Raw genomic sequence first — 57,671 nt, forward strand, 5'->3', positions numbered from 1 at the left:
GTCAGTGTTGGCGCATCTGGCGCTGTTGTGTCTAGAGTGAACGTCAGCTCGCTGCTGCCTGATGTATTACCCGCTGCGTCGGTTTGACGAACGGTGATCGTGTTGTCACCTTCCGTTGGTACGGGTGCGGTTGTCGTCCAGTTTCCGTCAACGAGGTATTCGACTGTCGCACCCTCTTCTGTGTCGCCGACTGTGAAGCTGCCGTCGTTGGTTAAGAAGTCATCCGCCGCTGAGCCAGAGTCCGTATCAAGTGTCAGTGTTGGCGCATCTGGAGCTGTTGTGTCAACTATGGTCTCGCTGTCTGTGCCTAGGCTATCCGGTTGGTCAACCGAACGGAAAGCATCAAGAAGACTCAAGCTTTGAGTACGAGACATTCCCAGCGCTTCAAAGCCCGTCGTTACAAATTCAGTACCTGGAATGGTTTCTTCACCGTCGCGCTCAATAGTCCCGCTACTTACTAGGCTTGAACCACTTTCACCAGCTGCCGTTGCAAATTCTTCGCCTAGCTCCGTCGGATCCTGACCTTCTTCTAAAGCCGCAAAGATATTTGCAATGTCTTGGTCTAGTTCAACTTCACCGCCATCTTCAGGCGAAAAACGCTTGACTGAAATTGGAGATTCAGAGTTTTCGCTCTGGGATTCAAGAATGACATCCCCTGCTTGTAATGGCTGGCCGTCTTCTAGGACTTTAATTGTACCATCTACCGAAACAACAATGCGTTGACCAAGTGCCAATGCACCGCTCGCATTCAATACTGTCATGTCCATATAAACCCCTAAAACTCATTTTTCAATCAAAACGTCAAAATAGTGACATTGTATTTATAATATTAGGTAAAATATAACACCTAACACCATATAATTCATAGTTATGAATGCATATTTTAACAAGGTCGTATACACCATGATGACAATGGTCACACTCATCAATACTTAAAGCGCTCTTAAATTTGATATAAGTTATTGTGCTAACGAAAAATAATTGACATATTAATAGGTGTTCTAAGTGCATTAAAACATCACAATACGCACAGTGATCGGTTAACAAATTTACAACCATTTGCGAGCGCCAGTTGTAGCGATCGTAATTTTTTTGGCGGTTCATCTGAATTTTGTATATCATCGTGCAAAATTAAGACTCAGGTGTGACTCATTTTGGAGAGATGCAAATTGAATAGGATTCAAACGACGACCTTAGGGCTAGCTATAGCAATGACCTTTCCAGCTGCGGCACAAACTCTTGAGCAAGCCGTCGCTTTTACGTTGGAAAGCAATCCTGAAATTAAAAGTGCTTATAATGAGTACGTAAGTAAACGTTACGTTAACGATGCTTCTGGCGGTGCTTATCGTCCAAGTATAGATCTAGATGGTGGGATTGGTTATGAGCATACCGATCTAGTGACCAATACAAATTCAACAGATCTGACGCGTAAAGAAGCGACGATTACTTTGACTCAGTTAATTTGGGATGGAGCAAATACTTCCAACGATATTGATCGTACCGCGGCTGATGCAGAATCTGTTCGTTACCAATTACTCTCCAACGCCCAAGATATCGCTCTCGAGGTCACCAAAGTATACCTTGATGCAGTGAAAGCTTATGAAGTCCTCACCCTGTCTGAAAACAACCTGGCAACACACAAGGATATCTATAGAGATATTCGAAAACGTGTCGAATCTGGCATTGGCTCTACAGCAGATATGTCCCAAGTAGAAGCTCGTATTGCGAAAGCTCATGGTAACTTGCTCGCAGCACAAAATAATTTGTTTGATACGCATACTCAATTTAAACGTATTGTTGGACAGTCACCTTTGGGGTTAGTGTTTCCGCGAGCAGACACTGGAGCAATTCCTTACACCGTAGATGGCGCTCTTGCGAAAGCTTTCAACCAACATCCTGTTATTAAAATTGCACAAGCCGATGTGGACTCCGCTAAATTCCAATATAAACAGTCTAAAAGTTCAAATTATCCGACTGTTTCTTTCGAAGCCGCGCAAACCTGGCGTGATGACGCAGGTGGCAACGAAGGGAGTAGTGACGAATTTTCCGCAATGGTCCGCTTGAGATATAACTTGTATAACGGCGGCGCTGATCAAGACCGCGCTGAAAGTGCTGCTTACCAATTAAATAAGGCCAAAGATCTGCGTGAAAGTACATATCGTAATGTAGAAGAGAGCCTACGCTTGTCATGGAGCGCACTTGATTTAACCGTACAACAGAAAGAGTTCTTATCAGATCACGTAGACTCAGCATCAGATACGGTTATCTCTTACGAGAAGCAATACCGCATCGGTAAACGAACACTTCTCGATTTACTTAACACTGAAAATGAGCTCTTTGAAGCTCGTAAAGGCTATTTAGATGCCAAGTACGATGAACAATATGCTAAATACCGGGTCATGAACGCAACCGGTAATTTACTGACAGGTTTACGTGTCGATATCCCCCAAGAATGGAATGAAAAGGTAGAATATTAATGAAGCTGCTAAAAGCTGTATTTCCACTCTGTCTATTGGTTGCTTCTGCCAACATTTTAGCTGAAACAAACGATGAAGAGTTCGAGTATCGAGCGCTCCCAGAGAGCGTACAAAGTTACGATCTAGAAGACGACGACAATGATGGTGTTATCAACGCCCGTGATTTATGTGTTGATACACAGATTGGCGCTGAAATCGATAATGACGGCTGCGGCTCTTATTTCGAGTCAACGGAACAGAAAGAACTTCACATCTTATTTGCCAACAATTCAACAGAAATCAATCCTGTTTTTCTTGGCCAAATTCGTCAAATGGCCGCGTTTTTAAAGCGGTATGAAAGCACAACCATTCGTCTACAAGGCTACGCGAGTAAAGTCGGAAACGCGGCTCACAACTTAGACTTATCGAAAGAACGAGCATCAAATGTAAGGCGAGCCCTAATAAGTAATGGTATACAACCATCTAGAGTGACAATCGTTGGCTACGGGGATACCGTTTCTAATAAAGAGGGAACCAAAATCAACCATGCGCTCAATAGAAAAGTTGTCGCTTCTGTCGCCGGATTCAAAGGCAAGATCAAAGAAGAATGGCATATTTTTACAAAAATTGGAAAGTAACCACTCTTAGTTATGCCTCATCTGAAACGTTATCTTTAGGTAGCGTTTCAGTACGCTTATAATTCCTTAAATAGCATATACCTAAGCCGTCTATAATGTTAATCTTGTCACGTTATCAACATAGAGAATTAATCCATGAGCAAACTAACAGCTGATACTCAAGCAAATCTAGAACTTTTCGTTTCTGAAACACAAGAAACTAAACTGGTATGGGGCCTTCGCAATGAAGAAGGTTGGCTAGCATGTGACTCAAGTGAATTCGAAAACAGCGAAGTGATGCCATTCTGGTCTTCAAAAGAAGATGCTCAAACTCACAACGTTGAAGAGTGGGCTGACTTCGAAGTATTAGAAATTCCACTAGATATCTTTGTAGAAGATTGGTTACTGACTCTTGCTGAAGACGGCGTTCTTGTTGGTACTAACTGGAATGCAACATTAGAAGGCAAAGAGCTTGAGCCTTCTGACCTAGCGAAATTATACATCTAATTTCCGATATCGGTCGCGCAAATCGTGCGACCGATATACCTCTGATTAGTATCAATAAATTAGAGATCTACCTCGCATAACCTCGTAGCTGTACCTTTCAAAATTTGAAGCAACATCAAACTAATAATAGAATATCGTTCTTTATCTGATTGATCGTCTCTTGTGAATCACTTCGTTTTTGTTACCTTTCTACTATTCATTAGCTTTTGTTCTTATAGCCAAGTATCAACGTCAGATCGTGACCACTATTCACTAGTCGATACCTCCAATTTAAGCTCTACTCCAAATGCTGATTGGAACGCACTTTATCTATCTACTTTAAACCACTCTCCTGAGCGCGCATTAAACATGCTGCAAACACGCTACATCGGGTCAACGGTTTATGGAGATAAGCTTTACCTTGCGTCTCTTCTGTATAAATACATGAGCCACCGTGATCAGCCATTCTACGGAATCGCTTCAAACGACAGCGACTACCAAGCGATAGAAACAGCGTTTATTTCTGCTCTGAGGAAAGACGGCAAAGGCCAATATGAACAAGCACAACAAGGCTTTCTAACACTCTTGGCGAAAATGCAATCTCGCAGTGATTTAACTGGTAAAGCCTTACTAAAGTACCAGCTATGCCGATCGCTTAACGAGCAAGCTAAATATCATCAAGCAAACCATTACTGCTCTGCGCTTCAATCAGATTTACATGATATCGCTGACCCAGTATTACCAAAATTCGGGACTTATCGAGTCATCGCGAACAATCATCATTTCCGCAGTGACTATCAAGCTGCACTAGACACCTACCTATCACTAATAAACGTGTTTCCACAAGGACATGATATTTCTGGGGTTTACAACGATGTGGGTAACTTGCTCAAAGAATTAAAGCAATATGAAAAATCGGCGGAGTATCTAGAGCAAGCTCTAACTCTCAGAGAAAACGCTTCAGATTTAATGAAAGCACAAGTGCATCACAGCCTTGCGGATCTCTACCTCAACCAAGAGCGAAGTGACCTAGCAATTCATCACTTTCAGACAGCAAGAACACTGTTGAGCTCAACGTCGCATAGCTACGGTATTGCACTCACAAGTCTTGGCTTAGGAAAAGCGTACACTCAAACGAAAAACTATGATGTGGCGAGAACCTACCTAATTGAGTCTCTTTCAGCTTCGAGCAAACTGAGCAATGATGTCATTCGCATCAATGCTTACTTGGCGATCAGCGATATGTTCGAAGAACAGAAACTGCCAACGGAAGCACTCAACTATGCTCAACAAGCGCTAGAATTAGCTGAACAAGTCACAAGGCATAAATACATCGCGCAGTCACTTCTTCAGCTTTCTGATATTCATCAATCACTCAGCGATTACCAACAAGCTTTCTATTTCTACCAGCGATACTCGTCAATACAAATGGAAGCTAGAGATATCGACAATCGACTCGCACTCGAAGCGCTCGGCCTGACGCACGCCAAATATGAACAAGAACTAGAAAGCTCTTTCCTGACACATCAGACGAAACTCGACCGCGTTCAAATTGAAAAAATGGAACATCAAAGATGGATGTACAACATCGTTGTTATTCTGTTGCTTTGCGCTGCAAGCTTCACGGTATTGATAAACAAAACGGTTCGCGCAAAAGCAGCAATTGATGGCTTAACGAAAGCATATAGCCGAACTGAGATAATTCGAAGAATCAAAAGAGTGAAACGCTGTAAAGGGACGGACAAACAGCATGTGCTCGTGCTGCTCGATCTAGATAAGTTTAAGAAGATTAATGATGAGCATGGGCACCCTACTGGTGATCGGGCACTGGTCCATATTAGTGATCAAATTAGAAAACACTTAGTGAATGGTGAATTGTTTGGTCGCTTAGGGGGTGAAGAATTTGTCATCATGTTAACCGATACCCCACCAGCAGAGGTACGAGAACGCGTTGAAGAGTTGCACTACGCCATTTCAAGCACTGTCTTTTTATCAGAAAGCAAAAAGTCACTTAATGTGACCGCGAGTTTTGCTTATCTAGCAACCTCAAACGCATTAAGTGACTTTGATGACTTGTATTCAGTGCTCGACCAAGCACTCTATCAAGCCAAAAGCAACGGCCGAAACTGCATTATTGATGCATATAACGAACCGATTGATTTACCTGAAATTATTTATTCTCAGCCTGTTTGCGAACCAACTCAGCCATGATGCTTTCGCGATCACCGAGGTAATCGTTAAGGCCAACTTTACGCAGTTCACATGCCGGACAATCGCCACAGCCATCACCAACAATGCCGTTGTAACAAGTCAGTGTTTTGTTTCTAACAAGTTCAAGTGCTGAGTACTGGTCTGCTAGCGCCCATGTCTCAGCCTTGTTTAACCACATTAGCGGTGTTTTGATATCAAGCTGCTTGTCCATACCTTGTACAAGTGCAGAGTTCATCGCCTTCACAAAGTCATTACGACAATCAGGGTAACCAGAAAAGTCTGTTTCACACACACCTGTAATCACGGTTTCAGCACCGATTTGGTAAGCGTAAATACCCGCTAGAGTCAGAAATAGAATATTACGACCAGGAACGAATGAATTCGGCAGCCCATTCTCTTGCAGCTCATGAGACACAGGAATATCGTCACGAGTCAAAGAGCTGATAGCCAGTTCATTCAACAGAGTCACATCCATCACTTTGTGCGCTTTCACACCAAGCTCTTTCGACAATGACTCAGCAACTTCAATCTCGAGTCTATGGCGCTGACCATAATCAAACGTAATCGCATGAACTTCATCATACTCTTTTAATGCTTGAACAAGACACGTTGTTGAGTCTTGACCACCACTGAATACTACCACTGCTTTTTTCATCTTAAATCCTTACGAGAACCTTCTACTAGCGACTTATCTTGCCCAGTAAAAATACAACCTATGCGATGCTCAAATATTTGTGAGTTTGTATTGATAAGCGCCAATTGCGCTCAATGCAGGTATCAATACAAAGCTGAGTAGCGCGGTCTTTTTGGCTGATTGGTTGCAGAGCGATAACAGTGTCGTTAGGAACTGCTGCTCGCTCCAATAAACCGTCAAGTTGTTCGATGTCTTTGCTTGTACCTACTGGATGCTTAATTTCGTTAGCACGTTGCAAGGCGCTATCTAAGATTTCCAGTTTCGCTTTCATCGCCACTTTCGGTGACACCGTAACCCAAGTGTCCGGTGTGGCTTTAACTTCTGATGTTCCGCTAGTCTCAATCTGACAGCAACAACCGTGCTGCTCAAACGCTTCAGTAAGAGGAACAAGATCATAAATGCATGGCTCACCACCAGTAATCACAATGTGCTTAGCAGTGTAACCTTGCTTGATATATTCATTCACGATTCCTTGAGCATCGATTGCTGACCAAGTAGGTGAATCTTCTGTCTTAACCATAATATCGCCAAGGCTGGTTTCCTCTTCTGGCAACGCTTCCCAGGTCTGCTTGGTATCACACCAAGAACAGCCCACTGGGCAAATTTGCAGACGAACAAAAACAGCGGGAACGCCAGTAAACACGCCCTCACCCTGAATGGTTTCAAACATTTCATTAATCTTGTACAACTTTCCCTCAGCTCAATCATTTGATGAAATTAATCAACCGCAGACCTTAAAGCACTTCCCCCTTTTGGTCAAACAAATGAGTACTGATAAATGAGTTGATCAAAGCCCTAGCCTGAACTTTCAAGTTCCCTTATCCTTTCGCCCATAGATTTCGTTAGCTTTTAATTTTTTAGTAAGGAACAACATGTACAAACTGATTGCTCTTGATATGGATGGCACACTACTCAACAGTGAAAAAGTGATTTCTCAAGAGAACAAAGACGCAATCGCCAAAGCACGAGCTGCAGGTGTGAAAGTAGTTCTCGCTTCTGGTCGCCCTTTAGAAGGCATGCAAAGCAAATTAGATGAGCTTTCGATTGACGGCGAAGATGACTTTGTACTCTTCTACAACGGCTCTATGGTTCAGAACGTATCGACAAAAGAGATCATTCACAGTGAGATCAGCAACGGTAAAGCCGCAAAAGAGATTGCTGCCCTCGCTGAACAGCTTGGTGGTTATGTCCATGCTTTCAGCAAGATCCATGGCTTAATCACACCTGAGAACAATGAGTACACTGGTATTGAAGCGCGTATTAATTGCTTAGATATAACCGAGTTCGACTTTTCTCAACTAGAAGATGACCACGAAATCATCAAAACTATGATTGTCGCTGAACCAAGCAAGCTGACTGAAATCATCGGTAAGTTGCCACAAGAGCTTAAGACTCAGTTTACTATCGTACAAAGTGCACCATTCTTCTTAGAGTTCCTAAACCCGAAATCAAACAAGGGTGTCGGTATTGAAGCGATAGCGAAACACTTAGGCATTAAAGCGGAAGAAGTCATCTGCATGGGTGATGCTGAAAACGATCACCATATGCTTGAATACGCAGGCCTTGGCATTGCAATGGAAAACGCAATGGAAGAAACCAAGAAACTGGCGGATCACATCACAGCTAGCAACGACGACCATGGTGTAGCGGTCGCGATTGAGAAGTTTATCTTCAACTCATAAACGCTCAACAGGTTCTAATAAGAATTACTTTTTGCTTGTTTCAGAAATGACAAAGGCTGTGCACTGCACAGCCTTTTTGATTTTGTGTTAGTCGAGTCGCTTACTCTCTTTTCCATGGCAGACGAAATGCCACCACACCAAACAGAATCAAGATTGGGAAACGTAACGTTTCAACAATAAATGAAGCAATACCGCTGAAAGAGACAAAGCTTCCAGCCCAGCTAATCAGCAGATTTCCCGCTAACAACATCGCCATCACTCCAAGAACGATCTTGAATGAGAACTGACCAACCAAAGGTTTCGAGTCTGTTAACGTCACTAGGCATGCAATCGTCATCAAAATCGCCACCCAGAATGAGAATGTTGGCAGTGGCCATATCACCGTCAGAACAATCGACAGTAAGCACAATGCCCACCAAACACCTTTAGAACTCAATAAGGCGCTAATATCAACATCCGGTTTCGCGTCTAATCTCACGATATGCCACGTCGTTAAAGCGCCTAATACGCCACCCATTAATACATCACTAAAAAACGCACTACCTGAATAAGACTTAAATAGCATGATCCACAGCAGGCCAGCGAGCACTACCAGAATGGCTTTTTGCTCCAAGAGGCGCTTTAGTTTCCAAAAGACTAACAAGGTTAAACTGACCCACAAGGCAGCCAACAGACTTGGAAAACTATACCCACTGCTCATCACCAGTTTCAATGTTGGCATGTAAGCGTGTGGACGTGGAAAACCAAAACCTTGGTGCGCGATTAAAGTAAGTAGTGTCACCGAGATCAAAGTGAAGCCAAACTTCAACGCGAAGTTACGGCCAAAGTACCAAGCAATTAACGGCAATATCACAATGAAGACCCATGGCTTGGCCAACAAGTCAGTCAAAAGCACAGTATTCGCAAATACGCTTGGCATCTTATCGAACGTGTTTTGAAGTGACACAATCCAATTTAATTCAACTTGATGGACTTTGGGTGCCGCGCCCACCAGCTCAGTCACATACGTCACCGGTTGATCTGTCGCAGATAAAAACAGCTCGTTAATCTCAGACCACTGTTCTGGGTAGCGGTATTGGTGATCTTGCAATTCAGTAGGAGGAAGTAACATCGCTCGGCTGACTTCCACGCCATAATGAGGAGCAAACCAAATCGGCAGCTCAAAGCCACCTAACTCATTTCGAGCCTTGTAACTGATCACTTCAGAGTCAGAAATACAATCAAACACGACGGCACTGTCGGTATAACCTAGCACATCACCGACCGTTACCGACAAACCAGCCTCTTCCCACGTTTCACGTTGCGCCGCGACGGCTGGCGGCTCACCTGAAACAACAGTGCCTCCCGGTAGAGACAATTGACCTGTGATCAACTCATCAACCAACACGATTTGGTTATCAGCACGTACTACACACAAGGCGCCCGCGATATGATCGGGCAAAGTGTCGTTTGCCCAAGCGGAAGTAGTACTCAAAAGAGACAGTATGAAAACTAATAAATATCGAATAACCAACGAGTTTACCTAAAAAATAATAGAAGAATATTGAAGACTGCTGTTGCAGTTGAACTATTGTAATCAAAGCCACACAAAATCGCTGTCTACGTTTTGTGCAAAGCCTTCCTCATCCATTGAATGTGAGGTGTGAACCCCATTTTTTGATAGAAGTCCTTGGCAGGCGAGTTAAAGTCCCAAACTTCTACAAAGACTTGTTCAACCCCATAATCATCAAAAGTACTTTCAACTTTGTTAAACAACTTTTCAGCAATCGATTCTTTTCGATAATCAGGCAAGACAAACAGTTCATCGACACTTCCCATCGGCACTGGTTTGCTGACCGTTGAGATAAGCTCACAAAAATGCCCAGAGATAAAGCCAACAATGAGCTCTCCTTTTAATGCCACATAAACCAAACATTCAGGGTCATCCAAGTATCGTGCAATGCTTTTTTCCTGCTCAATCTCTTCTGCCGTTTTAAAGTGCTCTGGGCTAGCAAGGTGGTGGTGATGGTGGAGATCGAACATTAACTCGTTAAGTTGTTCTAAATCCGCGTGCTTTGCGGCCCTTAAGGTGACATTCATGACTATTGCGCTTCTCAAACCAAATTAATATCTAAACTGAGTCTAGTTTACTTGGCGTGAGTATCTATACAAGTTATTGAATTAATTCATTGTTTGAAGTGTGTATTTTAGATACAAAAACGGCCACATTACGTGGCCATTCTGTTTGAATGATTTTGAATTAAACGAATATCGAAGCTATGGTTTTTGCCGTGGCTTTTGCTGTAGCTTCAGCTTTATGCACCGTTATCTTCTTTCTCTTCTTTGAGATCAGCAAGCTGTTGTTCCAGTTCAATAAGCTTAATTTCCGCCTCTACTTCAGCAACTCGCTTTTCTGCATCGGTGCGATTGTCTTGCGCCAGACCATCAGCAGTGACTTGGGTTCGCTGTGCGTTTCTCGCATCATCCGTATCTTTCATTGAACCCGCAACACCACCGGTCACACCACCTAATGCAGCGCCCTTCACGGCTAAACTCGCATCTCCAGTTAGAGCACCTGCTGTTGCTCCTAGTAAAGCACCACCTACAGCACCACGATTACGTGCAGCATTCTCATTTTCGTTATCCATTGCTGGTGATGCGCAACCAGAAAGAGTCACAATCAGTGTCGCTAAAAGAAAAGGTTTAGTGAATTTCATAGGAGTCTCGCTTGGTTCTTCGTTTGGAGTAGAGCCATCTTAAGCAGAACCGTTAATGAGATAAATAAAGCCACGTTTAGACGATACATCATGTTCAGTTATGTATCATTCAACCATCGCATAAGTGCTTATTGATATATATCTTTGAGCTCGCCTTAGCCTGACAAACAAAAAAGGCGACCAATAAGGTCGCCTCAATCGAACTTTCTCTATAATTCTTCTCTTTCAGATGTCACTCTTAGCCTTTGGACCAAAAGTTTTGCATATTTTCTGCGCTAGGTGGTGGCCTAACACCGCAATCTCGATAATGATTTTTATCGCCGATCCCCAGTATCTTGCCATTTTCGTCATCAATCATTGCGGCAACTTTAACACCGTCTCCCACATGACGAGTCAACACGACAATTTCACCGGCTCTTTCAGACCTTACCGCGCCTAAGATTTGATATTCGTAGCGACCTTTCCTTGAATTAACGATCATCTTCGAGTTGATCGGGTCGGCTTCATATCCCACGCCCATATCAAAAACCGCTTGATAGAGATCGACGCCTGTCTTGGACACACACTTAAATACCTTGGGGTGACTCAAAGGTTCTAACAACGCTCTACTCGCTTCATCCTTTGAAATACTGGCACTAGCAGCACCACTAACCAGTAAAGCAATCAACAAAAAGTAAGCTCGCATAAAAAGACCTCAATATGTGGGAATCATAATGAGGTCATAGTAAACGCAATGGATAAGCGGATGAATAAACTGGCGTTTAGGTAAACCATCACGCTGGCTTATGTATAAATCAACAAGCCGAAGGGAGATTACCTAAACTGCGACTTCTATTTGCCGAGCTTTTCAGCAATTTCAGTTAAGCTGGTAGGGTCGTCAATAGTTGAAGGCACCACATATTGTTCACCTTCTGCGATATGCCGGATCGTTCTACGTAAGATCTTACCTGAGCGTGTCTTAGGTAACCTCTCAACAACCAAGGCTTGCTTAAAACAAGCTACCGCGCCGATCTCATTACGAACCTTGCCAACCAATTCCCTTTGCAACTCAATGCCATCGACTTTTACGCCATCTTTTAACACAACTAGACCTAAAGGAAGTTGTCCTTTCAAGTCATCGTGAATCCCGACTACCGCACATTCTGCAATGGCTGGGTGACCACCCACGATCTCTTCCATTTCTCCGGTCGACAGACGGTGTCCCGCTACGTTTATCACATCGTCGATACGACCCATAATAAATAGATACCCATCTTCATCAAGATAGCCACCATCCCCAGAAACATAATAGCCTGGGAATTGGCTCAGATAGCCAGATTCAAATCGATCATGATTACGCCAAACCGTTGGCAGACAACCGGGTGGTAGTGGACGTTTGAGTGCAACAAAGCCTTGCTGATTAGGCTGTGCCGTTTCACCCAATTCATTAAGAATCTCGACTTGGTAACCGGGCACAGGCTTAGTTGAAGAACCTGCTTTCACTGGCAAAGATTCCAGCCCTGTCGGATTGGCAGAAATAGCCCAACCCGTTTCGGTTTGCCACCAGTGGTCAATAACCGGTTTATTGGTATGAGACTCAACCCAATCCAATGTTGGCGGGTCCAAACGCTCTCCCGCCATAAAAATCGACTTGAGCGATGATAAGTCATACTTGGTGAGTAACTCGCCTTCAGGATCTTCTTTCTTGATAGCTCTAAATGCCGTTGGCGCAGAAAATAACACATCGACGTTGTACTCTTCACACACACGCCAGAATGCCCCCGGGTCTGGCGTTCTAACTGGCTTTCCTTCAAACAAGATGGTTGTGCAACCATGAATCAATGGCGCATACACAATATAGGAATGCCCCACTACCCAGCCGACATCAGAAGCCGCCCAAAACACACCATCTTGCGGCATATCGTAGATAGTGCTCATCGAGTATTTCATCGCGACCGCATGACCACCATTATCGCGCACCACGCCTTTTGGCTTACCCGTCGTCCCTGATGTATACAAGATATATAGTGGGTCAGTCGCTAGAACAGGCACACATACGTGAGGCAAAGCATCCTCAACAGCTTGCTGCCAAAGTACATCACGTTCGTTGTTCAATTCGGCTAGAGACTGCTCTCTTTGGAATACCACCACTTTCTCAGGCTTCCATCGGCTGTCCATGATCGCGCGATCGACCATCGGCTTATATGGCAGGACTTTATTTATCTCGACACCGCAGGATGCAGTAATCAACACCTTGGGCTCGGCATCTTCAATTCGAACGGCAAGCTCATGAGGGGCAAAACCACCAAACACCACCGAATGCACCGCACCTAGTCGTGCACAGGCCAACATTGCCATCGCCGCTTCAGGAATCATTGGCATGTAGATCACCACACGATCACCTTTGGTAACGCCTTGCGTGGCTAACATACCAGCGACTTTAGCCACTTGGTTACGCAATTGATTGTAAGTGTACGAGGATTGAGTTCCTGTAACTGGAGAGTCGTAAATCAGTGCGGTATTGTCACCTCGCCCATTTTCACAATGATAATCCAGCGCGAGCCAGCAGGTGTTCATCACCCCATCAGGAAACCAACGCTCAATTCCGTTATCGTCAGTTTGTAATATCGTTTTAGGTGACTCAAACCAATCAATTGCTTGTGATTGTGTTTCCCAAAACGAATTTGGGTCTTCCCTCGCCCATTGATACTCGGTGATGTAATCTGTTTTTCTAGTCATTCGATTCGTAGCAGACATAGTGCATCCTCCATGATTTATCCATTTGTCCAAGCAACTAGCTTTTAGCAGTGTCACTTGGGTGCACTCTTTTCTCAGCGTAATGTTCGTGAACATTTAACCGTTCACGACAATCGCTTTACTTGGGAAAAGGCACACGAATGGCACCTTCCATGATCACTCGGGCACTACGACTCATAATCGCCCTCTCTATTTTCCACCCACTTTCGGCCTGCAGCGCTTTCGCACCTACCTTTAAGGTTCCTGACGGGTGTCCAAAGGTCACGAAATCACGACTTCCCTCACCGGCTGCCAAGTTCACTAAGGTGCCAGGAACACTTGCCGCTGAAGCAATAGCAACCGCAGCCGTACCCATCATGGCATGGTGCAGTTGCCCCATAGACAAAGCACGCACCAGAAGGTCAGTATCTTCGACAGCAACCGATTTACCACTGGAAGCTTGGTACGCTTGAGGCTTAGCAACAAACGCGACTTTAGGTGTATGTTGACGTGATTCAGCTTGTTCTAAAGAATCAATAAGACCCATTGCTACTGCACCATGTGCTCGTATGGATTCAAACAGAGCCAAGGCTTTGGTATCACTATTGATATCTGATTGAAGTTCAGTGCCTTGGTAGCCAACCGATTCAGCATCAACAAAAATGGTGGGTATCCCAGCATTAATGTATGTCGCTTTGATGCAACCCAGATCGGGAACATCTAAAAAATCGACAACATTCCCTGTTGGGAACATAGAGCCACTCGCATCGGCGGGGTCTAGAAAATCAACTTGGATCTCAGCGGCGGGGAAAGTGACACCGTCGAGTTCAAAATCACCTAACTCTTGAACTTCGCCACCAGCGATAGGTACATGAACAATAATGGTTTTCTCTATGTTCACTTGCCATACTCGCACCTCGACCACACCGTTTTCTGGAATACGATTCGAGTCGACTAGGCCACTATGAATAGCAAATGGGCCCACTGCAGCAGACAGATTGCCGCAGTTACCGCTCCAATCAACGAACGGCTTGTCTATTGCTACTTGGCCGAATAGGTAATCAACATCGTGATCGGCTTTACTACTTTTCGAAACAATAACGGTTTTACTGGTACTGGATGTTGCACCACCCATGCCATCGGTTTGTTTGCCATAAGGATCTGGACTACCAATCACGCGCAGAAGTAATGCGTCTCGAGCTTCTCCGGCAACTTGCGCAGCCTCAGGTAAGTCACTTAAGTTGAAGAAAACGCCTTTGCTTGTTCCGCCCCGCATGTAGGTAGCAGGTACTTTTATCTGTTTATTTGTCATCATAAGCTCCTACTGTGCGAGAAAGTCTTTAGCGAAACGTTGCAATACGCCACCAGCGCTGTACACATTCACTTCGTCTGCCGTGTCTAGTCGGCAGGTCACAGGAACATCCAGCTTGTCACCGTTTTTACGAGTGATGACTAGAGCCAAATCAGACCCTGCTTCAATGTCGCCGTACACGTCGTAAAGCTCGGTGCCGTCCAGTTCTAAGGTATTGCGATTGGTTCCCGCTTTAAACTGCAAAGGCAACACACCCATTCCAACTAAGTTGGTTCTGTGGATTCGTTCAAAGCCTTCGGCAACAATCACTTCAACACCCGCCAAGCGCACCCCTTTGGCTGCCCAGTCACGTGATGAACCTTGCCCGTAGTCTGCGCCAGCAACGACAATCAAAGGTTGTTTACGGTTCATGTAGGTTTCTATCGCTTCCCACATTCGCGTAACTTGACCTTCGGGTTCAACCCTTGCTAGTGAACCTTGAACGACTTCTCCTGCGTCCTTCACCATTTCGTTGAACAGTTTAGGGTTGGCGAAGGTTGCTCGTTGGGCGGTTAAGTGATCGCCTCGATGGGTCGCGTAAGAGTTAAAGTCCTCTTCCGGCACTTCCATTTTGGTGAGATATTCCCCCGCAGCGCTCGAAGCGAGAATCGCATTTGAAGGGGATAAGTGATCTGTAGTGATATTGTCACCCAGAATCGCTAAAGGTCTCATACCAGATAGGCTTCGTTCTCCCGCAAGAGCACCTTCCCAATAAGGTGGCCTGCGAATATAGGTACTTTGAGGTCGCCAGTCATAAAGCGGTTCAGTAGTCACCTGCTCCTCGTCTGGCTGGAACATTTTTACGTAGATTTGTTGGAATTGCTGAGGCTTAACATGCTCACCGACAACAGCATCGATCTCGGCATCACTCGGCCATAAATCGCTTAAGTAGATTGGCTTACCATGGTTGTCAGTGCCTAAGCTGTCTTTCTCGATATCAAAGCGAATCGTACCCGCCAAGGCATAAGCAACCACTAATGGCGGTGAGGCTAAAAACGCTTGTTTTGCATAGGGATGGATTCGACCATCGAAATTTCGATTCCCTGACAACACAGCGGTTGAATATAGGTCGCGGTCGATGATCTCTTGTTGAATTTTAGGATCCAACGCACCACTCATTCCATTACAGGTTGTGCACGCATAACCGACGATACCGAAGCCTAGTTTTTCCAGTTCAGGCAACAAACCGGCGGACTCAAGATAAAGCTTGGCAACTTTAGAACCTGGAGCAAATGACGTTTTCACCCACGGTTTACGAACTAATCCAAGCTGATTGGCTTTCTTAGCCACCAATGCTGCGGCGACCACATTTCTTGGATTACTGGTGTTAGTACAAGAGGTAATCGCTGCGATGATTACGGCACCATCAGGCATCTGTTCATCGCTGTACTGCTTAGCATGCTGCTCTTTCCAAGATGTTTGACTGATACCTTGTTCAGCCAGCTCTCTGGTTGGCAAACGGCGATGAGGGTTAGACGGCCCTGCAAGATTGCGCTCAACCTTCGATAAATCAAACTCTAATACACGTTCGTATTGAGCAGAGTCTAGATCGTCAGCCCATAGCCCGGTTTGCTTGGCGTAGCGTTCAACTAGTTCAACCTGCTCAGGCTCTCGACCAGTGAGTTTCAGGTATTGAATAGTCTGCTCATCGATATAGAACATACCCGCTGTCGCACCATACTCTGGCGTCATGTTGGAGATGGTTGCGCGGTCACCAATGGTCAGTGCACGAGCCCCCTCACCGAAGAATTCCAAATAGCTTGAGACCACTCTCTCATTGCGAAGGAACTCAGTAATCGCAAGCACAATATCCGTTGCAGTTATCCCTTCTTGTCTCTGACCCGTCAGTTTAACGCCGACAATATCAGGCAATCGCATCATCGACGGACGACCGAGCATCACTGTCTCAGCTTCCAAGCCGCCCACACCAATCGCAATAACGCCCAGAGCATCAACGTGCGGTGTATGGCTATCGGTACCAACACAAGTATCAGGAAACGCGATGCCTTCTTTAGATTGAATAACTGGAGACATTTTCTCCAAGTTAATCTGGTGCATGATCCCATTACCCGCTGGGACCACACTCACGTTTTTAAACGCGGTTTTACACCATTCAATAAAATGAAAACGGTCTTCGTTTCTGCGCTCTTCAATCGCTCGGTTTTTATCAAATGCTTCGTTATCAAACCCGGCATGTTCCACTGCCAAAGAGTGATCAACAATCAGTTGAGTTTCGACCACTGGGTTCACCTTGGCAGGGTCTCCGCCTTGGTCGGCAATCGCGTCTCGTAAGCCAGCTAAATCTACTAAAGCGGTTTGACCCAAAATGTCATGACACACGACACGTGCTGGATACCAAGGAAAATCTAAGTCGCTCTTACGCTCGATGATCTGTTTTAAGCTATCTTCAAGTGCAGCTGGATCACAACGTCTTACCAATTGTTCCGCCAGCACTCTCGACGTATAAGGCAAGGTTTTATAGCTGCTCGGAGATATCGCATCTACCGCTTCACGAGCGTCGAAATATTCTAAATGGGTACCGGGTAAAGGCTTACGGTACTGCTTTGGTTCAAATTTCACATCAGACATACATCCACCATTATCTGTTAAATTCTATTCGTTGGTTCTCGAGGTCTTATCACATGAAGATAAAAGTCACCTCGAGATATAAGTCGGCTCGATATAGAGAACTAACGTAAATGGATTGGCAGCCAGTCTTGATGCTCTGGCCCGGTGTAGTCTGCACTTGGGCGAATGATGCGATTATTTTCTCTTTGCTCGAACACGTGTGCTGTCCAGCCTGTAAGGCGACTCATCACAAAGATTGGCGTGAACAGTTTGGTTGGGATGTCCATGAAGTGATAGGCAGAGGCATGGAAGAAATCCGCATTACAGAACAAGCCTTTCTCACGCTTCATGACTGCTTCAACACGCTCTGAAACGGCGTAAAGCTGTTCATCTCCCACCTCTTGAGCAAGCTCTTTTGACCAACGCTTGATTAAGGCATTTCGAGGATCGCTTTCACGATAAATAGCATGACCGAAGCCCATTATTTTGTCTTTGTTAGCAAGCATCTGCATGATGTTGGTTTCGGCTTCATCGGCGGTTTGCCAATCTTGGATCATTTCCATTGCCGCTTCATTCGCACCACCGTGCAGTGGGCCTCTTAGTGTGCCAATCGCAGCCGTTACACAAGAATGAATATCCGACAGTGTTGACGCACAAACACGAGCGGCAAAGGTAGAGGCATTAAACTCATGTTCCGCGTAAAGGGTTAGCGAGCAGTGCATCACCTTCTTATGAAGTTCACTAGGCGTTTTGTCAGTCAACATCTTCAAGAAATAGCCACCCAAACATGCTTCGCTTTGATCTTCCGTATCAATGCGCACGCCATCATGGCTAAAGCGATACCAGTAACAAATAATCGCAGGGAAAAGCGCGAGCATTCGTTCAGTCGCAGGCAATTGTTCTGAAAAATCAGATTCTTGCTCTAGATTACCTAGCATCGAACAACCCGTTCTCATCACATCCATTGGGTGAGCATCTGCAGGAATAAGCTCCAACAATGCTTTCAAAGGTTGAGGTAAACCACGTAAACCAACCAACAATGTTTTGTAATCGTCTAGCTCTTTTTCATTGGGCAAATGGCCTCTTAATAGCAGATGTGCCACTTCTTCAAACTGAGCGTGGTTAGCAAGATCGGTAATGTCATAGCCACGGTAAGTTAAACCCGTTCCTGATTTTCCTACCGTACATAGCGCAGTCGACCCTGCACTTTGACCACGTAGACCAGCACCACCGATTGCCGGTGCGCTGGCTGGTTTGTTTGCTGTTTTTTCACTTTTTTGCTCTACTTTTGAAGCATTTTCGACAGCGGCTTTATCACTCAAAGATACAGACATGGTGAACTCCTTTTCTGTGTTAGCCGCCTGCACTCTTTGGTGCTGCCTATTTATATGCCCGATGATCTTTATCATCGGTACTGGATTTGGCGACTAACCATTTCACGTTATTGGATTAAGTTGATTTTTGATTAATTGAAACTGGTTTACCCTTCGCTTGAAAACAACTGATCAAGCTTGTTCTCGTAGTCGTGGTAATTAAGGTGTTCGTAAAGCTCCTTACGGGTTTGCATTGAATCCAACAGAGCTTCTTGATTGCCTTCAACTAGCAAGTGCTTGTAAACATTCTCCGCCGCTTTGTTCATCGCACGGAACGCACTCAATGGATAAAGCACCATGTCGACACTTGATTGGGCTAACTCGTTACAGCTGTAGAGTGGTGTTTGGCCAAATTCAGTGATGTTCGCAAGAATAGGCACGTGCTTGCCCGTTGCTGATTTCAGCGCTGCCGAGAACTTCACGTATTGATCGAGTTGATTCATCGCCTCAGGGAAGATCATGTCTGCGCCCGCTTCAACACAAGCTATCGCTCGCTCAATTGCGCTATCAATGCCTTCAACCGCCAATGCATCCGTACGTGCCATAATCACAAAGCTTTCATCGGTTCTAGCATCGGTTGCCGCTTTGACTCTATCGACCATCTCTTGCTGACTTACAATCGCTTTATTTGGTCGATGACCACAGCGTTTCTGGGCCACTTGGTCTTCCATATGGATTGCTGCTGCGCCTGCCTTCTCCATAGCGCGAATCGTACGTGCAATATTGAATGCGCCACCAAATCCCGTATCGATATCCACCAGCAATGGCAGATCACACGCGTTGGTAATACGTTCAACATCTACCAACACATCGTTCAATGTGGTGATGCCTAAATCAGGCAACCCATAAGACGCATTGGCGATGCCTCCGCCAGACAAATAGATCGCCTGATGCCCCAAGTTCTTTGCCATCATCGCGCAGTACGGATTGACCGTGCCGACGATCTGCAATGGGTCGTTGTCTTGCACAGCTTGTCGGAACTTAGCTCCTGCTGGTAACTTCATAATGACGCTCCCTGTTAATTGTTTATTTCTAGCTAACCTTTAAGACTTACGGCTTTTGGTTATCGCCAGCTCTGACCCGCTGACAGATACCAGTCGCCAGTTAATCAAGATCTTTGGATTGGATTTGTTGTTCTATAAGCAGTCGACTGCCCGATATGTGTCTTCGCATAAGCATTTCTGCTAGCTCTTCATCACGGTTACGGATCGCTTGTAGAATGTATTTGTGTTCATCTAGCGCCTCTTTTGGACGAGACTGCGCCCTAGGTGATTGATAGCGATACATACGTAATAAGTGATAAAGCTCGTCACACAACAACGAAATGAGTTTGCTGTTGCGACTCGCTTTGATAATGCGGTAATGGAAATCAAAATCCCCATGTTGATGAAAGTAAGAAGAACCTTCTACTTCATCGATATGCTTTGAATGTGTCGACAATAACCCTTCAAGCCCGACAAGCTCTTCTTGTGTGATATGTCTCGCTGCGAGTCGAGCAGCCATGCCTTCCAAAGCCTCTCGCACCGCGTAAAGCTCTAGCAGTTTTTCTGCCGAAAAAGTAATCACTCGCGCGCCAACATGTGGAATGCGTTCTATTAGGCCAAGCCCTTCAACTCGCATTATCGCTTCACGTAATGGGCCTCGGCTTACTTCGAAGCGTTTAGCCAATTCAGGTTCCGAAATCTTACTGCCCGGTAGTAATTCACCGCTAACAATCGCCTCAACGAGATACTCAGTGAGATTTTCTGATTTAGTGTTCTCTTTATCGCTAACACGTGTTTTCGTGTTTGCATTTAAGCTGAGATCTTTTATCGCAGTATTCATATTCACGCTGCTCACTTCTATTTGCTGAACCTTAATTGTCAACAATTCCATAACATGAACATAAAATACACGATTAAATTGTCGACAATCAAGCAAATTGTCGACAATTTAGACTAAGGTAGTACTTTCTATAGGCGATAAAAACTTACTTAAAAGGACACTAAAAACAATTCAACCACTTGTTATTTATCGATTTAAGCAAAGAAAGAGCCGCTAAACCCTTCCCTACCCTGAAATCACTCGAAACCAATGTGTCGACAACTTATAGACAGACTTGACAAACGCAGAGCACTTTGTGTCGATCTACCTGTTCACCGATAAACAGATATAAAAAAGGCGCACTCATGTGCGCCTTTCATTCATAGACCCCGTTCTAACAAGCCACCTTTACTCAAGCAATCTGACGAGTAACATCTAGGTATTTGCTGATATCAACGAAATCAATTTGTTCCGGCTTCAGATACTCTTCTGCATAACGCAGGTGAGTGCCGCTGGTTAAGAACAATCTAAACAGTTCGATATCGAGATGCTCGTCCAATGCCATTTTATACATGATGTCGACAGCAACACTGATTGGCTTAGCCTTCTTATAAGGCCTATCTGCAGCGGTTAATGCCTCAAAAATATCAGAGATCACCAGAATACGTTCTGGGATTGAGAGGTCATCACCAGTCAGCTTCCTTGGATACCCTGTACCTTTAAGTGTTTCATGGTGAGTTGAAGCGTAGCGAGGAACACGACTTAGCTCTTTCGGGAATGGCAGGTTCTCAAGCATCTTAATCGTGCCAAGCATGTGCTCGTTTATCTTAAATCTATCTTCAGCAGTCAATGTACCGCGTGCAATACTCAGATTGTAGACTTCGCCTAGGTTGTATAAGTGCTCAGGCACATCCATTTTAATTTGATGTTTCGGGTCAAATTCTAACGGCCTATCTCTTTTCACTATGTGCTCTGGCTTATCACTCAAAAGTGGTTCTGTGGCTGGTAAACTTGAACTCGGCTCTCGATTCATTGCCTCTATCGGTGATAGACCAAGTTGATCATCAAAGTTACGCGTCCAAGTCGTTTCAGCTATCAAGCGAATACGAGCAACTTTGTCATCACTCATGAATTCACCACCAACATTAGACGTCGCGATAAACTCAAAATCATCTTGTAGCTTCTGTTGCGCTTCAGCCAACTCTGTTTGGATTTGTTCGCTCGCTAGCTTGCCTTCAAGCTGTTTCGTTAATGCTATTATTTCAGCATCACGCCACAATACCTCAAATCGAGTTCTCACCTCGTGAATTCGGTTGTAGTTGGCCTCAAGCTTCGTACCTTTATCGACGATGTGTTCCGGCGTTGTTATTTTTCCGCAGTCATGCAACCAAGCCGCAATTCTAAACTCACGGCGCTCATCATCATTTTTAAACTCAAAATTTTTAAAATGATCAGATTGTGATTTCTCAGCCACGTCAGCTAGCATCAAACCTAGCTCTGGTACACGGTTACAGTGCCCAGCCGTATAAGGGGACTTGTCATCGATAGCTTGGGCGATAAGCTTGATAAACGACTCTACAAACGCCTCTTGCCTCTGTTCATGTCGTTTAAGCTCCATTGCCATTTCTTTTACAGCAACAGATAACTCCCACACTTCTTTAATACGAGTATTAAGCACAGCTACGTTGTCATAGTCACGCAACTTAACCTTGTGAGTCTCTTTCTCTAATTGGCGAATAGGACGTACTATCGGTGTACCAAAGACCCAAGCCACAGGCAAGGTTAAACTCATCAGTAAAATCGTTACACCAACAGAGGTTGCTAGACGCTTATTGACTGTACTGAAGACTTCAGATTCGGGAATCAATACCGCAAAATACTCAGAGTAGTGTTCGCCCGTGTCTATTTTCTTTAAATAGAGATGCTTAATCTCACCATTCAACTCGACCCTTACCATACTACCTTCAACCGTTGCTTCCTTAGTCAAATCATAAAGTTCAGTATAAGGAACCGTCGTATTCGTATTAAAGCCGGTATCATGCAGCCACTTTTTTGCTAAGGCATCAAGTTGTTCACCACTTAACTTGCTGATAGCTTGATCAATAATTGGAAGCAATTGTTTATGCTTGCTCTGCAGCACCAAATGGAATTGATTTGAGTAGTTCTGTTTTAGATCTTCTAGAGTCCCATTGACAACAAGGCCTGGCTGGAAAAACCTATCTAATGCAAACGAGAGTACGGGTTCAGCTTCTAAGAAAGCAAAGTTCTCTTCGCTTTCAATTGAATTAAATGCAGACTCTAGGTTTTCAAATTCAACTAAATCAATGTTCGGAAAGTCCTCTCTTAACTTAGGAATAATTGACCACCCAGATAAAATGGCAACTTTTTTACCCTCAAGCTCGGCATAATTAGTGACAACCTTCGCACCGACCCTTGTCACGACAGAAAATGGCAATTCATAAATTGGAGTCGTGTATAGGCCATCTATGCCATTATTTTTATAATTTTGAACCGATTGCAGGCCATCAATACTTCCTTCTTGAAACTTACTGACAAGCTCGCCCCAAGAGAAACCATTAACAAATTCAAACCTGATCCCTGTCATCTCACCAATCATGTTAAGAAGGTCTATCGCATAGCCGTTTGGCTTTCCCGCCACTGAAAAGTCCATCGGCCCCCAATCATTTTGATTAGACACTAACAGCGGAGGGGTATCGTTAATCAAGGCTTGCTGCTCAGACGATAGCATTAATGTTGATACATCAAACTCCGATTCCTGATTGTTAACCTTGAGGTTAGACGCAATAATATTACCCGATTTCGAATATAAGAAAGACTCAACCTTACTGTCTTCTGCTAAGCCAAGCGCCGTACCTGATAGTTTGCTAGCTAAAGAAGACAACACAATATCAATACCAATCACATGTTGAACTTCAGATTCGATTTTCGAATCAAACGCTAAAGAATAAGTTTGCCCGGTAATTTGTAAATGCTGGAAAAGATATGGCTGAGTTTTTTCGACCGACTGAACATTGGCAGAAACATACCAAGGCCTGGTTGTTGGAAGGTAGTTGCTCTGCTCCGTAGTTGAGTTTCTTAGCGTAAACTCTTGGTCAAAATATTTCGTCGTACGGACGCGCTCCTCCCCTATATTATGAATCTCAACCACAACCCAACGGTCTTTTTGTTGTGCACCGATTTTTTCTCTAACGACAGGGGCAGATTCTAGATTAATAATTTGGAAGAAGTTTTCATTAGATGAGCCAATGTAAATACTATAAAAGAGAGGGTTATCTTTAATTGCTTCTGAAAGAATACTACGCGACTCTTCTTTCGATATTTTGTTACTTATAGAACGTTTCACTGAAGAAAGTAAACGCGCCGTATTGGCTGCGTCAGAATCAACCGCGCCGATATAGTTACTCAGCTCTTGGGACACCATCGTCAACTTTGATAGGGTATTCTCAGTCGCCATTTTTTTACTGAAGTAATATTGAAGAGAGACCGCAACCACAGCCGTTAGCACAGTCGCGAGTATGAACATTGTTCCAACGGTAAAGCGTAACGAAATTTTTTTTAATGCCATTATTTCATCCTTGAATAATCGCCAACTCCAAAGTTAACAGCCTAGCGCAATCAATACCGCTTAAGTTGCATATCAACTATAGTAACTCATTATTCCACATCTAAAATCTAACACCTCTATACACCTGACTCTTTTGCAGAAATAGTTATCGTAGTCACATCTAACAATATAGACCAACAACCAATGCACTCGAGTAGAAAACGCTAGTTAAATCCAACCTTTGTCAATGAATTCAATCATTCTGAGACAATAACTACGATTTTAGAATCCAGATATCATTCAACAGTAAATGGACAAAAACACGTTACCGTGAACTTTATGAACAATATTAATCCAATGTTCTTTATTCTCAATATCGCCGCATTACAGACATTCCATTAACACACCGTTAACTTTAGCTTCATCTGCTAAGCAATATCCTACTCATCTGTTTAGTAGCTGGAAATAAAACATAAGTTTCTCTCCATTGAAGAGATCCCCTACATAAGGAACGTGAACCATGTTCAAGGCACTGAAACCTACTCTTGCGGCTTCTATCATCGCAGCAACCTTTTCTTTCAACACTTTTGCTGCTGACGTAGAAAAAATCCACTTCCTAATCCCTGGCGGCGCTGGTGGTGGTTGGGATATGACAGCTCGTGGTACGGGTGATGTATTGGTGAAATCAGACATCGTAGAAAATGTCTCTTTCCAAAACCTGTCTGGTGGCGGTGGCGGTAAAGCGATTGCTCACCTAATCGAAACAGCACAACGCCAAGAAGACACGCTAATGGTGAACTCAACGCCTATCGTTGTTCGTTCACTAACAGGTATCTTCCCTCAATCTTTCCGTGACCTAACTCCGGTAGCAGCAACCATTGCCGATTACGGCGCAATCGTCGCTCCTGCGGATTCTAAGTACGACACTTGGGAAGACGTCGTTAAAGAATTCGAAACCAACCCACGTAAAGTGAAGATTGCTGGCGGTTCAGCTCGTGGCAGCATGGACCACCTTGTAGTAGCGGCAGCGTTCAAAGGCGAAGGTTTTGATGCGAAGAAAGTACGTTACATTGCCTACGATGCTGGCGGTAAAGCGATGGCGGCACTGCTTTCTGGCGAAACACAGCTGCTTTCAACGGGCCTTGGTGAAGTACTAGAGATGTCTAAATCTGGCCAAGTAAAAGTGCTTGCTGTGACGGCTCCAAAGCGTCTTGACGCTGCGCCTAACATCCCAACACTGACTGAATACGGCAACGAGACAGTATTTGCTAACTGGCGTGGTTTCTTTGCGGCACCGGGTACAAGCCAAGCAAAAATCGACGAGTGGAACGAAGCTCTTGGCAAAATGTACAAAACCGATGAGTGGCAAGTGGTTCGTGACCGTAACGGTTGGATCGACAACTACAAAGCTGACAAAGATTTTTACGCCTTCCTAGAAGACCAAGAAAAACAGATGGGCGATCTAATGCGTGAGCTTGGTTTCTTGAAGTAACCAACAACCAGAGAGGGTCTTTGTGCCCTCTTACTCTTTCCTGTTTCGCCGTACATGAGTTAACTAAAACTCCTTTGTTTATTCGTAGTGTATTGCTAAAGCTTGCTGATTCGTTGTAGAGGCAAGTGGCTTAACCAAGTCATGTAATTCGCTCACCTTTGGTTAGTGATCCCAGACATTCTTCATTAACTCGCTCATGTGCGGCTTTTTTACTTTTTATACCACCCCAAATGGAGTTGGATATGTCGGACTTACCAACCAAATTTCTGAGTAAGGAATCTTTGCTTTCGAAGGATCGCATCGGAGCCATGCTCTTTATGCTTGCATGTTTATGCTATGGCTACCAAACCACGCTGATTCCTTTGTTCCCCAGTGACGAGTACGAACCCTTCACAGCAAGAACCTTACCTATCCTGCTAACGTTTATCGGCATTGGCCTTTCGTTGATCCTGCTTATAACCGGACAGCCGGATAAAAAAGTTACATGCGACACTACGCCGTTGAACTGGAAACTGCTTATTGGCTTCTTGGTGTTAATGGCTCTGTACGGTGTTGGGCTGACTTATCTTGGCTTTGTTTTAGCAACCAGCTTCTTCTTACTTGCAGGCTTTTACCTACTGGGTGAGCGCCGAAAAGCTGTCTTATTTGGCGCGTCGTTTCCTTTCGTTATCGCGTTCTTTCTTTTATTAACTCAAGGCTTAGATATCTACCTAGAGCCTGGTTTAATCTTCACTCTTTGGTAGGGATAACATTATGTTAGACGGAATTTTACAAGGACTTTCTACCGCCGTGATGCCAATGAACATCATGATGGTAATTGTTGGCTGTTTTGTTGGTACCTTTATTGGAATGCTACCGGGACTCGGTCCAATTTCAGCAATCGCGTTGATGATCCCGATTACATACGGCCTAGATCCTTCTTCTGGCCTAATCTTGATGGCTGGTGTGTACTACGGCGCTGTATTTGGTGGCTCGACGTCATCCATCTTAATCAATGCTCCGGGTTGTTCTTCAACGGTAGTAACCGCGTTTGACGGCTACCCGATGGCTCAAAAAGGCCAAGCAGGTAAAGCACTTGCTCTCGCGGCTTACTCTTCTTTCACAGGCGGTACGCTTTCAGCAATCATGCTTTTGATTGCCGCACCGGCTCTAGCAAGCGTGTCACTGAGCTTCCAGTCTTCAGACTACTTTGCGTTGATGCTATTAGGTTTGTCCGCTGTAGCGGCGTTTGCAGGCCCAGGTCAGGTAATCAAAGCGTGGATGATGACTATTCTTGGTTTGATGCTATCAACTGTAGGTATCGACAAAGGTGTTGGCGTTGAACGGTTCACTTTTGGCCTTACGGATCTGATGGATGGCTTTAGCTTCCTATTATTAGCGATGGCAACATTCGCACTGGGTGAAACCTTGATGGGTATTCTAAAACCAGAGCAAGACACCAGCGCGGAAGAAAGCCAAAAGATGTCGGATATTGGTAGCATGAAGGTCACCAAAGAAGAGTTCAAAGAAGTGGCACCAGTTTCAATTCGATCTTCTATTCTCGGTTTCTTTACCGGTGTTCTACCGGGCGCAGGTGCCACTATTGCGGCATTCCTAAGCTACGGTATGGAGCGTAGCCTCGCGCCAAAAGACAAGCAGAAAGAGTTCGGTAAAGGCAGTATCCGTGGTCTTGTTGCTCCTGAATCAGCAAACAACGCCGCTTCAAGTGGTTCATTCGTTCCGCTACTAACGCTGGGTATTCCGGGCTCTGGTACAACTGCGATTATGCTTGGTGCATTGATTGCCTACGGTATTCAGCCTGGTCCTCGCTTGTTCGTTGAACACCCAGATGTATTTTGGTCAGTGATCATCTCTATGTACTTTGGCAACATCGTACTGGTTATCTTGAACCTGCCTTTAATCCCTTATATTTCTAAACTGCTAGCGGTACCTAGAACGGTTCTACTGCCAATGATTATCTTCTTCTCAATCACTGGCGTGTACTTGGTGTCATTCAACACGATGGACGTATTTGTGATGCTACTGGTAGCGATGGCTGCGATAGCATTAAGGCTAGCCAACTTCCCATTGGCACCATTACTGTTAGGCTTCATATTGGGCGGCTTGATGGAAGAGAACTTAAGACGAGCATTGATGATCAGCGATGGTGAGTTGAACTTCTTATGGGAACGCCCTATTACGATGACCTTCACTATTCTGGCGGTATTGGTGCTGTCTAGCCCGATTCTAGTGAAACTATTTAAGAGTTTTAGAGCGAAGCCAGTAGAAGTGTAAAGCTTTATCGAATCAACTAAACCTCAACGAAAGGAGCCATTGGCTCCTTTTTTCATTTAAAGCCTCAATTAAAACCAGCGGTTAAAGATGGTAGCAAACTCACAAACCTATCTTTACAACACACATGGCGCTGATATTCATAACAAATTCAAGTAAGGTAACCAGTTAGTTAACGTATTGGATTCTAAAACTATGGATTGGTTGATTCTATTCTTATCAGGGGTGGTTGGCGGTGTGCTTAACTCCATTGCGGGTGGCGGCAGCTTCATCACTTTCCCTGCTTTGTTATTTGCTGGCGTTCCACCAATAGCAGCCAACGCGACCAACACCTTTGCTTCATGCGCTGGTTACATCAGTGGTGCTTACGCACTGCGCCACGAAATTCAATCTGGTACCAAACAACTCAAGCTCGTTGTTGGGCTATGCGTAATTGGCGGCGGCATTGGTGCATTTTTACTACTACACACGCCAGAAGCGCTATTTACCCAATCCGTACCTTGGTTATTACTGTTCGCCGCTCTGCTTTTTACCTTTGGTGGCACTCTCAACAAATGGCTAAAGAAAGTAACCGCTAAACATAAGCACGCCACCAGCGCAGGGGCGTTCTTTTCCGCTGTATTGCTTTTGATCGTGTGTGTTTATGGTGGTTATTTTAATGCAGGCTTAGGCATTGTGACATTGAGCTACTTGGCGCTGGCTGGTTACACCAACATCAACGTGATGAATGGCATCAAACTGCTCGTGTCCGCGTGTGCTTCCCTCGCAGCGATCGTATTTTTTATCGTCAATGGTTCGATTGATTGGCCGTCTGGCATGGCTGTATTATTGGGTACATTGGTTGGTGGTTATTATTCAGCAAAAATCTCTCGCCGCATCCCTCAACACTATGTTCGTAATACAGTGATCATCGCGAGTTTCTTAATCACCGCTTACTTTTTCTATAATAACTAGGTTTTATGCTAAGTCGGTTTGACACTAATTAAACCCGAAACTGAATCTAATTCTAACTGGAAAACACAGCGGGAAAGCTGACTCTCGCATTACCTATCTCGCTATTTTATTACTTATAAAATAACCGTGTCGATATGTGTGAGACGAGTCCTTTAATTAGTAAATTTGATAACAATTTAGACTGTTTTTTAGCCTTTATTTTTCCAAGGGTGGGATACTTCTCCTGTCGAAAGTGAGACTTCATTAGGAGGCGTTATGAACATTAAACTCGGTCATGTCATGTCATCAAGTCGACTCATTTGCTTTGTCGCTTTTCTTGCTGCCACATTCGCGTGGATCCTAAAAATGCCCGCTCTGTTTTCTGTGTCAGCGCTATTCTTACTTATCAGTGCAATCGTTTATGTCACCGATCTTTGGAAGAATCAAAGAAAGAACCGCGAAGCTTAGCCATTTACGGTTTAAATCGAACGAATTAAAAAAGGAGCTCATAGGCTCCTTTTGTGTTTTTCGCTTATCTAATTAGCCGTGCTAATCGCCGACGCCTTATTTAGCGACGGTTCTTTCTAGCGATGTCTTCTTGTTAACGACGCCTTCTTGTTAACGACGGAAGTTACGACCGTTACCGCCACGGCGCTCTTTAAATGCAGACGCAGCTTTAGCTTGAGAGGCATGGATAGACTCAACCGTTAGTTCCATCGGCTCACGAGGCTCTAGCCCATGGCGGAATGTACGTGAACGCGGAGGCATCTGGTATTCGATGTCCGATGCTTTAGGCATGCGCTTGAAACGGTAAAGGTAGAAGTTTTCAACCTTCTCACGAGCCCATTCGGTTTTCTTCAGGTATTTAACTGCGCTTGCCACTGTAGGCTTAGTGTTAAAGCAGTTCATACGCATTGCCGCATCTAAAATTTCCCAACCATAATGATCCACTAATTCAGTGATCATGGTTTCAAGCTTTAAGCCGTGTAGCGGGTTATTTTGTTGCAGTTCGATTCTTTCTTCTTCAGTCATAACATTACCTTTTTCAAGGCAACTAAAGGCCTTGAATTTACTCTAGAACACCGTCATCACTGACCGCTTCTAGCTCAATCATTTGGGCATTATTTCCATTGCCCTTGTTTATGTCTTTATGATGGCATAAAGCATGTGCGTTATCCTATTTATCTTTTCATTTAATTTTAAAATGGTTATTTAACGTCCAGATCATCATTAACAGCACTTTAGTTAAGCAATAGCGCATACGCTATTAACTGGCAGACGTATTCGATGCGTTAATGAGTAAAAGAGCCTATAAACACGCTTGGTCACTGAATGAGGTGATGGCCTATATAGAAGCAAACACTGGTTCAATGTTTGACCCAGAGTGGGTTGAAGCGCCTAAACAAAACCTAGACAGCTTTATGGCCATTCGAGATCAATACAACGACGATGTACAACCACATATCATGACCGCCTAAGCGATAATTAGTTGTGTGTTTGAAGTGACCATCTAAAAATACGCAAACCAACAAAAAAGGATGCCACTGAGGCATCCTTTTGTTTTCTAGTTTGCAGCTGAAAGAACAAATTTGTTCTCTACTGATTCTAACTAACGATTATACGTCGTAAGTTGTAGAAGCAGTATCGCCGCCTGTACCAGTCCAGTTTGTGTGGAAGAATTCACCACGTGGACGGTCAGTACGCTCGTAAGTGTGAGCACCGAAGTAGTCACGTTGAGCTTGAAGCAGGTTCGCTGGTAGACGTGCAGTTGTGTAACCGTCTAGGAAAGATAGCGCAGAAATCGTACATGGCATTGGGATACCAGACTCTAGAGATTTCGCTGCTACTTTACGCCATGCCACTAGGCTGCCTTGTAGGATGTTTTTGAAGTACTCGTCAGAACCTAGGAACGCGATGTCTGGGTTTGCTTCGTACGCATCACGTATGTTGCCTAGGAATGCAGAACGGATGATACAACCACCACGCCACATTAGCGCTACGTTACCGTAGTTTAGGTCCCAGCCGTTTTCGTTCGACGCTTCACGCATTAGCATGAAACCTTGAGCGTAAGAGATGATCTTAGAAGCCAGTAGAGCTTGACGTAGTGCATCAACCCACTCTTGCTTGTCGCCTTCAACTGGAGTGATTGTCTTCTCAAACAAAGCTTCAGCTTCAACACGTTGGTCTTTAAGAGCAGACAGGCAACGAGAGAATACAGACTCAGAGATCAGTGTTAGTGGGATACCTAGGTCTAGTGCGTTGATACCAGTCCACTTACCCGTACCTTTTTGGCCTGCAGTGTCTAGGATCTTCTCAACTAGCGCTTCACCGTCTTCATCTTTGTAGCCAAGGATGTCAGCAGTGATTTCAACTAGGTAGCTGTCTAGCTCAGTCTTGTTCCAGTCAGCGAATACTGCTTGCATCTCGTCAGCAGACATACCTAGGCCATCTTTCATGAACTGGTATGCTTCAGTGATAAGCTGCATGTCACCGTATTCGATGCCGTTGTGTACCATCTTAACGAAGTGACCAGCACCGTCGTTACCAACCCAGTCACAGCAAGGCTCACCAGCGTCAGTTTTTGCCGAGATACCTTGGAAGATTGGCTTAACCGCTTCCCAAGCTTCAGCCGCACCACCTGGCATGATTGAAGGACCGAAACGAGCACCTTCTTCACCACCAGATACACCAGTACCGATGAAGTGGATGCCTTTCTCACGACAATGCGCTACTCGACGGTTAGTGTCTGGGTAGTTAGTGTTACCACCATCAATGATGATGTCGCCTTCGTCTAGAAGTGGGATTAGATTTTCGATGAACGTGTCTACAACGTCACCAGCACGAACCATAAGCATCACTTTACGTGGCGCTTCTAGCTTCTCAACTAGCTCTTCTAGAGAGTAAGCACCAACAATGTTAGTACCTTTAGCTGGGCCTTCTAGGAACTCGTCTACTTTCGCAGCAGTACGATTGTGAGCCACAACTTTGAAGCCGTGGTCGTTCATGTTTAGGATAAGGTTCTGACCCATTACTGCTAGGCCAATTACACCGATATCACCTTTCATTATTTATATCTCCTTGCGGCTATTCGCACTTATGCGATAGCACTTGCTGCATTTGAATCTAGGAACCACTCTGTCTCGCCAGTTTTAGACTGGATTTTCGCTGCCGGGTAAGGCAACTCTGAAGCAGGAGTAGTATGAATTTCTTTAACGATCTCAACTTTACCTGCACCCAGTACTAGGTAGCTGATTCGTTTTGCTGCTTCTAAAACTTTTGCGGTTTTAGAAACACGGATTTGACCAGACTCAGGGTGAGAAGCCAGTACAGACAGGTTCTCATCTTGGTAGTTGGTTGCACCTGGGAATAGTGAAGCTGTGTGGCCGTCTGCGCCAACACCAAGCAGAATCCAATCGAATACAGGCGTGCCGTTTTCTGTTGGGATTACGTCTGCCATCTCTTTTGCGAAACGCTCTGCTTCTGCTTTTGGTTCATCTTCACCACGGATGCGGTGGATGTTTTCAGCAGGAAGGTTTACTTGAGTAAACTCTTTTAGTTTTGAAAATAAGAGTGCGTTTGCTTCACCGAAATTGCTTTCAGCATCATCAGGTGCAACGCAACGTTCGTCGCCCCACCAGAAATGAAGGTTATTCCATTGAATGCCTTCTGCGTATGGCGCTTGAGCTAAAAGCTTGAAAAGCATTTTTGGCGTGCTGCCACCCGACAATGAAATGTGAACAGGCTTGCCCTGCTCGCTGTAAGCTTTCATTTCGTTTGCTAGGTTTTCAACGACTAATTCAGGCGTTGCAAAGATCTTGTGATTGATCATAGTTCGCAGTAATCCGTATCTGTTAAGTTTTTGCATGGGAAACGCCATGCGCGGCCATCACGCTGCAGAAGCTCATCGGCTTCTTGTGGGCCCCAAGTACCACAAGCATAGCCAAACAGTGCTTGAGGGTCTTGCTTGAAATCTAAGATCGGTTGAACGTACTTCCAACATGCTTCTACTGCATCGGTACGTGCAAACAGAGTCGCATCACCGTTCAGTGCGTCAAGAAGAAGACGCTCATAAGCCGTTAGCATCTGAGTCTCAGGCAGATCAGAGTAAGAGAAGTTCATTTTCACTTCTTTTGCTTTGAAACCTGCACCTGGCTCTTTCAAACCAAAGCTCATCTGAATACCTTCATCCGGTTGGATACGGATAATCAGTTTGTTCTCTGGTGCATCTTGACCAAACACTGGGTGTGGTGTGTTCTTAAAGTGAATCACAATTTCAGTCACACGTGTTGGTAAGCGTTTACCCGTACGTACGTAGAAAGGAACACCATTCCAGCGCCAGTTATTGATGTGTGCTTTAAGACCAATGTAAGTTTCAGTACGAGAGTCGTCTGCGACACCATGCTCTTCACGGTAACCTAGTAAGTGCTGACCACGAACATCTGATGCTGTGTACTGACCTAACACTAAGTCTTTACGCAAATCATCTTCTTCTAATGGTTTCAGACACTGAAGTACTTTAACCACTTCATCACGAATAGAATCTGCATTGATTTGAGCAGGTGGCTCCATACCAACCATTGCTAGCACTTGTAGCAGGTGGTTTTGGAACATGTCACGAACTGCGCCAGAACCGTCGTAATATCCGCCACGTTCTTCAACGCCAAGGAACTCAGCACCTGTGATTTCAACGTATTCAATGAAGTTACGGTTCCACAGTGGTTCAAACATCGCGTTTGAGAAACGAAGCACTAGAAGGTTTTGTACCGTTTCTTTACCAAGATAATGGTCGATACGGTAGATCTGGTGTTCTTGGAAGTGATGATGGATCTCTTCATCCAGCGCTTGAGCTGATGCAAGATCGTAACCAAATGGCTTCTCAATAATCAGACGACGCCAGCCGTTCTTCTCATCGTTCAGGCCATGCGCAGCAAGGTTTGCTGGAATCACACCGTAAAGGCTTGGCGGGGTTGCCAAGTAGAACAATGTGTTATGGTTTTCGAATTGGTAGTCTTGCTCAAGCTTATCCAGACGTTGTGCTAGACGAGCGTAATCGTCTACATCTGAAGTGTTGATCGCTTGATAATGCAGATGTTCAATAAATGCATTCAGCGTCTCTGGCTCAGTTTTTTCCATTTCCTGAAGAGACTTCTTCAGCTTCTCACGGTAAGACTCGTCGCTGTACTCAGTACGGCTCACTCCAAGAATCGCAAAGGATTCTGGAAGTTGATTGCTAGCATACAGGTGGTACAAAGCAGGAATTAACTTGCGGTAAGTTAGATCTCCCGACGCACCAAAAATAACGATGCTGCTGTTTTCAGGTATTACCATCATCTTTCCTATAAAAACAAGGTTTTTAGTATTCGCCAAAGGTATCAGCGACATACGAAAATAGATAATAGGTCTTGGCTATTACATCAATAGCGAGTGCCTATTACACTTGAGAATGCGTTTGGTAAACGAGGGTGAAAGCTATCACCTCTATTCGGGACAGTATTGTCTATGACTATTTGATTTACATCAACCACTGTGAAAGCAATCGATTAAATATTGACTCATTTCGAACAAATTCTAATCGATAGTTCCGTTCATTTGACCCGAGGGAGAAGCAAATCGGCATTCTCAAACAGTGTAGTCAAGAAAGAACGGTATCTGGTCGGTGGAGTGAGCAATAGGAAAGGGAGAAAAAGGTAAAACCAGCTTATTCAACTGGCTTTATATTTATTTTGATGGTGTCGTGTTTATCTTTGCGCTTTGTTGTAGCAGCGCTCCGGGCGACCTACGGTACCGTAATTTAAGTCTGCGACTAACTCACCAGTGGTAATCAAAAATTCTAAATAGCGTCTGGCGGTGGTTCGGCTAGCACCAATTCGTTCTCCGGCTTCATCGGCGGTAATATTAACGGCATCAGCTTGCTGAAAAATGGCTCTGATCTTATCCAACGTTACGCCATCAATTCCTTTGGGCAAGGTTGATACTTTTCCTGAGTCCGCTTTGGCATTGGCTTGCAGCATCTTATCAACCAAACCTTGGTTCAAATCAGACACGCTTTCGAACTCTTGTAACTGTGACTGATACTTCTTCAGTGCTGCTTCCAAACGAGGAAACATGACTGGTTTTAATAGGTAATCCACCACTCCCCCGCGCATTGCCTGCTGCAGCGTATCCACATCCCGAGCAGCAGTAATCAAGATAACGTCGCAGCCTTGATTGCTCCCTCTTACGTGATTAAGAATATCGAGCCCACACCCGTCCGGCAGGTACACGTCCAATAACACCAAATCAGGTTTTAAGATGTCCAGTTGCATGAGCGCTTCAGACTGTGTGGTGGCAATGCCGACCACGTCAAAGCCACCCATCTGTTCTAAATAACGATGGTGTAGCTCTGCAATCGCAATATCATCTTCAATGACCATGACTCTCGTGATTGCGTTCATTTATGTTCTTCCTTTAACCATGCTTTTTCCGTCACGATGATCTTCGCAAGATCGTTTCGTGCTTAATTATTGTTCTTCTTTTGGCAGATAAACCGTCATTCGCGTGCCAAAATCGTGGTTGTCGACCATTTCAAGCTGCCCTTGATATCGGTCTGCCAGCTGCTTTATCAGATACAAACCCACACCACGATTTTGCTTCGCTTTGCTCGATACGCCTTTTTCGGTGAGTGCTTTGGTCGCCAACTCTTTCGGCAAACCGCACCCTTTGTCTTCTACTTCTACGATAATTTCATTACCAAAATCACTGATTGAAACTTCAATAACCCGACGCGCTGGCGCAATTTGACCCTCTTGCTTAATCGCCGTCATGGTGGCGTCAAAGGCGTTATCAATCAGGTTGCCAAGAATTGTGACAACGTCATCCGCGTTTAACCAGCTAGGCAGAGCTTCAAGCCTTGATCCCTCTTCCACTTTAAGCTCTAACCCAATCTCTCGAGCTCGCTCTGTTTTGCCTAAAAGCATGCCTGCAATAAGAGGGTCTTTCACCGTCTCTCTTAAGAACTCAATTAAGCTCTGGTAATGAGCGGTTTCTTGACCAATCAATTGTTGAACAGAATCCAACTCGCCCATCTGAATCAAGCCACTAATAGTGTTAAGCTTGTTTTGATGCTCGTGGGTTTGTGAACGCAGTAGATCAGCATATTCTTTGGTTTGTGAGAGCTGGTCTGTTAAATCGTTGATTTCATCTCGTAATCGGAAACTCGATACCGCCCCGACCACCTCACCTGCCACTATAATCGGGCTTCGGTTAGCAATGATTCGCTTATTGTTTAAATACAACTCAACATCGTGGTCGGTGTCGCCGGTTGATAGCAGTTGTTCTAAATCACTGCCTGGCAATACATCAGAAAGGCGCTGTTGATTGAGTGCTTTATCCCTGTCTATCGATAAAATATCGCAGGCACTCTTATTAATTGAACGTAAAATGCCGTGCTTATCGATGCTCAGAATGCCCTCTTTCACGGTACTCATGGTTACATCTAGCTCAACATACAACCGGCCTATCTCTTCAGGCTCAAAGCCCAAAATAGCGCGTTGAAAACGGCGAGATACATAACTCGAAATCAAAGCGTTGACCGCAACCACCAGCAACGCCATCACAATCAAAAAGGCTAAGTAAGGTTCGATTCGATCTTGCAACGAATCCAATAAGTAACCAACTGACACCACACCAATAACGGTACCTTGGGTGTCTTTTACCGCGGATTTACCACGAACTGAAAAACCCAGCGATCCTTTGGCTGTCGACACATAAGACTCGCCCAATACCAATGCTTTTTGGTTATCGCCACCACGCATGGGTTTACCGAGCCTGTCATCATAAGGGTGAATCAGGCGGATACCTTTATCATCTCCAACAACGATAAACGCCGCGCCAATGAGCTGAGTAAGGTTACGAAATTTAACTTGGGTTTCTTCAGACAAAACGTAGGGAACGCCATTAGGGTCCAACGTTCCATTTTCTTGAATAATGCTGGTGACAAGCGGCGATTCAGATAGAAATTCAGCAACACCTAACGCTTTCAAACCCATCTCTTGTTCTTGAGATTGTTTGATGTAGTAAAAACCAGCAGCTGCAAGAATCAAAAGTTCAACGAGGCCAGTGACCGTCATGATAATCAGTAACCTTTTACGGAAACTGATACTGCTCCATTTCATATTCCACCGTCCCTAGTGTTAGACGATCAATGTTAACACCAAGTTAATCGCATTACCTTTCTAGGGGCGTGAATTTGTGACTGCTACTCAACTAAATAATTGAGCAGATTGTTAATTGATAATCCTTTACGTTGTTCATCTCGATTAATCGTTCATTTTTAGGACTGATTAGCTTAAAAACCAAAATAAACGAATAAATATTGAGCTAGATCACTAAGCTTTTAGGTGTTTTTTAGGTTGTTTAAAATAAAGACAATTATAATGGTTGCATATGAAGAAGTTTATTGTTGCTAAGCCATAGGTCATGATTTTCAGACCTCGCTTTGAATCGAAACTTCGATTAACAAAATAGCAACAACCCTTCGCTCGCTGGACGTATCTATAACTAAAAGTTGCACGCTCGCCGTTACGAATGATGAACAAACGGATTAAGTATTCTCCCCTATTCATCCATCGCTATTTCAAACTCGGCTAGCCAGACAACGAAGAGGTGACTGATAAAAGCATCACCCAATAATAAAACATTGATGAGCAGGAAGTATCGATCAGTCAGTGGCAACGTCCAATAGAAACAGGATAACAAACATAACGTATAAACATTGTTGAAAAGGAAACAAGGCAATGAAACGCGATAACTTTGGAATTTGTCTTACTAAGACTATGCTGTTCAAACACTTACAATCGACTTTTACTCACGTAAGAGCCTATGAGAAAGATGGCACCTCCCCTCTCGATCTCAAGGTATTGTTAGCATTCCCGCAAATGTCAGGTAGAGATTTATTACAAACAATGCAAGGTTCAAGACAATTGGTATGGCGCGCCGATCACCATTGTCCTAGCTTTAAATAAGCCACTTCATTTTGTAAAAACACTTCTATACTGAACTTAAAGAGCATGCTTATGCGTGCTTTTTAAGTTTCATTTATCTTTGATATTCACGTCACTCAATCTTATTTACACTTGATTAACGAGTTATGAGAATTTCTATTCATATGAGACAATCTATTCAAGACAAATGACTATCGCCCTGTTAACATTAGAGTTAATACTCTAATTGGTATTTAATGCAGATGACCAAACCAAAATTCCGATACCTTGCGATCGCCAGTATGCTTCTCGGCACTATGGCTTCGCCAGGCTATGCAGCTCCGCTCACTTTTTCTGAAGCGTGGCAAATATTGCAAGAAAACAACAACTCTCTTGCGGCTCAACAAGCCAACGTTGAACGTTATCAACACCTTCAGAACTCAACAAGTAGCCTCAATCTTCCTTCTATTACCTTAGGGGCTAACTACACGCACCTTGATAGTGATGTGACGATTAATGGTGAACAGTTTTCAGATAGCTTGAGTGGAGTAAACCCTGCTATATCCGCGATTTTGCGCCCTCTAGTTGGTGGCGTTACCTCAACGATTACCGAACAAGACATCTTTAGCTCTTCCATTCGTGCTGTGTGGCCTATCTTCACTGGTGGTCGAATAACCGCTGCGCAAAATGCGGCTGAAGGTAAAAGCGAAGAAGCGCAAAGCCAACTGTTGATGGAGAAACAAGCTCGCTACGAAGACTTAAGTAAGTATTACTTCTCGGTGATCTTAGCGGAAGACGTGGTGAGAACGCGTCAAGCCGTTGAAGCAGGCTTAACTCAGCATCGTGATTTCGCCATCAAGCTTGAACAGCAAGGACAAATCGCCCGAGTAGAACGCCTACAAGCCGATGCTTCTTTAGATAAAGCGATTGTAGAGCGCACGAAAGCTCAGAACGATCTTAAAATTGCGCAATTGGCGTTGACCCAAATCCTTGGTCAAAATGAAAGTGTAGAACCCTCTGAACAACTGTTTATCAATAAGAACCTGCCTCATATGGACGTGTTCATTGACCAGACACTCATGACCTACCCCGGCCTTAAGATTCTTGATGCAAAAGAGAAACAAGCAAGCAGCTTAATTAAAGCCGAGAAAGGTAAATACTACCCAGAGGTTTACCTTTATGGTGATTACAGCCTGTATGAAGATGACTCTCTAGCCAGTGAAATGAAACCCGATTGGTTGGTTGGCATTGGTGTGAATGTGCCACTGCTTGATACCTCTGGCCGTTCCGACAAAGTCGCTGCGGCTCACAGTGCCGTATCACAGGTTCAATTCCTTAAGTCACAAGCTAAGCAAGACTTAACCGTGTTGGTACAAAAGACTTACCTTGAAGCAAACCAAGCCATTGAAGAGGTTCAAGGCCTAAACTCGAGCTTGTCTTTAGCTCAGGAAAACCTATTACTTCGTAAAAAAGCCTTCACACAAGGGTTATCTAACTCATTAGAAGTGGTTGATGCCGAGCTTTATCTTGCGAGCATTAAAACCCAGCAATCTGCTGCTCGCTTCAAATACCTAATCTCTCTCAACAAGCTGTTAGCGCTAACCAGCGAAATGAATGCTTACTCCAGTTACTTAACCTCCTCTGTTCCGTCTGATTTCGACTCAAAAACAGACACCGTTAGCCAGTCAAAAGGATAATTCATGAAACCTATTAAGCCCCTTCTTCTATCTTTAGTTGGTATCGGCGTTATTGGCTGGGTCGGATACAGTTTCTATCAAGCTTATCAACCTCAGCCGGTTAAGCTTCAAGGTCAAATCGATGTGCAGCAATACAGCATCTCATCGAAAGTACCTGGCAGAATTGATGAAATATTCGTGCGCAAAGGCGATTCGGTTGAAAAAGGCGAATTGATCTTCTCTCTACTAAGCCCTGAGATTGATGCGAAGCTAGAGCAAGCAAAAGCTGGTCAGAAAGCCGCTGGTGCATTAGCACAAGAAGCAGAGAATGGCGCGCGTACTCAACAGATCCAAGCGGCTAAAGACCAATGGTTGAAAGCCAAAGCAGCTGCCGATCTGATGGACAAAACCTACCAACGTGTAAACAACCTTTACAACGATGGTGTGGTTGCCGAGCAGAAGCGTGATGAAGCCAAAACACAGTGGCAAGCGGCGAAGTACACCGAAAGCGCTGCATTCCAAATGTATCAATTAGCGCAAGAAGGTGCGCGTGACGAAACCAAAGTGGCCGCCGCTCAAAAAGCGTTAATGGCAGCGGGTGCGGTAGCGGAAGTTGAAGCTTACGCAAAAGACACACAGATCCACAGCTGGTTTAATGGCGAAGTCTCTCAGGTTCTATTGAGCAGTGGAGAACTTGCACCACAAGGCTTCCCTGTTGTGACTGTTATCGACACCAAGGATGCTTGGGCTGTGCTCAATGTTCGTGAAGACATGCTTAAGCATTTCGAGAAAGGCAGCCAGTTTGAGGCGTACCTACCGGCTCTGGATAAATCATTAACTTTCCAAGTAACTCACATCGCCGTAATGGGTGATTTCGCAACTTGGCGCTCAACAGACGCAGCACAAGGCTTCGATTTACGTACTTTTGAAGTAGAAGCGCACCCTGTCGATACGAGCGAAACACTGCGTATGGGCATGAGCCTAGTGGTTGAGCTTTAGGTGACTTATGTCTGCTAACTCTCAATATACTGGATCGCAATCTAGAGGCTCGCAATCAACTGAGCATCATAGAGCGAAGAATACCTTGCTTCGGCAGTGGGCGATTGTCCGCAAAGACAAATGGTTGTTGTCTTGCCTAACTTGGATTCCTTTGCTGCTTGCTGCCAGTATCTGGCTGATTTTTTCACAAGGGATCGCTCGTGACTTACCGGTCGCAGTTGTCGACCTTGAGCACAGTCAAATCTCGCAACAGTTCACACGCCTTGTTGATGCTTCACCAACACTGCAAGTCACTCAGAAATACAGCTCAGCGAGTGAAGCGGCAAAATCGATGATCGAACGTGATATCTACGGCTATGTTGTAATACCTAAACACTTTGACCGAGATATTTACCTAGGTTTAAACCCGCAGGTATCCGTGTTCTACAACAGCCAATTTATCTTGATCGGCAAATTAGTGAACTCGGCTCTGCTACAAGCTCAAGGTACGTTTAACGCTCAACTTGAAGTGGTTAAACAACTGTCACTCGGTGATACCACAGTCCAATCAGCATTAGGCCAAGCAGTAACAGTGCAAAGCCAGATCACGCCACTGTTTAACAAGAACAGCAGTTATGCTCAGTTCTTGGTGTCTGCAGTTATTCCTGCACTGTGGCAGATCATGGTTGTGGTCGGCACGATATTAGTTTTAACGGCGAACGTTAGAGCACGTGGCCTTCAAGCTTGGTTATCCAACGCACCTATGAAGTCGCTAACCTCAACATTAATACCTTATGCTGTCTTATTTTTAATGTTTGGTATCGCGTTTAGCTTTTGGTTCTATGCTCTCTTAGACTGGCCATTTAACGGCAGCTTTGTGGCATTGACTATTGCCCAACTGCTAACCGTGATCAGTTGTATCATTATGGGTTGTTTGTTTTTCTTCTTAACACTTGATCCAGCAAGGGCGATGAGTTTCGCTGGCGCATTTACGGCACCAAGCTTTGCGTTCATGGGTATTACCTTTCCAGTAACAGACATGAACACAGCTGCTCAAATTTGGAGAAGCTTATTGCCCGTGAGTCATTACATCGAAGTACAAACGGCGCAGTCTAGTTATGGTGTGAGCGCAACACAGTCTTTGATCAGCCTCTCTTCTATGTTGTGGTACGCAGTTCCTGCTTTCGTGGTAATGTTGCTAATTAAGAAACACTTAGCGCAATCAACTCTAACTGCACAAGCAGATCCATCTACAAAAGCAGCTATATCTGCAAAAACAACGCCGTCAACACAGCCAGAAGCATCAGCACAACAAGGAGTAAAACGATGAGCTTTACTCAACTGCTCAAGCAAGAACTCTTAGCGGTATTGCGCAACCCTGTCGTGCTTCTTACGGTATTTGGTGGTGTGGTCTTCTATTCCTTCTTGTATCCATTGCCTTACGCGAACCAAGTTCCTCAACAACTGAAAGCTTCGGTTGTGAACTTGGATAAGAGTCAAAGCAGCTATCAATTAGAGCGTATGGTGGATGCCACCTCTCAAATCGAATTGGTTCGTCGAGACTCCACCATCGCCGATGCGAAACAAGCCGTACTTAACCAAGAGATTGGTGGGTTCCTCGTCATTCCAGAAAACTTCTATAAAGACTTGCTGCTCGGTAAGAGCCCGACACTTTCTTACGCTGGTGATGCTTCTTACTTCTTGGTCTACGGAACCATTGTTGAAGGGCTTGCCAAGGCCGGTGGTACGTTAGCTGCGCAAGTTAAGGTCAGCCATTTGTTAGTCGAAGGTGTGCCTTTCGAATCAGCAGCCAAAGGTTACAGTGCATTCAGCTTGAACCTGAAACCAACGTTTAATAGTCGCATGGGATACATCGATTACGTGGTTCCAGCCGTCTTTGTTTTGATCCTGCAACAAACTTTAGCCATGGCTTCTGGTTTAGTTGGAGCGACCCAAAATGCTCAACCAACGTTTGGCTACTGGAGCAAAACCTCTCCAGCGAAACTGATGCTTGCCCGCTGTTGTACCTTAGTCGGCATTTATTACTTGTTGTCGATGTACTACTTCGGCGCTAGCTTTTCGATGTATGGGATAAACCAGCTCGCCTCAACAACACAGATCTTAACCTTACTTCTGCCCTTCTTACTGGCCAGCTGTTTGATCGGGATTTTTATTGGTGAGTTAGTGCCACGAAGAGAGCTAGTCACGGTTGTAGTGTTAATCAGTTCAATGCCACTGATCTTTTCTTCAGGTTTTATCTGGCCGGTTGAAATGATGCCTGAATGGTTAGTTTTGTTATCACAGCTGTTCCCAAGCACACCGGCGATCCAAGGTTTCTTAGCACTTAATCAGATGGGTGCATCTTGGCAAGAAGTGGCGTCTCAATGGACATTACTATGGGGACAGGTTTTATTGTGGGGTTCGTTATTGGCACTTAAGCTCTACCACAAATCCAGCAAAGGCACGGTTGGCAATAGCAATAGTCATCGAGCCGTTTAGTTTTATGTTCTAGCGGAAAGTATTCATGCTTTCCGCTCATTAAAAAAGCTCTGATAAAGGGCTTTTTTAATATCCTCAGATCCGAATACACCTTCAGCCTTCGAATGTTTAAACACCGCCAAAACATATCGAATACTCGAACTCTCCTACGTTCCCTCTATGTCCCCCCTATGTCCCTAAAGCCCATCACTCTGAATTCTCCTTCACCCGTCCCTAAAACAACTACTGCATATACTGTTCTCAGCCTAAAAAGCACCGACTTATTCCAAAATGATGACAAAACCCGAACAATTGTAAATTTATTGTAAAAATTTCTTTGTTGGCATTATTTTTATGTATAGGATTATCAGTAGGACTTGGTAGCCCGAATACCATAGTCTTATTGGTGCACATACCAAAAGGATATCCATATAAAGCAAGATCAGTACTTATATTTATTTCGTTTTTCGACCTAGCTACAGCCGTTTATGTTGCCGTCGAATGAAGTAGATATACCGCTGAGATATACAAATCAAATAGAAAACAAACACAACAGCAACAAACATAATTTATTAAAAAGACAGGGAAAACCATGAAAAACATACGTGAATTATTTTTTGGGTTTATATTATTGTTTAGTTCCAGTGCATTTGCAGAAGAAGGATCATTTAACCAAGCTATCAGCAACTTAAGTCAAAGTGTTGATGGGTTTTTCAACGAATACACAGGTTGGTTCGTTGGGCTGATATTTAAAAGTGTACCGATTGGTGAAGCTAACTTCCCCGTGATTGTTGGCTGGCTGTTGCTCGCTGCGATCATCTTCACTGTTTACTTTGGCTTTGTTCAATTTAAACGTGTCGGCATGGCGATAGACATTATCAAAGGTAAGTATACCGACCCTAACTCTAAAGAGGACGGCGAGGTTTCTCACTTTCAAGCGTTAACAACGGCGCTTTCTGGTACTGTCGGGCTTGGTAACATTGCCGGTGTTGGTGCTGCACTTGCGATTGGTGGTCCTGGCGCGACATTCTGGATGATCTTGTGTGGCCTTCTGGGTATGGCTTCTAAGTTCTGTGAGTGTACTTTAGGTGTGAAATACCGAACTATCCTACCTTCAGGTGTTGTTTCGGGTGGGCCAATGTACTACCTAAGCCAAGGTCTTGGTGAAAGAGGTTTAGGCGGACTAGGCAAAGTGCTCGCTATTGGTTTCGCATTAATGTGTATTTTGGGCGCATTGGGCGGCGGTAACATGTTCCAAGCTAACCAAGCACACGCCATGTTAACTTACGCATTTGATGTACCAAGTGAATACGGTGTGATCACTGGCCTTGTACTTGCTTCTTTAGTTTTCTCTGTGATTGTTGGTGGTATGCCTTCTATCGCATCGGTAACGGAAAAAGTTGTTCCTTGGATGGCTGCTCTGTATATCGGTATGGCTCTGATTGTTATCGGTTCTAACCTTGATCAAGTTGGCCCTGCGTTCAGCGCAATCTTTACAGGTGCATTTACTGGTGAAGGTGTTGTTGGTGGATTCATTGGTGCGTTAATTCAAGGCTTGAAGCGTGCAACGTTCTCGAACGAAGCAGGTGTAGGTTCAGCAGCTATCGCTCACTCAGCGGTTAAAACAAAAGAACCAATCACCGAAGGTCTAGTATCACTATTAGAACCGTTCGTTGATACGGTAATCATTTGTACAATGACCGCATTGGTTATCACTATCGCTGGTTTAAACGTAGGTCCATTCGATGGCTCTGGTTTAACGGGTGTAACGCTGACTGCTGCATCGTTTACTGAAACGGCAGAAGTATTCAAATACACACTCGCTCTCGCAGTAATCATGTTTGCGTTTTCTACCATGATCTCTTGGTCGTACTACGGTCTTAAAGCTTGGACTTACCTATTTGGTGAAGGCAAAACAACGGAGCTGATTTTCAAAGTGATGTTCTGTGTGTTTGTTGTTATTGGTGCCACGATTCAATTTGGTGCGGTAATCGACTTCTCTGATGCGGCTATCTTTGCGATGTCTATCTTCAACATTCTTGGTCTGTACTTCTTGATGCCAGTTGTGAAGAAAGAACTGCAATCGTTTGTTGCTCGTGTGAAATCAGGCGAAATCAAAACGTATGAGAAATAACGTTTAGTGGAATGAGGTTTTGCTCTAGTAGCTAACTGCATTCTAAGAAACGACACAGCTCTAAAAACGAAACTGTTCTAAAAATTTTTGTAAGACCCTTTGCTTGAGAAAGCGAGAACAGGACTGCAACTTATCCAAAATCCCTACCAGCTTGGCTTGTGGGGATTTTTTATGTCTGAACGATTAGGCGAATAACTACCTTCAATGCCCTGCTCACTCTTTTCACCCTTTTCACTCTGTTCATCATCGTGTTCAACATCGACACGACGAACCAACTCTTCTACTTTGATCATCTCTTTTTGCGCTAATGGCGAGCAACAATCATCGAAACAATAAGCTATGGTGCAGTTCTCACAAAGATACTCTGGCATCACTCCATCCCTTGTCGTCAAAGCAGCCAAATGCGAGCTAGCAATCGACTGCGTGTTCATCCTGAACAACACTATTATGCAGCGACTCTGAGCTGAAAATATGTATGCAAAGTCATTTAATAGACAACAAGTAACATATCATTGTGGATATACGTAACTATTCACAAATATCTAAGCAAACAATGAAAACACTTAAATAATCAATAATGAGAACGCACCGGATCTATGCTCTCGACAAACGCAAAACGCCCACATCACGTGTGTGATGTGGGCGTTTCAATATTTAATGCAAAACTAACGTTAGGTTGGTAAAGCCTTCGGCTTATAGACCCATCTCTTCAGTGAGCGTTTTGATCTGCTTGAGATCCATGGTGTGGACTTCAATCATTTGTCTGATATCGCTCAGTCGAGAGTTAGCGTTATCTTGCTTCTCACACGCGTCAGATTTCGCATCCCATGATGTGCCATCTAAGTAAACATCACACGCTTTCTTAAGAGAACCAAGATTCTGCTCGAGTTGATCTCTTTCTTTCTCAAGTTTTTCAAGTTCTTGAGAAATCTGTAATTCTTTTCGGAAAACTTCACGCGCACGCTCAAACAAAGTCGATTGCATGTCAGCCTGACGATTAAGTTTCTGGTTGTCTTGCTGAGTTTGCTCTAACGTTTGCTTCTGTTCGTTTAGCTGCTGCTCTAACGAGTAGTTCGCTTTCTCTAAAACCGAAGACTGCTTCGCTAGGTCTTGGAGCTCTTTTTGATGTTCTTCTGTTTGTTTTACTAGAGCGGCTTCTACTTTTGCATCGATTTCGGTATCGACTTTTGCCACTTTAGTTTCAACGGATGTCATCAACTGTGTTTTGCTGTCATGCAGTTCTTGATAACGAGTTTCGAGTACCTGATAAGTGGACTCCCACTTCGAAGCCGTGATTGTAGAACCGATCAAGCCACCTAACGCCAAACCTATAACCGCAGCAATGCCGATATAAAGCTGACTGCGCTTATCGCGTTCTTCAATAACAACCACTTCATCTTGTTCGCTTTGTCGAGATTGCTGGTTCACTAGCGGGTACTCCCAAAAATTTGTTTAACGTTACACGGTCACTGATACTTTAAGCTCAACTAAACCTATTGCCCAAGCCAGAAGCACTTGAGCTTTGCTAACACGTTTATCCTATCTGCTCACAGACAGATTTAACGAGTTAACTCCGAAATCATCAGGCTGGCAGTATACAAAAGGAAGCTGCTAACGATAACAATCACTACCCATTTTTGCAGTTTTTCGTTTGTCCGGTAACGAAACAGCACAAATGCCAAAGCCAATAAAAAAACAATCGCTATTAATCGAGTCATAACTCCTCCTTGTTTCTCTATTTTATACCATTTAAATAAGCAAGTTACGTCAGAGACTCGTTGTTTGATCATTTAGTTGAACAACATTTGAGCAAACAGATATTTTGTAGCTGACATCACATTTTATATGATCTAGGATACGCCTACAGATTACCTAATTATTTAGGTAATTGTTCCGATGAAGACTGCAGGAGAGTGGTTTTTAACTAAATATTAACATTTAGTTAGATAAACCCGCCGAAGAAGTAAATCTTTCAGGCGCTTTGTGCTGGAGAAATCCAGAAAAGTGAGGACTGTCGTTGGAGGAACCTCTGGAGAGAACCGTACTACTTTTTTTGTAGCAAGCGGTCGCCGAAGGAGCAAGCTTAGTGCCCGTTACTTATCTATAAGTGATTCGCTAAGTGAAACTCTCAGGCAAAAGGACAGAGGAGTGGAAAGCAACAGCCTTAATTAACACAAGAATTCTATCTAGAAATCCGTATGTATTAAGTAGTGCGCCCGATCCCTGAGATCTGTACTGCCTTCCCTCTTCTCCTTAAATTTTTAATTTATTAAGGGGAATCTATGAACCACCTACAAGCTACACTACAAACCATCAACCAATTCGTTTGGGGACCACCACTGCTTATTCTGCTAGTGGGTACAGGTATCTACTTTACTTTTCGCTTAGGCTTACTCCAGTTTAGACACCTCCCAACTGCACTGAAAATGGTGTTCAGCAAAGACAAATCTGGTACGGGTGACGTATCGAGTTTCGCGGCTTTGTGTACTGCACTTTCAGCAACCATTGGTACAGGTAACATCGTTGGTGTAGCGACCGCAATCAAGATTGGTGGCCCTGGTGCCCTATTCTGGATGTGGCTTGCCGCTGTATTTGGTATGGCGACCAAGTACGCAGAATGTCTACTCGCCGTTAAATACCGCAGAACCGATAGCAATGGCGAAATGGTTGGCGGCCCAATGTACTACCTGCAATACGGTGTCGGCTCACGAATCTTAGCGGTAATGTTCGCTGTCTTCGCGCTCGGCGTTGCTTGCTTCGGTATCGGTACCTTCCCACAAGTCAACGCTATCTTGGACGCAACTCAAATCTCATTTGGCGCTTCGCGTGAGATGTCTGCTGTCGTTCTTACGATATTAGTGGCAGTGGTTACCCTTGGTGGTATCCAATCTATCGCTAAAGTGGCAGGGAAAGTTGTTCCTACTATGGCGGTTATGTACGTCGTCGCGTGTTTAAGCGTTCTGATTTCAAATGCCGACCAACTACTGAATGCCATTACCCTTGTTGTGACTTCTGCGTTTACCAACACAGCAGCAACCGGTGGTTTCTTTGGCGCGAGCATCATGCTTGCTATCCAATCAGGTATCGCTCGTGGTGTGTTCTCGAACGAATCTGGCCTAGGTAGCGCACCAATGGCTGCAGCAGCGGCTAAAACAGACTCATGTGTGAAACAAGGACTTGTCTCTATGACAGGTACCTTCTTCGACACCATCATCATCTGTACGATGACAGGTTTGGCGCTTATCTTAACGGGTGCTTGGCAGACTGATCTTTCAGGCGCTGCGATGACCACTCACGCATTCGCTGTTGGTCTGAATGCAGATACCCTTGGCCCTATGTTGGTTTCTGTTGGCTTAATCTTCTTTGCGTTTACAACAATTTTAGGTTGGAACTACTACGGTGAGCGCTGTGTTGTGTTCTTGCTAGGTACCAAAGCTGTATTGCCTTACAAGATCATCTTCATTGCGTTGGTGGCTTCTGGTGCATTCTTAAAGCTCGACATGATCTGGATAATGGCTGATATCGTGAACGGCCTAATGGCAATTCCGAACCTAATCGGGCTTATCTTGCTGCGCCACGTTGTTATCGAAGAAACCAAGCTATTCTTCAAACCGTTGACGTCTTCAAATGATTGTGAAGCAGTTAAAGCGTAAACTGAAGTGATTGAATACCAAGCCCGCATTCAACTGCGGGCTTTTTTATTTTCATCACATAGCGAAACGTCTTAAATTATTATGCAGCACATATGCCCTTATAAATAACAAGAATATTAAATCGACCACTATGCGATTTAATAAAGAAGATAGAAGACTACTAAAAAGAACACTAATAAAACCAACACTTAATTAGATATTACTTATATTTAACAGATTGTGCGTAGGTGTCAGGCATTTTGTAACAAACATATTAAATTTCTTTTCGTTTCAACGACACAAAAAACCAGAAGAATAAAACATGTGACTTTAATTCATATATTAGTCAGTTTATAGTCATCTACATTGTAGAGAGAATTATAATAAAAATAAAACGTTGGCTATATGATCAGGTTCGACCCGATTAAAAACCGTATTTATAACGATGAACGTTCTATTAAAGTAGGATACCGTGAAACTCGGGTCCTGGAGTTATTACATAAAAACTCACCCGATATTGTTAACAAACAAGATATTATTAGCTTCGCTTGGGGAAACGAGTTCATAGGGGATACGTCACTAGCGAAAAGTATAAGTTTACTGCGCCAAGGGTTCGTTAGATTAGGCATCAAAGAAACCCCAATCGTCACCGTTCCTAAGGTGGGCTATCGCCTTATCGATGAGTGCGTGGTAATCGACTCCCCCATCAATAATGCAGCCACAACTCCCCTTGCTGATGCGAGCAACCTGATACCCGTCGGCAATAACGGTATTGCTATCGGTGCAGCTGTTGCAGTCGAACCTAAGCCTAACCCTAAACAAAGTTCGTCGGCTTACTTTCCCACTGCTGAAAACCGAAACAAGTTGTGCTACTTCACCACTGGCTGCTTACTGTTGGCATCAGCGTTATTGGCTTTTGCTAAGGTTAATGAGAGAAACCTCAGCGATATCAAACCCGTTAACCGGCTCAGCGAGCAATGGATAGGTCAAATACAAGTTTTCCAAGCCCCTGAAATGGCGATGACGCCAGAGCTAGAAAGCATTCTCTATCAGTATCAATGTGATTGCGTGGCGTACATTAGCGAAGAAGCGGAATATTCTGAGCTCTCTATTCTGAACAAAGCCACACGCCAGTCCGTCAACATCTTTTACACGCCAACCCAACTAGATCAAGCCAGTACCGAACTGGCCCTATTCCTAGAAAGAGGTCAATTATGATGCCAATCGTTGCGCTCATTTCTGCATTCGTTTTATTGGTTGGCATATGGAGTATCCCTTCGCCCCAACCAAAAGAAGAGCATCGCTACCAACATAGCGTGGTGGACCTGATAGTGAATGACAATGTATTACGTACCGACGGATTAACGAAAATAAGTAACAACAAGGTGCTGCACCTGATGTCCGTTCAAGACGACAACATGCCCGACCCACTTGTTCTGCGATTCAGAGGAACAGCCCGTCCTTCTCAATCACTTTTCTTTTCTATTTCTGGCACCATTGACTTAGTCTCTGTGCAAAAAATAAATAAAACAATGAATGACAGCCGATTGGCGCCTTACCTGTTAATCAACAATGACCCATTAACGGTAAAGATTGATATCTTAAGTTCGAATGATTTATTTGCCATCATTAAAACGTGTAATACAGGCCGAACGCAACTTCTGGCCAAACGATAATTAGAGATAGTTTAACCACTAGCAAAAAGTGCCCTATTATCAAGTAGCAAGCTTTTCCGATATTACACATAAAAAACGGATGGTTATTTTCATTATTTTATCAGTAATACAATTATTACAGTCTTCCTTACTTTAAGTGTTTGCATTTTAAAACCGATAGCAAAGCAAAATATTCAAGTTAGATTTTTACTCTTTGTCACTCACTACCTGCCCACCTTAAAACTACGAGTATTGTGAATGGTTATACCTGTTCTTCTAATTAACCATTCATACAAACGCCAAAAATAACGTCAAATAATTTTGACGTCTAAGCCCGAATAATGGGCCTTCATTTTTCTAAAAACGGTTTGAGCCCCATCAAACAATTTACGTTCAGTTGCATACTCTTTCACCGTAAAAACACTAATGACAACACAAGCTATTGAATTAACTGGGTAATTTAATTCAACCCTTTTCAGTATCTATCTATTTATCAACATGAGAAAGTGAACTTGTCTTGTTAACTGCACGGCACACAAAACATTATCAAAATAGAAAAATTACAAATGAGGGAATTGTTAATGATCACAGTAAACAGAAGTCTCTTAGCAACCGCAGTGTTGTCTGTTCTATCAACCGGTGTAAATGCGAAGATTTACCCAGACCAAATAGTGTTTGACCAACTTGGTGAAGATGTCTGTCGCTCTGGTTATCGTCCTATAGACCGTTATGAAGCAGAAGAGCAGAAGAGTACTTTGGTCGCTCGCATGGGCACTTGGCAGATCACCGGGTTAAAAGGAAACTGGGTAATCATGGGGCCGGGTTATCATGGCGAAATTAAGCAATCAAGCAGTGGGTCAACGTTCTGTTACCCAAACAACGACCAATCTGAAATCCCTAACTATTCCGCCAAATCGGTTCAGGAAGGCAGCGAAATCGATGTTCAGTATGAATTAGTGAACAACCGTAACGACTTTGTACGCCCATTAAGCTACTTAGCCCACAACCTAGGTTACGCTTGGGTTGGCGGTAATAACAGTCAGTACGTGGGCGAAGACATGACGATAAAGCGCTCTGGCAACAGTTGGGTAATACAAGGAAATAACAATGGCTCTTGTAGCGGCTATCGCTGTGATGAAAAAACCAAAATCACCGTCGACAATTTTGCCTACACCGTTAACGACGACAACTTTTGGCATGGTGATGTTGTCGAGTCGGATCGTGAACTAGTGAAAACGGTTTACGCGACGGCAAGAAACAACAGCAACATCGCGCAACAAGTGGTGGTAGACCTAAAAGTAGACGAATCAACAAACTGGTCGAAAACGAACAGCTACGGATTCTCACAGAGCGTTCAAACAGAGAACACCTTCAAGTGGCCTTTGGTTGGCGAAACTAAGCTCACCGTTAAGTTCGAGGCTAACCAAAGCTTCGCTGAAACAAATGGCAACTCCACTAGCGAACAAGTAACACTTCAAGCTCGTCCTATGGTTCCTGCGAATTCGGAGCTACCGATTCGAGTTGAGCTGTATCGTTCAAGCATCTCTTACCCGTACCGATTCAACGCCGATATTAGCTACGATGTTGAATTCAACGGCTTCCTTCGTTGGGGTGGCAACGCGTGGCACTCTCATCCAGATAACCGCCCGTACAAGGCTCATACCTTCACCATGGGCCGTGGCAGCAGTGAATCTGCCGACATTCGCTACCAATGGGATCACCGTTACATCCCAGGTGAAACTAAATGGTGGGATTGGGGCTGGGCGATTAAAGAAGCTGGCTTATCAAGCATGCAATACGCGACTGGCGGAAGCTTACGCCCCTTCCACTCTTACGTGTCTGGAGATTTCTACGCTGAATCTCAATTTGCAGGTACTATCGAAATTGGACAAGCAACACCAATTACTAACAATCTACGCAGCAAAAGAAGTACTGATTCCGTCAACGAATCTACTGAGCGCATTGGCGACATCGAAGTTACCACCAACTTTAACGCCGATGAGTTGAGTGACTTAGGTTTCGAAGGTGCTGAGATGAACATTAGCGTCGTTGAATAACTGCGCTGTAGAATAAGATCGGTACAAAGATCTACCAGTAATAAAGCACAAAGCCCACGACACATCGTGGGCTTTCATATATTCATGTTCAACTGAAAACGGTGAACTACACAGGCTCTTCCATCAGAAGCTTAACACCCAGCCCAACCAGCACCATGCCCGTCACGCCTTCCATCCACTTCATAAAACTCGCGTTTTTGAGCAAATTTTTAGCCGAGTTAAGCGCGCCAGCCAAACCACATTGCCATACCATCGCAATCATAAAGTGTACCGAAGCCATCAACATAGATTGCAATAAAGGCGAACCTTCAGGGTTTACAAATTGAGGTAAAAAGGCCAGATAGAAAACTGCTGTTTTTGGGTTAAGAACGTTAGACAGAAAGCCTTCACGCAAAGAACGCTTTGCACTGTATGCCTGCTGAGCTTGTTCTCCGACCTTTAAACCGCCACCGTTTTTCATTAATGCTCGCAAACTGCTTAAGCCAAGCCAGATGAGGTAAACCGCACCTACCATCTTAACGGCTTGAAAGAGTTCAGCGGATTGGGCGAGGATTGCAGATATACCCACAGCAGAGAAAAACGCGTGTACATACAAGCCGCTACAAATACCAAAGCTCGTCATACAACCGTCAGCTAAGCCAGAGCGGCTAGTATTGCGAATCACCAAAGCCGTATCTAAGCCCGGCGTTAGCGTTAAAATAGTGATGGCAATTAGAAATGCCTCAAAGTTCAAAATATCCATATCATTGTCATTTTTGTTCAGCGATCTATCATCAATACCGTGTATCTGAACAATTCGCAAGCAACAATTGCCACCAGCTATACAACTCACTGATTTTGTGCACAATAGAACAGTTTGATTTGTTAAGAAATAGTAAATTCAAGGCATCGTACCGCCTCATGCTTTTCTCGCTATATCTTCGACTGCGAAGGTCGGCGTCATTAAAAAGCAAAGCCATAATCAAAGTACACGAGATGAACCTTAACGCTGACGCAGCCCTAAGGATCATTTAAAGAAACCAAATTAAGAGTAGTCAAATGAGCGCATTCAAAAAACTAGTCGAACACTCTCAAAAATGTTCACGCTTTCAACACCTAGCTTCTATTTGTGGTTGGGACCAAGCTTCAATGATGCCAGCAGGTGGTAACCAAGCTCGTAGTGAAGCGATGGCCGAGCTTTCTGTTCATATTCACGGCTTAATGACTCAACCACAGCTTGGCGATTGGATTGCAGACGCTGAAAATGAAGCGCTGAACACTGAGCAACAATCGTCACTTCGTGAAATAAAACGCCAGTGGCAACAAGCAAACCTACTTCCAGAAAAACTGGTTGAAGCGAAATCTCTATCGGGTTCAAAATGTGAACATGCGTGGCGTAGCCAACGCGGTAACAACGACTGGGTTGGATTCGAAAAGAACTGGCGTGAAGTGGTTGAGCTTTCTCGTGAAGAAGCGCAGATTCGCGCAGACGCAGCCAATCTAACGCCTTATGATGCGATGCTGGATATTTATGAACCGGGCACCAGCTCTACTTCACTTGATACCCTATTTGCAGACGTTAAAACTTGGCTTCCAGGTTTAATTGATGAAGTGATCGAAAAACAATCGAGCGAGCAATTTAACGCACCATCAGGTATCTATTCGACCGAGAAACAGAAAGCACTGGGTTTAGAAGTCATGAAGCTGCTTCAGTTCGATTTTGAACACGGCCGATTGGATGAAAGTGTTCACCCATTCTGTGGCGGCGTCCCTTCAGACGTGCGTATCACAACACGCTATGACGAAGCGGAATTCGTTCAAAGCTTAATGGGTATTGTGCATGAAACAGGCCACGCACGTTACGAACAAGGCTTACCAAAACACCTAGCAGGACAACCAGCGGGGGAAGCTCGTTCTATGGGCATTCATGAATCTCAATCTTTATTCTTCGAGATGCAAGTCGGCCGCAGCGACCCGTTCATTGGACACTTAGCGAACTTGGCTGGTCAGCAATTCTCAGGCTCAGAATTTGAGAAAGAAAACTTCCAGAAGATCTACACGCGCGTGAAGAAAGACTTCATCCGTGTCGATGCTGATGAACTCACCTACCCTGCACACGTTATCCTGCGTTACGAGATTGAGCGTGACTTGATCAACGGCAAGATCAAACACACTGACGTGCCAGAGTTATGGAATACCAAGATGCAGTCTTACCTTGGTTTAAGCACTCAAGGTAACTTCACTAACGGCTGTATGCAAGACATCCACTGGACAGACGGCGCATTTGGTTACTTCCCATCGTACACATTAGGTGCGATGTACGCGGCGCAGTTCATGGCTTCAATGAAGAAAACGGTAGATATAAACTCTGTGATTGAAAGCGGTGACCTATCCCCTATCTTCACTTGGTTAGAATCAAACATTTGGAGCAAAGGCAGCCTGCTGACCACTGATGACTTGGTGAAAGGTGCAACGGGCGAAACCTTGAATGCGCAATACTTCAAAGACCATTTGAGAAGTCGTTATCTGTAGATAAAACGCCCAACTACATTGAAGGTTTCTACTTGCAGAGCTTGCTGTGTAAGTAGAACCAAGCTGAAAAAAGCATAGTACAAGTATTGTAAGTCAAAAGTCACAATTATGGCTGAAGGGTAGCTTTGGTTCTAACTAGAAAAGGGGCACTTCTGAGTTACGAAGTGCCATCTGTGAAGGTTCTGGACATTTCCGAGTTGCGTTTTATCTAATTTAGTAAGTCATGAATTAACAGAAGTAGGGCAACTCGCTTAGTCGAGTGTCCAGTATCACTGGTGCAGATCAGTTATCATATTTTAAGTAAATCACTCTAGAAAGGAAGCGAAACCTATGAATTTTAGTTTTGAACAACTTCTCGCGTTCGTGACCGTTTATGAACAACTCTCGTTTAGCAAAGCCGCGGTCAAACTCAATAAGCACCGAACTACGATAGGGCAGGTGATTACCAACCTTGAAGACCAACTAGCGGTCAGTTTGTTTGAACGAGTGGGGCGTTCGGTAGAGCCAACTGAAGATGGTCACCTTCTTTATCACAATGCTAAATTAACCATCGAGCAAGCGCGTACTTTCGATAAATTGGCGCTAAGCCTCTCTTATGGTGGATTAGAAAGCGTCAACATCGCTTATTCTAGTGTGATTCCTCATCGCGCTTTGGTTGAAATCCGCCAGCAATTTCTTCGCGATTTTCCGCTAATGCGCGTGAACTTTTTTGTTAGGAATAAACAGGACATCAAAAGAGGCATAGATAGTGGCGAATACCATTTTGGTATCGTCAATGTGCATGACCGTCAGGCGATGTATAGCTTTGATGCTACTTTCCTTGGGCATTTCGAATTTCTCCCTTTTGTTCAAAAAGGTGGAGATCTATCTAGGTTGGAGAAAAGTGCAGTCTTGGTGGCTCTGAAAAACAGCAAACAATTTGTCTTACGATCTTTTATTGAAGAAGGTATGTCAGAGAAGATTATTTACAGCTCAGACAATGAAGCAATCGATCAACTTGCCCTAGTGATAAAGATGGTCGAAGCGGGGTTGGGTTGGGCGTTACTGCCTAAAACCTTTTCTAATACTGAGTTTGCCAATCATGCTATTGAGCCAGTTGAAGCCGATGAGATGCTAGAGGGCTTCAAGTTTGGCTTCGCGCTTTGGTGTCCACATTCCAAACAAATTGTTGATATTAAAAAGTCGTTAATCACCGTGATAAACAATTATCGCAAGCGATTTGAAGATGGTCTCCGTCGTTAACTCATAGACTCATCCAATTTTTTAACAAGGTTCAATTAGAGCCTTGTTTTCGTTTCAGTTAACTTTAAGTTCGAGTTTTGATGGATTACACCCTTTATATAGGAGTGTGAGGTATCAAGCTGACTATCTCTTCAGTCATGTCACTTTCCCTGTACCTTTAAATAATATAAAAGATATCATACAGTTTGTTGTGATTTTACCCCCAGCCCGTGAAGATAAAGTGACTAAATGGTTGATGTGATACATAGCAATTGTTCACAACTAAAGTTCATAAGGATGGATGACTTTTAGTAGGGAAAATGTTCGCATCCTAAACGATGTAGAGTATTCAATCTAAGTGATTTTGGGGCAGATCTGAGCTAGCAGGCACTTTGCAAGAAAAGCGCCACGAGTAAAACTTCAGGCTTATGAAGCCTCTGGACATTTCCGTTTTAGCAAGATTGCCAATTAAGCAAAGCATGAATTATTAAAAGGATAGAAAAAGTCGCTTACGTGATTGTCAGGGATCATTAGACCACTACAACTTCAATTGTCAGTTATAACTAAAACGGCACCTAGCCTTTAAGCAAAAAACCCTATATAACTCATCCCCACCTTCATGCTCTCTTACTCGAAAGAAAAAAATACTCTTCCCTCCCTCCTCATACGCGAGAGCTAGCTCAGCATCATCTCTTATCAAACCTTCAGCTACTAAGTGAACTTCTAATGCATCGAGTGCTTTTTCTTCTAAGGCTTTATCGTGAATTGGTTTAAAACCTCCAAATGAAAGGGAAGAAAAAAAAAGAGCAAAAACAAAAAAAACAATTCGCATAACTATTCCTTTTTTATTAGTTCAATACTAATTCCAGTTTAGTAAGAAATTAAGATTGTCGCAGCAGTGAAACTAAATAGATAGCTCTCGTTTCATGCAATTAAAGTCGGAGTTCATCATTCTTATTTTGGTAAATGGGTAAATTAGCTACCAAAAACAACCCTCAGACCGCCTCAAACGCTCTCAGCGAGGATTTTGGGCTTGTTCAAGGCTATGCTCATACTACCTTGTATGTGTGTGACTCTTTCAGTGCGATTTACAGAGCAAAAACTAGCGAATTCGTTTGAGTCAAGAACTGTACTCTGCCCCCACTTTTCGTACTTTGTGAGTTAAGTCGCCCCGTTAGCAAGAATTTGGACAGCCGCAACTACCTTAAAATGCAGGTCACATTCTCCACTGGACGGACGGCGCATTCGGTTACTTCCCACCTTACACATTAGGTGCGATGTACGCGGCTCAGTTCATGGCTTCAATGAAGAAAACAGTGGATGTGAACTCAGTGATTGAAAGCGGTGACCTATCCCCTATCTTCAATTGGTTAGAATCGAACATTTGGAGCAAAGGCAGCCTGCTTACTACTGATGATTTGGTGAAAGGCGCAACCGGTGAAACCTTGAATGCGCA

The 57,671-nt window shown here is 44.1% G+C and carries 47 protein-coding genes, 2 pseudogenes and 1 riboswitch (1 of these 50 running past the window's edge); of the genes and pseudogenes, 24 read left to right on the forward strand and 25 right to left on the reverse strand.

Annotation, left to right across the window (positions count from 1 at the left end):
* Nucleotides 1-767, reverse strand: a 767-nt coding sequence (locus tag AB4185_RS16125) for an Ig-like domain-containing protein (protein WP_372135659.1), incomplete at its 3' end; no start/stop codon positions are given.
* A gap of 444 nt (nt 768-1,211) precedes the next feature.
* Between AB4185_RS16125 and AB4185_RS16130 the strand changes: the two genes are divergently transcribed.
* The 4 genes from AB4185_RS16130 (at nt 1,212) to AB4185_RS16145 (ending at nt 5,770) form a co-directional block, all read left to right on the forward strand.
* The gene (locus AB4185_RS16130) at nt 1,212-2,477 is read left to right on the forward strand and encodes a TolC family outer membrane protein (RefSeq protein ID WP_010438562.1); all 1,266 of its coding nucleotides are present in this window, start codon (nt 1,212-1,214) and stop codon (nt 2,475-2,477) included.
* Nucleotides 2,477-3,094 carry an OmpA family protein gene (locus tag AB4185_RS16135; protein WP_372135660.1) on the forward strand — a complete coding sequence of 206 codons (618 nt, stop codon included), beginning with the start codon at nt 2,477-2,479 and terminating at the stop codon, nt 3,092-3,094. The genes AB4185_RS16130 and AB4185_RS16135 overlap by 1 nt, the downstream gene beginning before the upstream one ends.
* 135 nt (nt 3,095-3,229) lie before the next feature.
* Entirely contained in the window at nt 3,230-3,580 is a 351-nt protein-coding gene (locus AB4185_RS16140; protein ID WP_017062305.1) for a DUF2750 domain-containing protein, read from the forward strand.
* Nucleotides 3,581-3,742: 162 nt separating this feature from the next.
* A complete protein-coding gene (locus AB4185_RS16145) occupies nt 3,743-5,770 on the forward strand; it encodes a diguanylate cyclase (protein ID WP_372135661.1) in 2,028 nt (675 codons plus the stop codon).
* Here AB4185_RS16145 and queC read toward each other — a convergent pair.
* Together queC and queE are read right to left on the reverse strand one after the other, a co-directional pair.
* Nucleotides 5,730-6,425 carry a 7-cyano-7-deazaguanine synthase QueC gene (gene queC, locus AB4185_RS16150; protein WP_017063822.1) on the reverse strand — a complete coding sequence of 232 codons (696 nt, stop codon included), beginning with the start codon at nt 6,423-6,425 and terminating at the stop codon, nt 5,730-5,732. The two genes, AB4185_RS16145 and queC, sit on opposite strands and share 41 nt — an antisense overlap.
* Nucleotides 6,426-6,483: 58 nt before the next feature.
* Nucleotides 6,484-7,152, reverse strand: coding sequence for a 7-carboxy-7-deazaguanine synthase QueE (gene queE, locus AB4185_RS16155; protein WP_324295274.1), 669 nt, complete (start codon nt 7,150-7,152; stop codon nt 6,484-6,486).
* A 184-nt stretch (nt 7,153-7,336) separates the two neighbouring features.
* Here queE and AB4185_RS16160 point away from each other — a divergent pair, with 184 nt between their 5' ends.
* Nucleotides 7,337-8,146, forward strand: coding sequence for a Cof-type HAD-IIB family hydrolase (locus AB4185_RS16160; protein ID WP_017062301.1), 810 nt, complete (start codon nt 7,337-7,339; stop codon nt 8,144-8,146).
* Between the two features lie 100 nt (nt 8,147-8,246).
* On the opposite strand, the gene AB4185_RS16165 is transcribed toward AB4185_RS16160, so the two are convergent.
* From AB4185_RS16165 to AB4185_RS16215, 11 genes are all read right to left on the reverse strand, one after another.
* Nucleotides 8,247-9,659 (reverse strand): NUDIX domain-containing protein, encoded by a 1,413-nt coding sequence (locus AB4185_RS16165; protein ID WP_029235369.1) that lies wholly within the window; start codon nt 9,657-9,659, stop codon nt 8,247-8,249.
* Nucleotides 9,660-9,745: 86 nt separating this feature from the next.
* Nucleotides 9,746-10,225, reverse strand: coding sequence for a GNAT family N-acetyltransferase (locus tag AB4185_RS16170; protein ID WP_009846623.1), 480 nt, complete (start codon nt 10,223-10,225; stop codon nt 9,746-9,748).
* Nucleotides 10,226-10,440: 215 nt separating this feature from the next.
* On the reverse strand, nt 10,441-10,842 hold the full coding sequence (locus AB4185_RS16175) for a glycine zipper domain-containing protein (protein ID WP_017062298.1): 402 nt from the start codon (nt 10,840-10,842) through the stop codon (nt 10,441-10,443).
* Between the two features lie 238 nt (nt 10,843-11,080).
* Nucleotides 11,081-11,527: a hypothetical protein gene (locus AB4185_RS16180; protein ID WP_017077105.1), complete on the reverse strand. Its 447-nt coding sequence runs from the start codon at nt 11,525-11,527 to the stop codon at nt 11,081-11,083.
* 146 nt (nt 11,528-11,673) lie between these two features.
* Nucleotides 11,674-13,578 (reverse strand): propionyl-CoA synthetase, encoded by a 1,905-nt coding sequence (locus tag AB4185_RS16185; protein ID WP_372135662.1) that lies wholly within the window; start codon nt 13,576-13,578, stop codon nt 11,674-11,676.
* A 118-nt stretch (nt 13,579-13,696) separates the two neighbouring features.
* Entirely contained in the window at nt 13,697-14,869 is a 1,173-nt protein-coding gene (prpF, locus tag AB4185_RS16190; protein ID WP_017069365.1) for a 2-methylaconitate cis-trans isomerase PrpF, read from the reverse strand.
* A gap of 9 nt (nt 14,870-14,878) precedes the next feature.
* Nucleotides 14,879-17,497, reverse strand: coding sequence for a Fe/S-dependent 2-methylisocitrate dehydratase AcnD (gene acnD, locus AB4185_RS16195; protein ID WP_372135663.1), 2,619 nt, complete (start codon nt 17,495-17,497; stop codon nt 14,879-14,881).
* A gap of 101 nt (nt 17,498-17,598) precedes the next feature.
* Complete coding sequence (prpC, locus tag AB4185_RS16200; protein WP_017063813.1) at nt 17,599-18,810, reverse strand: 2-methylcitrate synthase; 1,212 nt, start codon at nt 18,808-18,810, stop codon at nt 17,599-17,601.
* A 146-nt stretch (nt 18,811-18,956) separates the two neighbouring features.
* Nucleotides 18,957-19,853 (reverse strand): methylisocitrate lyase, encoded by an 897-nt coding sequence (prpB, locus tag AB4185_RS16205; protein ID WP_372135664.1) that lies wholly within the window; start codon nt 19,851-19,853, stop codon nt 18,957-18,959.
* A 100-nt stretch (nt 19,854-19,953) separates the two neighbouring features.
* Nucleotides 19,954-20,673 carry a GntR family transcriptional regulator gene (locus tag AB4185_RS16210; RefSeq protein ID WP_102428969.1) on the reverse strand — a complete coding sequence of 240 codons (720 nt, stop codon included), beginning with the start codon at nt 20,671-20,673 and terminating at the stop codon, nt 19,954-19,956.
* 391 nt (nt 20,674-21,064) lie between these two features.
* Nucleotides 21,065-24,238: an HD domain-containing phosphohydrolase gene (locus AB4185_RS16215; RefSeq protein ID WP_372135665.1), complete on the reverse strand. Its 3,174-nt coding sequence runs from the start codon at nt 24,236-24,238 to the stop codon at nt 21,065-21,067.
* A gap of 499 nt (nt 24,239-24,737) precedes the next feature.
* Between AB4185_RS16215 and AB4185_RS16220 the strand changes: the two genes are divergently transcribed.
* The 5 genes from AB4185_RS16220 to AB4185_RS16240 all read left to right on the forward strand — a co-directional run bounded on the left by AB4185_RS16220 (nt 24,738) and on the right by AB4185_RS16240 (nt 29,381).
* Nucleotides 24,738-25,709 carry a tripartite tricarboxylate transporter substrate binding protein gene (locus AB4185_RS16220; RefSeq protein ID WP_136974310.1) on the forward strand — a complete coding sequence of 324 codons (972 nt, stop codon included), beginning with the start codon at nt 24,738-24,740 and terminating at the stop codon, nt 25,707-25,709.
* 242 nt (nt 25,710-25,951) lie between these two features.
* Entirely contained in the window at nt 25,952-26,452 is a 501-nt protein-coding gene (locus tag AB4185_RS16225) for a tripartite tricarboxylate transporter TctB family protein (RefSeq protein WP_372135666.1), read from the forward strand.
* 10 nt (nt 26,453-26,462) lie between these two features.
* On the forward strand, nt 26,463-27,983 hold the full coding sequence (locus AB4185_RS16230; RefSeq protein ID WP_012603793.1) for a tripartite tricarboxylate transporter permease: 1,521 nt from the start codon (nt 26,463-26,465) through the stop codon (nt 27,981-27,983).
* Between the two features lie 192 nt (nt 27,984-28,175).
* Nucleotides 28,176-28,934 carry a sulfite exporter TauE/SafE family protein gene (locus AB4185_RS16235; RefSeq protein WP_372057963.1) on the forward strand — a complete coding sequence of 253 codons (759 nt, stop codon included), beginning with the start codon at nt 28,176-28,178 and terminating at the stop codon, nt 28,932-28,934.
* Between the two features lie 255 nt (nt 28,935-29,189).
* Complete coding sequence (locus AB4185_RS16240) at nt 29,190-29,381, forward strand: hypothetical protein (RefSeq protein WP_017066914.1); 192 nt, start codon at nt 29,190-29,192, stop codon at nt 29,379-29,381.
* 150 nt (nt 29,382-29,531) lie between these two features.
* Here the strand turns inward: AB4185_RS16240 and AB4185_RS16245 are convergent, their stop codons facing one another.
* A complete protein-coding gene (locus AB4185_RS16245; RefSeq protein WP_010438513.1) occupies nt 29,532-29,945 on the reverse strand; it encodes a VF530 family DNA-binding protein in 414 nt (137 codons plus the stop codon).
* A 239-nt stretch (nt 29,946-30,184) separates the two neighbouring features.
* On the opposite strand from AB4185_RS16245, the pseudogene AB4185_RS16250 reads away from it, so the two are divergent.
* Nucleotides 30,185-30,391 (forward strand): annotated as a pseudogene (locus AB4185_RS16250) (metal-dependent phosphohydrolase); the annotation flags it as partial.
* A gap of 138 nt (nt 30,392-30,529) precedes the next feature.
* Here AB4185_RS16250 and gnd read toward each other — a convergent pair.
* From gnd to AB4185_RS16275, 5 genes are all read right to left on the reverse strand, one after another.
* Nucleotides 30,530-31,978 carry a decarboxylating NADP(+)-dependent phosphogluconate dehydrogenase gene (gene gnd / locus AB4185_RS16255; protein WP_017059712.1) on the reverse strand — a complete coding sequence of 483 codons (1,449 nt, stop codon included), beginning with the start codon at nt 31,976-31,978 and terminating at the stop codon, nt 30,530-30,532.
* A gap of 29 nt (nt 31,979-32,007) precedes the next feature.
* Nucleotides 32,008-32,742 carry a 6-phosphogluconolactonase gene (gene pgl, locus AB4185_RS16260; RefSeq protein ID WP_171733341.1) on the reverse strand — a complete coding sequence of 245 codons (735 nt, stop codon included), beginning with the start codon at nt 32,740-32,742 and terminating at the stop codon, nt 32,008-32,010.
* Entirely contained in the window at nt 32,739-34,241 is a 1,503-nt protein-coding gene (zwf, locus tag AB4185_RS16265; RefSeq protein ID WP_029222938.1) for a glucose-6-phosphate dehydrogenase, read from the reverse strand. The genes pgl and zwf overlap by 4 nt, the downstream gene beginning before the upstream one ends.
* Nucleotides 34,242-34,651: 410 nt before the next feature.
* A complete protein-coding gene (locus AB4185_RS16270) occupies nt 34,652-35,347 on the reverse strand; it encodes a response regulator (RefSeq protein ID WP_017059715.1) in 696 nt (231 codons plus the stop codon).
* A gap of 66 nt (nt 35,348-35,413) precedes the next feature.
* The gene (locus tag AB4185_RS16275) at nt 35,414-37,066 is read right to left on the reverse strand and encodes a sensor histidine kinase (RefSeq protein WP_032545674.1); all 1,653 of its coding nucleotides are present in this window, start codon (nt 37,064-37,066) and stop codon (nt 35,414-35,416) included.
* Between the two features lie 621 nt (nt 37,067-37,687).
* Between AB4185_RS16275 and AB4185_RS16280 the strand changes: the two genes are divergently transcribed.
* From AB4185_RS16280 to AB4185_RS16305, 6 genes are all read left to right on the forward strand, one after another.
* The gene (locus tag AB4185_RS16280; RefSeq protein ID WP_009846577.1) at nt 37,688-37,915 is read left to right on the forward strand and encodes a hypothetical protein; all 228 of its coding nucleotides are present in this window, start codon (nt 37,688-37,690) and stop codon (nt 37,913-37,915) included.
* Between the two features lie 215 nt (nt 37,916-38,130).
* On the forward strand, nt 38,131-39,570 hold the full coding sequence (locus tag AB4185_RS16285) for a TolC family protein (protein WP_017063805.1): 1,440 nt from the start codon (nt 38,131-38,133) through the stop codon (nt 39,568-39,570).
* A 3-nt stretch (nt 39,571-39,573) separates the two neighbouring features.
* Complete coding sequence (locus AB4185_RS16290; protein WP_017070946.1) at nt 39,574-40,548, forward strand: HlyD family secretion protein; 975 nt, start codon at nt 39,574-39,576, stop codon at nt 40,546-40,548.
* Nucleotides 40,549-40,555: 7 nt separating this feature from the next.
* A complete protein-coding gene (locus AB4185_RS16295) occupies nt 40,556-41,857 on the forward strand; it encodes an ABC transporter permease (RefSeq protein WP_372135667.1) in 1,302 nt (433 codons plus the stop codon).
* Nucleotides 41,854-43,026, forward strand: a complete 1,173-nt coding sequence (locus AB4185_RS16300) for an ABC transporter permease (RefSeq protein ID WP_372135668.1) — start codon at nt 41,854-41,856, stop codon at nt 43,024-43,026. Before AB4185_RS16295 ends, AB4185_RS16300 begins: the two co-directional genes overlap by 4 nt.
* A 571-nt stretch (nt 43,027-43,597) precedes the next feature.
* Entirely contained in the window at nt 43,598-45,139 is a 1,542-nt protein-coding gene (locus AB4185_RS16305; protein WP_017059723.1) for a sodium:alanine symporter family protein, read from the forward strand.
* A 143-nt stretch (nt 45,140-45,282) separates the two neighbouring features.
* On the opposite strand, the gene AB4185_RS16310 is transcribed toward AB4185_RS16305, so the two are convergent.
* The 3 genes from AB4185_RS16310 to AB4185_RS16320 all read right to left on the reverse strand — a co-directional run bounded on the left by AB4185_RS16310 (nt 45,283) and on the right by AB4185_RS16320 (nt 46,857).
* On the reverse strand, nt 45,283-45,510 hold the full coding sequence (locus AB4185_RS16310; protein WP_372135669.1) for a hypothetical protein: 228 nt from the start codon (nt 45,508-45,510) through the stop codon (nt 45,283-45,285).
* A 322-nt stretch (nt 45,511-45,832) separates the two neighbouring features.
* Nucleotides 45,833-46,567: a chromosome partitioning protein ParA gene (locus tag AB4185_RS16315; RefSeq protein ID WP_372135670.1), complete on the reverse strand. Its 735-nt coding sequence runs from the start codon at nt 46,565-46,567 to the stop codon at nt 45,833-45,835.
* Nucleotides 46,568-46,698: 131 nt separating this feature from the next.
* On the reverse strand, nt 46,699-46,857 hold the full coding sequence (locus AB4185_RS16320; protein ID WP_004733573.1) for a hypothetical protein: 159 nt from the start codon (nt 46,855-46,857) through the stop codon (nt 46,699-46,701).
* 301 nt (nt 46,858-47,158) lie between these two features.
* Nucleotides 47,159-47,293, forward strand: a riboswitch (glycine riboswitch).
* 128 nt (nt 47,294-47,421) lie between these two features.
* Between AB4185_RS16320 and AB4185_RS16325 the strand changes: the two genes are divergently transcribed.
* From AB4185_RS16325 to AB4185_RS16340, 4 genes are all read left to right on the forward strand, one after another.
* Nucleotides 47,422-48,792 carry a sodium:alanine symporter family protein gene (locus tag AB4185_RS16325; protein WP_017059726.1) on the forward strand — a complete coding sequence of 457 codons (1,371 nt, stop codon included), beginning with the start codon at nt 47,422-47,424 and terminating at the stop codon, nt 48,790-48,792.
* Nucleotides 48,793-49,176: 384 nt separating this feature from the next.
* Nucleotides 49,177-49,989: a winged helix-turn-helix domain-containing protein gene (locus AB4185_RS16330; protein ID WP_017063797.1), complete on the forward strand. Its 813-nt coding sequence runs from the start codon at nt 49,177-49,179 to the stop codon at nt 49,987-49,989.
* Nucleotides 49,986-50,447, forward strand: a complete 462-nt coding sequence (locus AB4185_RS16335) for a hypothetical protein (RefSeq protein WP_017059728.1) — start codon at nt 49,986-49,988, stop codon at nt 50,445-50,447. Before AB4185_RS16330 ends, AB4185_RS16335 begins: the two co-directional genes overlap by 4 nt.
* Before the next feature lie 560 nt (nt 50,448-51,007).
* Nucleotides 51,008-52,483 (forward strand): aerolysin family beta-barrel pore-forming toxin, encoded by a 1,476-nt coding sequence (locus tag AB4185_RS16340; RefSeq protein WP_017063796.1) that lies wholly within the window; start codon nt 51,008-51,010, stop codon nt 52,481-52,483.
* Between the two features lie 106 nt (nt 52,484-52,589).
* Here the strand turns inward: AB4185_RS16340 and AB4185_RS16345 are convergent, their stop codons facing one another.
* Complete coding sequence (locus AB4185_RS16345; RefSeq protein WP_017058961.1) at nt 52,590-53,225, reverse strand: LysE family translocator; 636 nt, start codon at nt 53,223-53,225, stop codon at nt 52,590-52,592.
* Between the two features lie 296 nt (nt 53,226-53,521).
* On the opposite strand from AB4185_RS16345, the gene AB4185_RS16350 reads away from it, so the two are divergent.
* Together AB4185_RS16350 and AB4185_RS16355 are read left to right on the forward strand one after the other, a co-directional pair.
* Nucleotides 53,522-54,994 (forward strand): carboxypeptidase M32, encoded by a 1,473-nt coding sequence (locus tag AB4185_RS16350; RefSeq protein WP_017066275.1) that lies wholly within the window; start codon nt 53,522-53,524, stop codon nt 54,992-54,994.
* Between the two features lie 330 nt (nt 54,995-55,324).
* Nucleotides 55,325-56,236 (forward strand): LysR family transcriptional regulator, encoded by a 912-nt coding sequence (locus AB4185_RS16355; RefSeq protein ID WP_102333401.1) that lies wholly within the window; start codon nt 55,325-55,327, stop codon nt 56,234-56,236.
* A 532-nt stretch (nt 56,237-56,768) separates the two neighbouring features.
* Here AB4185_RS16355 and AB4185_RS16360 read toward each other — a convergent pair.
* Nucleotides 56,769-57,047, reverse strand: a complete 279-nt coding sequence (locus AB4185_RS16360; RefSeq protein WP_372135671.1) for a hypothetical protein — start codon at nt 57,045-57,047, stop codon at nt 56,769-56,771.
* 391 nt (nt 57,048-57,438) lie between these two features.
* Here AB4185_RS16360 and AB4185_RS16365 point away from each other — a divergent pair.
* Nucleotides 57,439-57,671, forward strand: a pseudogene (locus AB4185_RS16365) (carboxypeptidase M32) (its annotated part continues 37 nt past the right edge of the window); the annotation flags it as partial.

Source organism: Vibrio sp. 10N.286.48.F5 (assembly GCF_041469785.1).
Classification (GTDB): Bacteria; Pseudomonadota; Gammaproteobacteria; order Enterobacterales; family Vibrionaceae; genus Vibrio; species Vibrio crassostreae_C.

Bases quoted from the DNA above. Each gene is read 5' to 3' on its own strand.
- AB4185_RS16290 (WP_017070946.1), top strand. From the start codon at position 39,574: ATGAAACCTATTAAGCCCCTTCTTCTATCTTTAGTTGGTATCGGCGTT.
- AB4185_RS16305 (WP_017059723.1), top strand. From the start codon at position 43,598: ATGAAAAACATACGTGAATTATTTTTTGGGTTTATATTATTGTTTAGT.
- AB4185_RS16345 (WP_017058961.1), bottom strand. From the start codon at position 53,225: ATGGATATTTTGAACTTTGAGGCATTTCTAATTGCCATCACTATTTTA.
- pgl (WP_171733341.1), bottom strand. From the start codon at position 32,742: ATGATCAATCACAAGATCTTTGCAACGCCTGAATTAGTCGTTGAAAAC.
- AB4185_RS16245 (WP_010438513.1), bottom strand. From the start codon at position 29,945: ATGACTGAAGAAGAAAGAATCGAACTGCAACAAAATAACCCGCTACAC.
- AB4185_RS16220 (WP_136974310.1), top strand. From the start codon at position 24,738: ATGTTCAAGGCACTGAAACCTACTCTTGCGGCTTCTATCATCGCAGCA.
- AB4185_RS16180 (WP_017077105.1), bottom strand. From the start codon at position 11,527: ATGCGAGCTTACTTTTTGTTGATTGCTTTACTGGTTAGTGGTGCTGCT.
- AB4185_RS16350 (WP_017066275.1), top strand. From the start codon at position 53,522: ATGAGCGCATTCAAAAAACTAGTCGAACACTCTCAAAAATGTTCACGC.
- AB4185_RS16135 (WP_372135660.1), top strand. From the start codon at position 2,477: ATGAAGCTGCTAAAAGCTGTATTTCCACTCTGTCTATTGGTTGCTTCT.
- AB4185_RS16360 (WP_372135671.1), bottom strand. From the start codon at position 57,047: ATGCGAATTGTTTTTTTTGTTTTTGCTCTTTTTTTTTCTTCCCTTTCA.
- AB4185_RS16185 (WP_372135662.1), bottom strand. From the start codon at position 13,578: ATGTCTGCTACGAATCGAATGACTAGAAAAACAGATTACATCACCGAG.
- AB4185_RS16130 (WP_010438562.1), top strand. From the start codon at position 1,212: ATGACCTTTCCAGCTGCGGCACAAACTCTTGAGCAAGCCGTCGCTTTT.
- AB4185_RS16285 (WP_017063805.1), top strand. From the start codon at position 38,131: ATGCAGATGACCAAACCAAAATTCCGATACCTTGCGATCGCCAGTATG.
- AB4185_RS16310 (WP_372135669.1), bottom strand. From the start codon at position 45,510: ATGCCAGAGTATCTTTGTGAGAACTGCACCATAGCTTATTGTTTCGAT.
- gnd (WP_017059712.1), bottom strand. From the start codon at position 31,978: ATGAAAGGTGATATCGGTGTAATTGGCCTAGCAGTAATGGGTCAGAAC.
- AB4185_RS16295 (WP_372135667.1), top strand. From the start codon at position 40,556: ATGTCTGCTAACTCTCAATATACTGGATCGCAATCTAGAGGCTCGCAA.
- AB4185_RS16240 (WP_017066914.1), top strand. From the start codon at position 29,190: ATGAACATTAAACTCGGTCATGTCATGTCATCAAGTCGACTCATTTGC.
- AB4185_RS16235 (WP_372057963.1), top strand. From the start codon at position 28,176: ATGGATTGGTTGATTCTATTCTTATCAGGGGTGGTTGGCGGTGTGCTT.
- AB4185_RS16270 (WP_017059715.1), bottom strand. From the start codon at position 35,347: ATGAACGCAATCACGAGAGTCATGGTCATTGAAGATGATATTGCGATT.
- AB4185_RS16275 (WP_032545674.1), bottom strand. From the start codon at position 37,066: ATGAAATGGAGCAGTATCAGTTTCCGTAAAAGGTTACTGATTATCATG.
- AB4185_RS16170 (WP_009846623.1), bottom strand. From the start codon at position 10,225: ATGAATGTCACCTTAAGGGCCGCAAAGCACGCGGATTTAGAACAACTT.
- AB4185_RS16230 (WP_012603793.1), top strand. From the start codon at position 26,463: ATGTTAGACGGAATTTTACAAGGACTTTCTACCGCCGTGATGCCAATG.
- prpC (WP_017063813.1), bottom strand. From the start codon at position 18,810: ATGTCTGTATCTTTGAGTGATAAAGCCGCTGTCGAAAATGCTTCAAAA.
- AB4185_RS16330 (WP_017063797.1), top strand. From the start codon at position 49,177: ATGATCAGGTTCGACCCGATTAAAAACCGTATTTATAACGATGAACGT.
- AB4185_RS16325 (WP_017059726.1), top strand. From the start codon at position 47,422: ATGAACCACCTACAAGCTACACTACAAACCATCAACCAATTCGTTTGG.
- AB4185_RS16280 (WP_009846577.1), top strand. From the start codon at position 37,688: ATGAAACGCGATAACTTTGGAATTTGTCTTACTAAGACTATGCTGTTC.
- queC (WP_017063822.1), bottom strand. From the start codon at position 6,425: ATGAAAAAAGCAGTGGTAGTATTCAGTGGTGGTCAAGACTCAACAACG.
- AB4185_RS16300 (WP_372135668.1), top strand. From the start codon at position 41,854: ATGAGCTTTACTCAACTGCTCAAGCAAGAACTCTTAGCGGTATTGCGC.
- AB4185_RS16175 (WP_017062298.1), bottom strand. From the start codon at position 10,842: ATGAAATTCACTAAACCTTTTCTTTTAGCGACACTGATTGTGACTCTT.
- acnD (WP_372135663.1), bottom strand. From the start codon at position 17,497: ATGTCTGATGTGAAATTTGAACCAAAGCAGTACCGTAAGCCTTTACCC.
- AB4185_RS16335 (WP_017059728.1), top strand. From the start codon at position 49,986: ATGATGCCAATCGTTGCGCTCATTTCTGCATTCGTTTTATTGGTTGGC.
- AB4185_RS16215 (WP_372135665.1), bottom strand. From the start codon at position 24,238: ATGGCATTAAAAAAAATTTCGTTACGCTTTACCGTTGGAACAATGTTC.
- AB4185_RS16210 (WP_102428969.1), bottom strand. From the start codon at position 20,673: ATGAATACTGCGATAAAAGATCTCAGCTTAAATGCAAACACGAAAACA.
- AB4185_RS16140 (WP_017062305.1), top strand. From the start codon at position 3,230: ATGAGCAAACTAACAGCTGATACTCAAGCAAATCTAGAACTTTTCGTT.
- AB4185_RS16225 (WP_372135666.1), top strand. From the start codon at position 25,952: ATGTCGGACTTACCAACCAAATTTCTGAGTAAGGAATCTTTGCTTTCG.
- AB4185_RS16340 (WP_017063796.1), top strand. From the start codon at position 51,008: ATGATCACAGTAAACAGAAGTCTCTTAGCAACCGCAGTGTTGTCTGTT.
- prpF (WP_017069365.1), bottom strand. From the start codon at position 14,869: ATGACAAATAAACAGATAAAAGTACCTGCTACCTACATGCGGGGCGGA.
- AB4185_RS16160 (WP_017062301.1), top strand. From the start codon at position 7,337: ATGTACAAACTGATTGCTCTTGATATGGATGGCACACTACTCAACAGT.
- zwf (WP_029222938.1), bottom strand. From the start codon at position 34,241: ATGGTAATACCTGAAAACAGCAGCATCGTTATTTTTGGTGCGTCGGGA.
- AB4185_RS16320 (WP_004733573.1), bottom strand. From the start codon at position 46,857: ATGACTCGATTAATAGCGATTGTTTTTTTATTGGCTTTGGCATTTGTG.
- prpB (WP_372135664.1), bottom strand. From the start codon at position 19,853: ATGAAGTTACCAGCAGGAGCTAAGTTCCGACAAGCTGTGCAAGACAAC.
- AB4185_RS16355 (WP_102333401.1), top strand. From the start codon at position 55,325: ATGAATTTTAGTTTTGAACAACTTCTCGCGTTCGTGACCGTTTATGAA.